The 57671-nt window shown below is 73.3% G+C and carries 26 protein-coding genes, 54 pseudogenes and 1 riboswitch (2 of these 81 only partly in view); of the genes and pseudogenes, 54 read left to right on the forward strand and 26 right to left on the reverse strand.

All coding sequences use genetic code 11. The features are described 5' to 3' along the window. The 24 genes and pseudogenes from UK94_RS35910 to UK94_RS36005 form a co-directional block, all read left to right on the forward strand. Positions 1–280: pseudogene (locus tag UK94_RS35910) on the forward strand (glycosyltransferase family 2 protein) (its annotated part extends 1206 nt beyond the left edge of the window); the annotation flags it as partial. Further along, positions 280–612, forward strand: a pseudogene (locus tag UK94_RS35915) (galactose oxidase); the annotation flags it as partial. The pseudogenes UK94_RS35910 and UK94_RS35915, both read left to right, overlap by 1 nt. A gap of 21 nt (positions 613–633) precedes the next feature. Then, a pseudogene (locus UK94_RS35920) lies at positions 634–921 on the forward strand (galactose oxidase); the annotation flags it as partial. Between the two features lie 793 nt (positions 922–1714). After that, positions 1715–1989, forward strand: a pseudogene (locus UK94_RS35925) (galactose oxidase early set domain-containing protein); the annotation flags it as partial. Between the two features lie 51 nt (positions 1990–2040). Next, positions 2041–3303, forward strand: a complete 1263-nt coding sequence (locus UK94_RS72505) for a glycoside hydrolase family 6 protein (protein WP_055748302.1) — start codon at positions 2041–2043, stop codon at positions 3301–3303. 227 nt (positions 3304–3530) lie between these two features. Beyond that, positions 3531–4868, forward strand: a complete 1338-nt coding sequence (locus tag UK94_RS00965; protein ID WP_235486025.1) for a glycoside hydrolase family 6 protein — start codon at positions 3531–3533, stop codon at positions 4866–4868. Further along, positions 4865–5548 carry an SCO family protein gene (locus tag UK94_RS00970; protein ID WP_055748304.1) on the forward strand — a complete coding sequence of 228 codons (684 nt, stop codon included), beginning with the start codon at positions 4865–4867 and terminating at the stop codon, positions 5546–5548. Before UK94_RS00965 ends, UK94_RS00970 begins: the two co-directional genes overlap by 4 nt. 135 nt (positions 5549–5683) lie before the next feature. Beyond that, positions 5684–6262: pseudogene (locus UK94_RS35940) on the forward strand (lipase); the annotation flags it as partial. Position 6263: 1 nt separating this feature from the next. Continuing rightward, a pseudogene (locus tag UK94_RS35945) lies at positions 6264–6949 on the forward strand (lipase family protein); the annotation flags it as partial. 228 nt (positions 6950–7177) lie between these two features. Continuing rightward, a complete protein-coding gene (locus UK94_RS00980; protein ID WP_041939600.1) occupies positions 7178–8275 on the forward strand; it encodes a type IV toxin-antitoxin system AbiEi family antitoxin domain-containing protein in 1098 nt (365 codons plus the stop codon). A gap of 92 nt (positions 8276–8367) precedes the next feature. Next, entirely contained in the window at positions 8368–10275 is a 1908-nt protein-coding gene (locus tag UK94_RS00985) for a methylmalonyl-CoA mutase subunit beta (RefSeq protein WP_055748305.1), read from the forward strand. After that, positions 10275–11131 (forward strand): methylmalonyl-CoA mutase family protein (locus tag UK94_RS35950; RefSeq protein ID WP_235486027.1); only part of this gene is annotated, 857 nt, incomplete at its 3' end. The genes UK94_RS00985 and UK94_RS35950, both read left to right, overlap by 1 nt. A 1-nt stretch (position 11132) precedes the next feature. Next, positions 11133–11661 (forward strand): annotated as a pseudogene (locus tag UK94_RS35955) (methylmalonyl-CoA mutase family protein); the annotation flags it as partial. A gap of 1 nt (position 11662) precedes the next feature. After that, positions 11663–11857, forward strand: a pseudogene (locus UK94_RS35960) (methylmalonyl-CoA mutase family protein); the annotation flags it as partial. Position 11858: 1 nt separating this feature from the next. Continuing rightward, positions 11859–12524: pseudogene (locus tag UK94_RS35965) on the forward strand (cobalamin-dependent protein); the annotation flags it as partial. A 41-nt stretch (positions 12525–12565) separates the two neighbouring features. Beyond that, positions 12566–12714 (forward strand): annotated as a pseudogene (locus UK94_RS35970) (methylmalonyl Co-A mutase-associated GTPase MeaB); the annotation flags it as partial. A gap of 1 nt (position 12715) precedes the next feature. Continuing rightward, positions 12716–12874: pseudogene (locus tag UK94_RS35975) on the forward strand (methylmalonyl Co-A mutase-associated GTPase MeaB); the annotation flags it as partial. A 1-nt stretch (position 12875) separates the two neighbouring features. Further along, positions 12876–13000: pseudogene (locus tag UK94_RS35980) on the forward strand (methylmalonyl Co-A mutase-associated GTPase MeaB); the annotation flags it as partial. Position 13001: 1 nt separating this feature from the next. Further along, a pseudogene (locus tag UK94_RS35985) lies at positions 13002–13297 on the forward strand (methylmalonyl Co-A mutase-associated GTPase MeaB); the annotation flags it as partial. Between the two features lies 1 nt (position 13298). Then, positions 13299–13585, forward strand: a pseudogene (locus UK94_RS35990) (methylmalonyl Co-A mutase-associated GTPase MeaB); the annotation flags it as partial. 317 nt (positions 13586–13902) lie between these two features. Then, on the forward strand, positions 13903–15626 hold a 1724-nt coding region (locus UK94_RS01000; protein ID WP_313949436.1), incomplete at its 3' end, for an Hsp70 family protein. Between the two features lies 1 nt (position 15627). Further along, positions 15628–15756: pseudogene (locus UK94_RS35995) on the forward strand (hypothetical protein); the annotation flags it as partial. Position 15757: 1 nt separating this feature from the next. Continuing rightward, positions 15758–16087 (forward strand): annotated as a pseudogene (locus UK94_RS36000) (molecular chaperone DnaK); the annotation flags it as partial. 1 nt (position 16088) lies between these two features. Further along, a pseudogene (locus UK94_RS36005) lies at positions 16089–16448 on the forward strand (molecular chaperone DnaK); the annotation flags it as partial. Positions 16449–18705: 2257 nt separating this feature from the next. Here UK94_RS36005 and UK94_RS01015 read toward each other — a convergent pair. The 6 genes and pseudogenes from UK94_RS01015 to UK94_RS36025 form a co-directional block, all read right to left on the reverse strand. Next, positions 18706–20755: hypothetical protein (locus UK94_RS01015; RefSeq protein ID WP_235486031.1), on the reverse strand; the 2050-nt coding region annotated here is incomplete at its 5' end. Position 20756: 1 nt separating this feature from the next. Further along, positions 20757–21456: pseudogene (locus UK94_RS36010) on the reverse strand (serine/threonine-protein kinase); the annotation flags it as partial. Positions 21457–21682: 226 nt separating this feature from the next. Further along, positions 21683–21777: pseudogene (locus tag UK94_RS72510) on the reverse strand (hypothetical protein); the annotation flags it as partial. A 1-nt stretch (position 21778) separates the two neighbouring features. Beyond that, positions 21779–22093 (reverse strand): annotated as a pseudogene (locus UK94_RS36015) (phosphate ABC transporter substrate-binding protein); the annotation flags it as partial. Between the two features lies 1 nt (position 22094). After that, positions 22095–22290: pseudogene (locus UK94_RS36020) on the reverse strand (hypothetical protein); the annotation flags it as partial. A 1-nt stretch (position 22291) separates the two neighbouring features. Then, positions 22292–24133, reverse strand: a pseudogene (locus tag UK94_RS36025) (Hsp70 family protein); the annotation flags it as partial. Between the two features lie 286 nt (positions 24134–24419). Here UK94_RS36025 and UK94_RS36030 point away from each other — a divergent pair. Both UK94_RS36030 and UK94_RS01025 read left to right on the forward strand, forming a co-directional pair. Next, positions 24420–24617: pseudogene (locus tag UK94_RS36030) on the forward strand (class I SAM-dependent methyltransferase); the annotation flags it as partial. A 47-nt stretch (positions 24618–24664) separates the two neighbouring features. Beyond that, positions 24665–25241 (forward strand): annotated as a pseudogene (locus UK94_RS01025) (class I SAM-dependent methyltransferase); the annotation flags it as partial. Positions 25242–25273: 32 nt separating this feature from the next. Here the strand turns inward: UK94_RS01025 and UK94_RS36035 are convergent. The 7 genes and pseudogenes from UK94_RS36035 to UK94_RS36065 form a co-directional block, all read right to left on the reverse strand. Further along, positions 25274–25425: pseudogene (locus UK94_RS36035) on the reverse strand (hypothetical protein); the annotation flags it as partial. A gap of 1 nt (position 25426) precedes the next feature. Next, positions 25427–25778 (reverse strand): annotated as a pseudogene (locus UK94_RS36040) (CBS domain-containing protein); the annotation flags it as partial. A 1-nt stretch (position 25779) separates the two neighbouring features. Further along, positions 25780–25934, reverse strand: a pseudogene (locus UK94_RS36045) (hypothetical protein); the annotation flags it as partial. A gap of 1 nt (position 25935) precedes the next feature. Then, positions 25936–26105, reverse strand: a pseudogene (locus tag UK94_RS36050) (CNNM domain-containing protein); the annotation flags it as partial. Between the two features lies 1 nt (position 26106). Beyond that, a pseudogene (locus tag UK94_RS36055) lies at positions 26107–26338 on the reverse strand (CNNM domain-containing protein); the annotation flags it as partial. Further along, positions 26335–27105: transporter associated domain-containing protein (locus UK94_RS36060; RefSeq protein ID WP_235486033.1), on the reverse strand; the 771-nt coding region annotated here is incomplete at its 5' end. The gene UK94_RS36060 and the pseudogene UK94_RS36055, both read right to left, overlap by 4 nt. A gap of 1 nt (position 27106) precedes the next feature. Beyond that, positions 27107–27770 (reverse strand): annotated as a pseudogene (locus tag UK94_RS36065) (CNNM domain-containing protein); the annotation flags it as partial. A 703-nt stretch (positions 27771–28473) separates the two neighbouring features. Here UK94_RS36065 and UK94_RS01045 point away from each other — a divergent pair. Next, positions 28474–28998, forward strand: a 525-nt coding sequence (locus UK94_RS01045; RefSeq protein ID WP_235486035.1) for a DUF4232 domain-containing protein, incomplete at its 3' end; no start/stop codon positions are given. A 1-nt stretch (position 28999) separates the two neighbouring features. Then, a pseudogene (locus UK94_RS36070) lies at positions 29000–29139 on the forward strand (DUF4232 domain-containing protein); the annotation flags it as partial. An 86-nt stretch (positions 29140–29225) separates the two neighbouring features. On the opposite strand, the gene UK94_RS01050 reads toward UK94_RS36070, so the two are convergent. The 7 genes and pseudogenes from UK94_RS01050 to UK94_RS36090 all read right to left on the reverse strand — a co-directional run. Continuing rightward, positions 29226–29861 (reverse strand): TetR/AcrR family transcriptional regulator, encoded by a 636-nt coding sequence (locus UK94_RS01050; RefSeq protein ID WP_011606049.1) that lies wholly within the window; start codon positions 29859–29861, stop codon positions 29226–29228. 229 nt (positions 29862–30090) lie between these two features. Continuing rightward, on the reverse strand, positions 30091–31284 hold the full coding sequence (locus UK94_RS01055; RefSeq protein WP_011606048.1) for an acetyl-CoA C-acyltransferase: 1194 nt from the start codon (positions 31282–31284) through the stop codon (positions 30091–30093). 480 nt (positions 31285–31764) lie between these two features. Beyond that, a pseudogene (locus tag UK94_RS36075) lies at positions 31765–31947 on the reverse strand (DUF309 domain-containing protein); the annotation flags it as partial. 1 nt (position 31948) lies between these two features. Then, positions 31949–32424: pseudogene (locus UK94_RS36080) on the reverse strand (DUF309 domain-containing protein); the annotation flags it as partial. Between the two features lie 234 nt (positions 32425–32658). Next, positions 32659–33694: pseudogene (metK, locus tag UK94_RS01065) on the reverse strand (methionine adenosyltransferase); the annotation flags it as partial. A 1-nt stretch (position 33695) separates the two neighbouring features. After that, positions 33696–33856, reverse strand: a pseudogene (locus UK94_RS36085) (S-adenosylmethionine synthetase N-terminal domain-containing protein); the annotation flags it as partial. Positions 33857–34248: 392 nt separating this feature from the next. After that, a partial coding sequence (locus UK94_RS36090; RefSeq protein ID WP_235486037.1) for a hypothetical protein occupies positions 34249–34479 on the reverse strand: 231 nt, incomplete at its 5' end. 278 nt (positions 34480–34757) lie between these two features. Here UK94_RS36090 and UK94_RS01075 point away from each other — a divergent pair. From UK94_RS01075 to UK94_RS01120, 17 genes and pseudogenes are all read left to right on the forward strand, one after another. Then, the coding region (locus tag UK94_RS01075; RefSeq protein ID WP_313949432.1) for an LLM class flavin-dependent oxidoreductase at positions 34758–35701 on the forward strand (944 nt) is incomplete at its 3' end. A gap of 18 nt (positions 35702–35719) precedes the next feature. Further along, positions 35720–35897 (forward strand): annotated as a pseudogene (locus UK94_RS36100) (LLM class flavin-dependent oxidoreductase); the annotation flags it as partial. Between the two features lie 727 nt (positions 35898–36624). Further along, positions 36625–37815, forward strand: a complete 1191-nt coding sequence (locus tag UK94_RS01080) for an amidohydrolase family protein (protein ID WP_235486167.1) — start codon at positions 36625–36627, stop codon at positions 37813–37815. 1235 nt (positions 37816–39050) lie between these two features. After that, positions 39051–39590, forward strand: coding sequence for an alpha/beta hydrolase (locus tag UK94_RS01090; protein ID WP_011606040.1), 540 nt, complete (start codon positions 39051–39053; stop codon positions 39588–39590). 603 nt (positions 39591–40193) lie between these two features. Next, positions 40194–40383, forward strand: a riboswitch (cyclic di-AMP (ydaO/yuaA leader). Between the two features lie 464 nt (positions 40384–40847). Continuing rightward, positions 40848–41147: pseudogene (locus tag UK94_RS36105) on the forward strand (peptidoglycan-binding protein); the annotation flags it as partial. A 1-nt stretch (position 41148) separates the two neighbouring features. Beyond that, positions 41149–41348: pseudogene (locus UK94_RS36110) on the forward strand (peptidoglycan-binding protein); the annotation flags it as partial. A gap of 57 nt (positions 41349–41405) precedes the next feature. Continuing rightward, positions 41406–41588, forward strand: coding sequence for a peptidoglycan-binding domain-containing protein (locus tag UK94_RS36115; protein WP_313949437.1), 183 nt, complete (start codon positions 41406–41408; stop codon positions 41586–41588). Between the two features lie 729 nt (positions 41589–42317). Further along, positions 42318–42999 (forward strand): AfsR/SARP family transcriptional regulator (locus UK94_RS01100; protein WP_235486170.1); only part of this gene is annotated, 682 nt, incomplete at its 3' end. Positions 43000–43547: 548 nt separating this feature from the next. Continuing rightward, on the forward strand, positions 43548–45020 hold a 1473-nt coding region (locus tag UK94_RS01105; protein ID WP_235486039.1), incomplete at its 3' end, for an asparagine synthase-related protein. 1 nt (position 45021) lies between these two features. Then, positions 45022–45076: pseudogene (locus UK94_RS36120) on the forward strand (hypothetical protein); the annotation flags it as partial. Between the two features lies 1 nt (position 45077). After that, positions 45078–45236: pseudogene (locus tag UK94_RS36125) on the forward strand (hypothetical protein); the annotation flags it as partial. 92 nt (positions 45237–45328) lie between these two features. Next, positions 45329–45416: pseudogene (locus UK94_RS36130) on the forward strand (PqqD family protein); the annotation flags it as partial. 1 nt (position 45417) lies between these two features. Beyond that, positions 45418–45655, forward strand: a pseudogene (locus tag UK94_RS01110) (PqqD family peptide modification chaperone); the annotation flags it as partial. 8 nt (positions 45656–45663) lie between these two features. Continuing rightward, positions 45664–45955 (forward strand): lasso peptide biosynthesis B2 protein (locus tag UK94_RS36135; RefSeq protein ID WP_268761178.1); only part of this gene is annotated, 292 nt, incomplete at its 3' end. Between the two features lies 1 nt (position 45956). Continuing rightward, positions 45957–46007: pseudogene (locus UK94_RS36140) on the forward strand (polyketide beta-ketoacyl synthase); the annotation flags it as partial. Between the two features lie 129 nt (positions 46008–46136). Beyond that, positions 46137–46346: pseudogene (locus UK94_RS36145) on the forward strand (ABC transporter ATP-binding protein); the annotation flags it as partial. A gap of 40 nt (positions 46347–46386) precedes the next feature. Continuing rightward, positions 46387–48110 (forward strand): annotated as a pseudogene (locus tag UK94_RS01120) (ABC transporter ATP-binding protein); the annotation flags it as partial. Positions 48111–48171: 61 nt separating this feature from the next. Here UK94_RS01120 and UK94_RS01125 read toward each other — a convergent pair. Both UK94_RS01125 and UK94_RS33415 read right to left on the reverse strand, forming a co-directional pair. Further along, the coding region (locus UK94_RS01125; protein ID WP_235486041.1) for an acyl-CoA synthetase at positions 48172–49598 on the reverse strand (1427 nt) is incomplete at its 5' end. 299 nt (positions 49599–49897) lie between these two features. Then, the gene (locus UK94_RS33415; protein WP_157734037.1) at positions 49898–50098 is read right to left on the reverse strand and encodes a hypothetical protein; all 201 of its coding nucleotides are present in this window, start codon (positions 50096–50098) and stop codon (positions 49898–49900) included. A gap of 50 nt (positions 50099–50148) precedes the next feature. Here UK94_RS33415 and UK94_RS36155 point away from each other — a divergent pair. The 4 pseudogenes from UK94_RS36155 to UK94_RS36175 form a co-directional block, all read left to right on the forward strand. Beyond that, a pseudogene (locus tag UK94_RS36155) lies at positions 50149–50308 on the forward strand (bifunctional cobalt-precorrin-7 (C(5))-methyltransferase/cobalt-precorrin-6B (C(15))-methyltransferase); the annotation flags it as partial. 17 nt (positions 50309–50325) lie between these two features. Further along, positions 50326–50624 (forward strand): annotated as a pseudogene (locus UK94_RS36165) (SAM-dependent methyltransferase); the annotation flags it as partial. A gap of 1 nt (position 50625) precedes the next feature. Further along, positions 50626–51171, forward strand: a pseudogene (locus tag UK94_RS36170) (bifunctional cobalt-precorrin-7 (C(5))-methyltransferase/cobalt-precorrin-6B (C(15))-methyltransferase); the annotation flags it as partial. A gap of 1 nt (position 51172) precedes the next feature. Next, a pseudogene (locus UK94_RS36175) lies at positions 51173–51633 on the forward strand (bifunctional cobalt-precorrin-7 (C(5))-methyltransferase/cobalt-precorrin-6B (C(15))-methyltransferase); the annotation flags it as partial. On the opposite strand, the gene UK94_RS72515 reads toward UK94_RS36175, so the two are convergent. Both UK94_RS72515 and UK94_RS36180 read right to left on the reverse strand, forming a co-directional pair. After that, on the reverse strand, positions 51634–52067 hold a 434-nt coding region (locus tag UK94_RS72515), incomplete at its 5' end, for an FCD domain-containing protein (protein ID WP_268761160.1). 1 nt (position 52068) lies between these two features. After that, a pseudogene (locus UK94_RS36180) lies at positions 52069–52596 on the reverse strand (GntR family transcriptional regulator); the annotation flags it as partial. A gap of 265 nt (positions 52597–52861) precedes the next feature. On the opposite strand from UK94_RS36180, the pseudogene UK94_RS72520 reads away from it, so the two are divergent. From UK94_RS72520 to UK94_RS01160, 5 genes and pseudogenes are all read left to right on the forward strand, one after another. Continuing rightward, a pseudogene (locus tag UK94_RS72520) lies at positions 52862–53076 on the forward strand (sulfite oxidase-like oxidoreductase); the annotation flags it as partial. A gap of 1 nt (position 53077) precedes the next feature. Beyond that, positions 53078–53398, forward strand: a pseudogene (locus tag UK94_RS36190) (molybdopterin-dependent oxidoreductase); the annotation flags it as partial. Positions 53399–53580: 182 nt separating this feature from the next. Beyond that, positions 53581–54317, forward strand: a 737-nt coding sequence (locus UK94_RS01145) for a ferredoxin reductase (protein ID WP_235486043.1), incomplete at its 3' end; no start/stop codon positions are given. Positions 54318–54749: 432 nt separating this feature from the next. Next, the gene (locus UK94_RS01150) at positions 54750–55595 is read left to right on the forward strand and encodes a polysaccharide deacetylase family protein (RefSeq protein ID WP_063822654.1); all 846 of its coding nucleotides are present in this window, start codon (positions 54750–54752) and stop codon (positions 55593–55595) included. A 915-nt stretch (positions 55596–56510) separates the two neighbouring features. After that, positions 56511–57149, forward strand: coding sequence for a CoA pyrophosphatase (locus UK94_RS01160; RefSeq protein ID WP_231861166.1), 639 nt, complete (start codon positions 56511–56513; stop codon positions 57147–57149). 55 nt (positions 57150–57204) lie between these two features. Here the strand turns inward: UK94_RS01160 and UK94_RS36195 are convergent. Continuing rightward, positions 57205–57388, reverse strand: a pseudogene (locus UK94_RS36195) (biotin-dependent carboxyltransferase family protein); the annotation flags it as partial. Position 57389: 1 nt separating this feature from the next. After that, a pseudogene (locus UK94_RS36200) lies at positions 57390–57671 on the reverse strand (allophanate hydrolase subunit 2 family protein); its annotated part runs 56 nt beyond the window's last position; the annotation flags it as partial.

Here is a 57671-nt window from a genome sequence, read left to right on the forward strand (position 1 = left end):
CCGGGCTGCCGAGCGGCCGGCCGACCTGCCCGCCTACGCCGACGACGAGCTCCCCTTCACCGAGCTCCCCTACGCCGAGCCCGCCTACGCCGACGACGAGCCTGCCCAGGTCGAACCGGCGTTCACGGAACAGCAGACCGTCCTGACCCGGCGCGGCAAGGACCTGGCCGGGGTGTCCGCCGCGGGCGAGCAGCCCGCCTACGTCGAGGACGTCACGATGCGGCTCACCCCGCGCCGCCGCCGCGTCACCCTCGATGGCACGCTCGAGGAGCTGCACTGATGGCCGACCGTCCCCGGCGTTCCGGCCCGACGCCGGACCCCGACCCGCCGACCGTCTCCGACCTGCCGCCGCCGGGCGGACCGCGGCCACTCGACGACCCCCGGATGGCCCCCGTCGTCGCCGCGCCGACGACCTCCCGGCGGCGCCGTCGGCTCCTGCAGGCGACGGTCATCGTGCTCGTCGTCCTCGCCGGCAACTTCCCGTACATGGACTCCTGGGCGTCCGACCGGTACGACGAGTGGCGCTCCCACCAGCCCGCGTACATGCGGGACAACGGGCGCTGGGACATCGTCGCGGACAGCGGCTCGCGGTCCATCCATGCCGCGCTGCTGNGCACCGGCAAGGTTCTGTTGATGTCCGGTTCCGGCAACGACAAGAACAACTTCGACGCCAAGCGGTTCGAGACCGTCCTGTGGGATCCGGCGGCGAACAGCTTCCAGAAGATCTACACGCCGTGGGACGTCTTCTGCGCCGGTCACGCCTTCCTGCCCAACGGCGATCTGCTGATCGCCGGCGGGACGAAGGCCTACGAGGTGCTGGCGCAGGACGCCCCCGACGGCAAGAAGAAGGAATACGAGGGCCTGAAGGACTCCTACGTGTTCGATCCGATCAGCGAGCGGTACGTCAAGACCGGGTTCCTGNAGCACGCCCGCTGGTATCCGACGCTGGTCACGCTCGCCAACGGCGCGGTCGTCGCCGTCTCCGGGCTCAACGAGAACGGCGACATCGACCCGGGCAACACCGAGTCCTACGACATCGCGAGCTCGGCCTGGATCGAGCATCCGGAGCTGGTCAAGGAGTTCCCGACCTACCCGTCGCTGCTGCTCGCCGCCGACGGGCGACTGTTCTTCTCCGGCGCCAACGCCGGCTACGGACCGGCGTCGCTGGAGGCGCGCCAGTCGGGCCTGTGGAATCTCACGAACAACCAGTTCCAGGCCGTTCCCGGGCTGCCGCTGCCCGAGGTCAACGAGACGGCCGGCACCGTGCTGCTCGCCCCGGCGCAGGACCAGAAGGTCATGTTCATCGGCGGCGGGGGCGTCGGCGACACCCAGGTGGCGACCGACCGCACCGCCATCGTCGACCTGGCCGCGCCGCAGCCCGCCTGGCAGCGCGGTCCGGACCTCAGCTCGCCGAAGCGGTACCCGGGCGCCGTGCTGCTGCCCGACGACACCGTGCTGGTCTCCGGCGGGTCGCGGCGCTACCGGGCGAAGGACACCCTCACCGCCGAGATCTACGACCCGGCGACGAAGGCGTTCCGCCCGGTGGCCGACCCGCATGTCGGCCGCGACTACCACTCCGAGTACCTGCTGCTGCCCGACGGCCGGGTCGCGGTCTTCGGCTCGAACCCGCTCAGCGACGACAACACGTTCGACACCCGCGTCGAGGTCTACTCCCCGCCCTACCTGTACGCCGGGGAACGCCCGGTGATCAGCNGCGCCCCGGGCACGATCACCCGAGGCACGACGATCACCCTGCACGCCTCACAGAAGATCGGCAAGGTCCGGCTGATGCGGCCCGGTGCCTACACCCACGTGACCGACACCGAGCAACGGTCGGTAGCGTTGCCGATCACGGCACAGGCGGACGGTACGGTCACCGTGAGCGTGCCGGACAATCCGAACGTCCTGCCGGGTGACTGGTACATGCTCTTCGTCGACAACGGTGCGAACGTGCCGTCGGTCGCGACCTGGGTGCACGTGACCCCCTGACGGCCGCCCGACGCCGGGGTCGGCGAGGCCACCGTCGAGAGGAGTGACTTCGTGCCGACGTCCAGGTCCCGGGCCGCCGCGCCCATGCCGCCGGGCGGCGACCGGGTGCGGCCGGCCTGGCCACGCCGGGCCCCGGACCCGTGCGGCCGGGCAGGGCGGGCCTGGCGCCCGCGCGCCGGCGGGCGTCCCCGCGGGGTCGCCGCCGTCCTCGCCCTGGTCGCGGCGCTGGTCGTCACGCTGGTCGGGTGCGGCCCGGGCGGGGGGAAGTCGGCCGGGGGCGCCGGGGGGGCCGGCGGGGCCGTGGGCGCGGCCGGTGCCACGACCGCGGTGCCCGCCCCGGACCCGACCCGCTGCCCCGCGGGCGGCGGCGCCGGGGGCGGTCCGTCCCTTGCTGGCGGCGAGGCCGCCGCCGGGTCGGCCGACGGCGCCGCCGCGCGGGGCCGCGCGCCCCGGGGTCCGTTCCTGGTCGACCCGGCCGGCCAGGCGGCGCAGCAGGCCCAGGCACACCCGGCCGAGGCCGCGGCCATCGCCCCGCTCGTGCAGACCTCGAGCGCCTTCCCGGTCGGCGACTGGGTGACCGACGTCGTCGGTGAGGTCCACAGCCGGGCCGCCGCGGCGGAGGCGACCGGCGCGACCGCCGTGTACATGGTCTACGCCATCCCGCACCGGGACACCGGGGGCGTCTACTCCGCCGGCGGGCTGCCCGACGCCGCCGCCTACCGCCAGTTCACCCGTCAGGTCGCCGCGGGTATCGGCGGCGCGGCGGCGGTCATCGTGCTCGAACCCGACGCGCTCGGGCAGATCGACCGGCTCGACGCCGCCCAGGCGGCGGAACGCTACGCGCTGCTGCGTGACGCGGTCGACGTGTACGGCGCGCTGCCGGCGACCAGCGTCTACCTGGACGGCGCGAACTGCGGCTGGATCGCCCCGGCGGTCATGGCCGGGCGGTTGGCGCAGGCCGGGATCGCGCACGCCCGCGGCTTCGCCGTCAACGTGGCGAACTACTACCGCACCGAGGACGAGGCCGCCCGCGCCGAGGTCCTCTCCCGGTTCGTCGGGGGGGCGCACTACGTCGTCGACACCTCCCGCAACGGCCGCGGACCGGCGGTGGGGCTGACGAACCCGTGGTGCAACCCGCCCGGTCGCGGCCTCGGCGAGAAACCCACGACCAGCACGGGATATCCGCATGCCGACGCGTTCCTCTGGGTGAAGACGCCCGGCGCCAGCGACGGGGAATGCGGCCGGGGCGATCCGACGGCGGGCGCATGGTGGCCGCAACAGGCCGCGGAGCTCGTGCGCAACGCCGCGGGCTGAACGTCCGACTGAACGCCCGACTGAACGCCCGACTGAACGCCCGGCTGAACGCCCGGCTGAACGCCGACCGGTTATCCGCGCCCCCCGGACGGGGGAGGGAAGTCTCCCGGTACGGCAGATTCCCCGGTACCCGCCGGTGTGTCGCCATTGTGGCGGTCGATATGCTCTTTCCCGACATCGGGGCACTGCGCGTCAACGCCGCGCGGTCGCGTGCATTCGGAGGTCGTGTGTCGGACGCCTCGGGGCACCGCCGTCATCGTCGTCCCACCCCGGGGGTGGGCCGGGTCCCGGCGGCCGCGGGCGCCGCGCGAGGTCACCACGGCCGGTTCTTCGCGTTGCTCTGGCCGTTCGCGGCGCTCATGGTGTGCGCCGGCTTCGGGCTGGAACAACTCGTCATCGAGCCGGCCTACGGGTCCTCGGGCGGATCGAGCACGGTCGCCGCGCAGCCCGGCATCATCACCCTCACCCCCGCCCCGGCGCCGGCGGCGCCGACACTCGCCTCGTCGGGCCCGGTCCCGGGGGCGAAGGTCGGCGTGGCCCTCGCGCCCGCCGCCCGTGCCACCCGGCCGGTGGCGTCGGCCAGCCCGGCGGTCACGGTGGTCGGGCCCACCGTCGCGGGCGCCGGGGGTTCCGGCACGCCGACCGGCGCCGCGGCGCTGCCGGCGGTCGTCGCTGCGACGGCCGGCGACCCGTTCGCCGCCGCGACCCTCTACGTCGATCCCGCCGGTGACGCGGCCCAGGCGGTGCGCACATTGCGCCAGAGCGATCCCGCCGGCGCGCAGACGCTGTCCCGACTGGCCGACCGCTCCCACGCGGACTGGTTCGGCGATCCGGATCCCGCCACCGTGCGCACCCGCGTCGCCGACCGGGTCCGGGTGGTGCGGGCGGCCGGCGCGCTGCCCGTGCTCGTCGCCTACGCGATCCCGCAGCGCGACTGCGGCGGTGGCCAGTCGGCGGGCGGGGTCGGCGGCGAGTCCGCCTACCGGGCCTGGATCGCCGCCTTCGCCGCCGGCATCGGCTCCGGCCCCGCCGCGGTCATCCTGGAGCCGGACGCCCTGGCCCAGATCGACTGCCTGGCGCCGGCCGCCGCCACCGCCCGGTACGCCATGCTCGGCTACGCCGTCGACCAGCTCGCCGCGGTCGGGGCCGAGGTTTACCTCGACGCCGGCAACGCCTCCTGGCATTCGGTCGCCGACACCGCCGCCCGGCTGCGCCAGGCCGGCGTCGCCCGGGCCCGGGGCTTCGCCCTCAACGTGTCGAACTTCGACGAGACCGCCGACGAGACGGCCTACGGCGACGCGGTCGTCGCCGCCCTCGGCGGCACCGCCCACTACGTCGTCGACACCTCCCGCAACGGTCGGGGGCCGGCGGCCGACAACGCCTGGTGCAACCCACCCGGCCGAGGCCTGGGCGTGGCTCCCAGCGGCCGGACGGGCAACCCGCGCGCCGACGCCTACCTCTGGATCAAGGTGCCCGGCGAGTCCGACGGCGCGTGCAACGGCGGCCCGGCCGCCGGCGGATGGTGGCTCGACTACGCCCTGGGCCTGGCGAGCAGGGCCGCGTGACCCTGCGCGGCAGGCCGCCGCGGTGGGGCCGCGCGGCGGTTCTGGTCGGTTGCCTCGTCGCGCTGCTCGGTCTGCTCGCCGCCTGCGGGCCCGCCGGCGGCTCGGGGTCGCCGGCCGGGGGACCGGTGCACCTCGACGACGTCAGCGGCGCCACCGGGGTGCGCGGCGTGCGCCTCGACCCCCCGGTACGCCTGCCCGGCGTGACCCTCACCGACACCGCCGGCCGGCCGTGGACCCTGCCGGCTGCCGCCGACGGCCGGCTCACCCTGCTGTTCTTCGGCTACACCTCCTGCCCGGACATCTGCCCCACGACGGTCGCCGACCTCGCCGCCGCGGTGGGTCTGCTCACCCCCGCGCAGCGCGACCGGGTCCGGGTGGTCGTCGCGACGACCGACCCGGCCCGCGACACGGGCCCGGTCCTGCGCCACTGGCTCGATCAGTTCGACCGGTCGTTCGTCGGCCTGACCGGGCCGGTGACGGCGGTGACCCGACTCGCCGACACGGCCGGCGTCACCTTCAGCACGCCGACGCCGGCCGCGGATGGCACGATCGTGGTGCCGCACGGCAGCCAGGTCACGGCGATCGGCCCGGACGGCGTCGCCCGCGTCGGCTATCTCGCCGGCACCGCCGTCGCCGACTACGCCCACGACATCCCGCTGCTGCTCGCGGGAGAGAGCTGAGCGCGGGGCCCGACCGCCCGGCGCCCCGCGACGGTGGCGAGGGGAGCGGCCCGCATGCCCGACTGCACTCGGGCGCGCGCGTCCCGGAGTCGTCGTCGCTGTCCGGGCCGTCGGCCGCCTTCAGCGAGCGTGCTCGTGGCACTGGCACTGAATCTGGCACTGAGTCTGGCGCTCGCGCTGGCCGGCTGTGCCCCGGCTGGCGGGGCGCCGGGTGGTGGTCAGGCGTCCTCGTCGGCCGCCGAAGGCGCGGCGAGGGCGGGCGTCGAGGACGCGGCCGGCCGGCCACCCTACGTCGGTCCGGTGGCGGCGCCGGCGGGGGAGGGGTTCTACCGCCCGCCCGCGCCGCTGCCCGCCGGGCGCCCCGGGGACGTCCTGTGGTCGCGTCCCGTGCCGGCGGCGGGGTCGTTCGCCACGGCCGGGGCGCGGGTGACCCAGGTGCTGTACCTGTCCGCCGGGGCGCTCGGCAGGCCGATCGCGGTCAGCGGCACCGTGCTCGTCCCCGCCCACCCGGCCGGTGACGCGCCGATCCTCGGCTACGCCCCCGGCACCCAGGGGCTCGGCGACGACTGCGCGGCGTCGAAGGGACTCGCCGTGGGCGTCAACCTCGCCGTCGGGGCGATCACCCAGGCACTGGCCCGGGGCTGGATCGTCGCCGTGCCCGACTACGAGGGCCTCGGCACCCCGGGCGAGCACACCTACGTCGTCGGACCGGCCNAGGGACACGCGCTGCTCGACATCGTGCGGGCCACCCCCCGGGTCGTGGGGGTCGCCGCCGCGGTACCCCGGCGCGTCGGGCTGACCGGCTACTCGCAGGGCGGGGGAGCCGCGGTGTGGGCGGCGCAGCTCGCTCCCGCCTATGCGCCTGACCTGGACCTGCGCGGGGTCGCCGCCGGTGGCGTGCCGGCCGACCTGGTGGCGGTCGGACGCGCCCTGGACGGCCGGGGCGCCGCCGGGCTCGGTCTCGCGGCCGCGGTCGGCCTCGACGCGGCCTACCCGGAGCTGCGGCTGGACGCGCTGCTGACCGCGTCCGGGCGCGGCGTGTTCGCCGCCGTCCGCACCGCCTGCTCGCTCGCCCTGGTCACCGGGTTCGCCGGCAGGCGGATCGCCGACCTGACGACCGCCGATCCGATGACGCTGCCGCGCTGGCGGGCCCGGCTGGCCGAGAACACCCTGGGACGGGTGGCGCCCCGGGTCCCGGCCTACCTCTACCACGCCACCTCGGACAGCCTGGTGGCGTTCGACCAGGCGGCGCGCCTGCGGACGCAGTACTGCGCCCGGCGGGTCGCGGTGACCTGGGCTCCCTTCCCCGGCGACCACATCGACGGCGTGGGGCGCACGCAGGACGCGCTGCGGTTCCTCGCCGACCGCTTCGCCGGCCTCCCGACGCGCGGGAACTGCTGACCCGTGCACCGCCCTACACCGCTGTACACCGCCGCACATCATCGCGCGCCGCACGTCGCCGGACGCCATTCTTCGACCATTTCTTCGAAGCGCCCCGCGGCGATTATGGGAAATGGTTGTCGCCGTTCGGGGGATTCGTGATCTGCTCTCCGTCCATCGTCCCGGCGGTTATCCACAGCCTTCCTGGTGACACTGGCTGGCGGGTCGATTCTGTTGGATTCTCGGTTCATGACCTTCTCCCACTCGGCCTCGACCCCGCCGACCCGACCCGTCGTCCGCCGCTACGCCGGGCTCGACCCCGCCGTCGCGCTGGCCCGCCGGCAGGGCGGGGTGATCACCTTCCGGCAGGCGATGTCCGCCGGCCTGACCCGCGGTCAGCTCCGCCAGCTCGTCCAGTCCGATCAGTGGAGCCACCCCGTTCGCGGCGCCTTCGTCGTCCCGGTCGCCCCCCTGTGGGAGGACGTCGCCGGCCCCGGCGACGAGCGGCCGTGCTCGGGTTGGGTGCCGCAGCCGGTGCCCGGCGGCGCGGTCCCGGGGGTGTTCGCGCCGCCTCCCTTTCCGCTGTCGGCGCGCGTGCGGGCGGCACTCGTCGGCCGTCCGCACGCGGTCGTCTGCAACATCACCGCCGCCCGGCTGCTCGGTCTTTCCGGTGCGGAGCCGGAGAGTCCCGCCGAGCCCGTGCACCTGCTGCTGCCGCCCCGGCTCACGCGGGCGCAGCCGCGGGGAATCCGGCTGCATTTCACCGAACTCGGCGCCGGTGAGCAGATCGACGTGGCCGGGATTCCCGTCACCTCGCCGGCGCGCACCGTCGCCGATCTCGTGCTCGCCGCGCCCAACCGGGAGGCCGCCGTCACCGAGATGGACGCCGCCCTGCGCAGCGGGGTCGTGCGGAACCTGCGGGCGGCCCGCGAGGCGGCGGCCGGGCGCCGGGGCTTCCGGCAGACGCAGGGCTGGTGGGACCTGGCCGACGGGAGGGCGGAGTCGGCCCTCGAGACCCGGCTGCGGCTGCTGCTCGCCGACGCGGGGCTCGCGCCGCCCCAGCTGCAGTGGCCGGTCCAGGACGGCGGCCAGTCGATCGCGAAGCTCGACCTCGCCTGGCCGGAGCACCGGCTCGACGTCGAGGCCGACACCGCCACCGCGGCGAGCTCCGCCGAGGTTTTCCACCTGGAGCGGCTGCGCGGCAACCTGCTCGCCGCCCGGCGGTGGGCGGTGCTGCGGTTCAGTGAACTGGACGTCGCCTGGTACCCGGAGCGGATCGTCGCCGCCGTCGACCGGTTCCTCGACTCGCCCGCGGCGTGGGACCTGGAGCAACGCCGCGCCTCGTGAGCATCGCCACCATCCGGACAAAGGCGTGCAAGGACTTGTGACAGGAAGTACATTCCAAGCCGTCCGGGCCTCCCACGCCTACGATCCGGAACATGAGCGTTCCCCCGGCCGGGCTGTCGCTGGCCGCAGACTTTCCGGAGGCCACCCGCGCCGAGTGGCAGCAGCTCGTCCTGGGCGTCCTGCGCAAGTCCGGCGTGGCGACCGAGTCGAGCGCCGCCGGCGAAGTCGAGGAACTACTGGCCACGCGGACCTATGACGGCCCGCTGATCCGCCCGCTCTACACCGCCGACGACCTGCCTGCCGGCGGGGTGGGCCTGCCGGGCCTCGCGCCGTTCGTGCGGGGCGGTCGGCCCCAGGGTGCGGGCCCCACCGGCTGGGACGTCCGCGCCCTGCACGCCGGTCCCGACGCGAAGCCCGCCGCCGACGCCGTTCTCGCCGACCTGGAGAACGGCGTCACGTCGCTGTGGCTGCGCCTCGGCTCCGGCGGGCTGGCGATCGACGCCCTGGCCACGGTGCTCGGCGAGGTCTACCTCGACCTCGCCCCCGTGGTCCTCGACGCCGGCGCGCAGACCCGGTCCGCGGCGGAGGAGCTCTTCCGTCTCGCCGCCGCCCGCGGCGTGCCCGGCTCGCAGCTCGCCGGCAGCCTCGGCGCCGATCCGATCGGCCTGGCCGCGCGGGCGGGCCTGCCGGCGGACGGGCCGGCGGGGCTGGCCGAGGCGGCGGCCCTCGCGGCGCGCTGCGTGGCCGAGTTCCCGAACGTGCGCGCGCTCGTCGTCGACGCCCAGCCCTACCACCGCGCGGGCGGCAGTGACGCCGAGGAGCTCGGCGCGTCGCTGGCGACCGGCGTCGCCTACCTGCGCGCGCTCACCGACGCGGGGCTGAGCCTGCCCGAGGCCCTCGGGCAGCTCGAGTTCCGCTACGCGGTCACCGCCGACCAGTTCTCCTCCATCGCGAAGCTGCGCGCGGCGCGCCGGTTGTGGTCCCGGGTCGCGCAGGTGTGTGGGGCCGAGCCGGCCGAGCGCGCCCAGCGCCAGCACGCGGTCACCTCGGCGGCGATGATGACCCGCCGCGATCCCTGGGTGAACATGCTGCGCACGACCCTGGCCTGCTTCGGCGCCGGCGTCGGCGGCGCGGACGCGGTGACGGTCCTGCCGTTCGACACCCGCCTCGGCGTGCCCGACGACTTCTCCCGGCGGATCGCCCGCAACACCCAGACCCTCCTGCAGGAGGAGTCGAGCCTGATCCGCGTGATCGATCCGGCCGGCGGCTCGTGGTTCGTGGAGTCGCTGACCGCCGAGCTCGCCGAGGCCGCCTGGGCCTGGTTCACCGAGATCGAGCGGGCCGGCGGGATCGTCGCCGCCCTGGGCTCCGGTCTCGTCGCCGAGCGGATCGCGGCCACCTGGGCGAAGCGCGCCGAGGCGATCGCCCACCGGCGCGACCCCCTCACCGGCGTCAGCGAGTTCCCGAACCTGGCCGAGATCCTGCCCGAGCGCGCCGCGGCCCCGGCCGAGGAGCGTCCCACCGTCGACGGGACGCCCGGCCTGCCCGAAATCCACTACGACGCCGACTTCGAGGCGCTGCGCTCGCGTGCCGACACCCACGCCGAGGCGGCCGCCCGCCCGGTGGTGTTCCTGGCCACCCTCGGCAGCGCCGCGGCGTCGACCGCCCGCGCCACGTTCGCCGCGAACCTGTTCCAGGCGGGCGGCTTCGAGACCCCGACGTCCGGCCCGGGCACCGACCCGGCCGCCATCGCGGCGGCCTTCGCCGCGTCCGGCGCCGCGGTGGCCTGCCTCTGCTCGGGCGACAAGGTGTACGCCGAGCACGCCGCACCGGTGGCCCGGGCGCTGCGCGACGCGGGCGCCCGCCAGGTGTGGCTCGCCGGTCAGCCCGGCTCGCGCGCCCAGGCCGACGCCGAGGCGGGGATCGACGGGTACGTCTTCACAGGATGCAATGCGGTCGCCGTGCTGCAGGCGACGCAGGCCGAGGCGGGAGTGCGCTGATGTCCGTGGACAGCTCGAACCGGCGCGCCGGCGCCATCCCGGACTTCTCCCAGGTGGAGCTCGGCGACCCGCCCGCCGGCGCGGACACGCCCGAGGCCGAGTGGCGCACCGCGCTGGAGTCGGCGACCGGCAAGGACGTCGACGCCCTGACCTGGGACACCCCCGAGGGCATCGCGGTCAAGCCGCTCTACACCGCCGGCGACACCGCGCAGCTCGACTTCCTGCGCACCTACCCGGGCATCGCGCCGTTCCTGCGCGGGCCGTACCCGGCGATGTACGTCACCCAGCCGTGGACGATCCGCCAGTACGCCGGGTTCTCCACCGCGGCGGCGTCGAACGCGTTCTACCGGCGCAACCTCGCCGCCGGCCAGAAGGGCCTGTCGGTCGCCTTCGACCTGCCGACCCACCGCGGCTACGACTCCGACCACCCGCGGGTCACCGGCGACGTCGGCATGGCCGGCGTGGCCATCGACTCCATTCTCGACATGCGCCAGCTGTTCGACGGCATCCCGCTGGACCGGATGAGCGTGTCGATGACCATGAACGGCGCGGTGCTGCCGGTGCTCGCGCTCTACATCGTCGCGGCCGAGGAGCAGGGGGTGGCCCCGGAGCAGCTCGCCGGGACCATCCAGAACGACATCCTCAAGGAGTTCATGGTCCGCAACACCTACATCTACCCGCCGCAGCCGTCGATGCAGATCATCTCGGACATCTTCTCGTACACCTCGCAGAAGATGCCGAAGTTCAACTCGATCTCCATCTCCGGCTACCACATGCAGGAGGCCGGCGCGACGGCCGACCTGGAGCTCGCCTACACCCTCGCCGACGGCGTCGAGTACATCCGCGCCGGTCTGGGNGCGGGCCTGGCGATCGACGCGTTCGCGCCGCGACTGTCGTTCTTCTGGGCGATCGGCATGAACTTCTTCATGGAGGTCGCGAAGCTGCGGGCGGCCCGGCTGCTGTGGGCGCGGCTGGTCAACCAGTTCTCGCCGACGAGTGCGAAGTCGCTGTCGCTGCGCACCCACTCGCAGACCTCCGGCTGGTCGCTGACCGCCCAGGACGTGTTCAACAACGTGGTGCGCACCTGCGTCGAGGCGATGGCCGCCACCCAGGGCCACACCCAGTCGCTGCACACCAACGCCCTCGACGAGGCGCTCGCGCTGCCCACCGACTTCTCCGCCCGCATCGCCCGCAACACCCAGCTGCTGCTGCAGCAGGAGTCCGGCACCACCCGGGTGATCGACCCGTGGGGCGGCAGCCACTACGTCGAGCGGCTCACCTACGATCTGGCCCGCAAGGCGTGGGGGCACATCAGCGAGGTCGAGGCCTCCGGTGGCATGGCGCAGGCCATCGACGCCGGCATCCCCAAGATGCGCATCGAGGAGGNCGCCGCGCGCACCCAGGCGCGCATCGACGCCGGCCGCCAGCCGCTCATCGGGGTGAACAAGTACCGCGTCGACGCCGACGAGGCGATCGAGGTGCTCAAGGTCGACAACTCGGCGGTGCGCACCGAGCAGATCGACAAGCTGCGCCGGCTGCGTGCCGAGCGTGATCCGGCGGCGGTCGAGGCGGCGCTGCACGCNCTCACCGCCGCCGCCGACGCCGCCCGCGACGGTCGTCGCGGTCCGGGCCTGGAGCAGAACCTGCTGGCGCTGGCCGTCGACGCGGCGCGTGCCAAGGCGACGGTCGGCGAGATCTCCGACGCCCTGGAGAAGGTCTACGGGCGCCACTCCGGCCAGATCCGTACCATTTCCGGGGTGTACCGGGACGAGGCGGGACCCGCCGGAAACGTCGCCGCCGCCCGCGAGGCCGCCGCCGAGTTCGAGCGTGCCGAGGGCCGCCGTCCGCGCATCCTCGTCGCGAAGATGGGCCAGGACGGCCACGACCGCGGCCAGAAGGTCATCGCCAGCGCCTTCGCCGACATCGGCTTCGACGTCGACGTCGGCCCGCTGTTCCAGACGCCCGCCGAGGTCGCCCGCCAGGCGATCGAGGCGGACGTCCAGATCGTCGGCGTGTCCTCGCTGGCCGCCGGGCACCTCACCCTGGTGCCCGCGCTGCGCGAGGAGCTCGCCGCGCTCGACCGGTCCGACATCCTCATCGTGGTCGGCGGGGTCATCCCCCCCGGCGACTTCGACGAGCTGCGGGCCGCCGGGGCGGCGGCGATCTTCCCGCCGGGGACGGTCATCGCGGACGCGGCGCTGGAGCTGCTCGCCACCCTGTCGGCGCAGCTCGGCCACTCCGCCGCCTAGGCGGCCCGAGCTGTGGCATCCCAGGCAACGGCATCGCCGGCATCGTGAACCGGCGCATTGATCTGACCGAGTACGCGGACGGCGTGCTGGCCTCGTCGCGGACCTGGATCGCGCGGGCCATCACGCTGGTCGAGTCCAGCCGGCCGGACCACCGGGAGCTCGCCCAGCAGCTGCTGGTGACGCTGCTCCCNCACGCCGGCAAGGCGCGCCGCGTCGGGATCACCGGCGTGCCGGGTGTCGGCAAGTCGACGTTCATCGACGCGCTGGGCACCACCCTGACCGGGCGGGGCCACCAGGTGGCGGTGCTCGCCGTCGACCCGTCGTCGACGCGGACGGGCGGCAGCATTCTCNGCGACAAGACCCGGATGGCCGCGCTGTCGGTGGACCCGGCGGCGTTCATCCGGCCGTCGCCGACCGCGGGCACCCTCGGCGGGGTCGCGAAGGCCACCCGGGAGGCGATGGTGGTCATGGAGGCGNCCGGCTACGACGTCGTCATGGTCGAGACGGTCGGCGTCGGCCAGTCGGAGACGACGGTGGCCGACATGGTCGACACCTTCCTGTTCCTGACCCTGGCCCGCACCGGCGACCAGCTCCAGGGAATCAAGAAGGGTGTGCTGGAACTCGCCGACGTCATCGCGGTGAACAAGGCCGACGGCCCGCACGAGCTCGACGCCCGCCGCGCGGCCCGCGAGCTGGCCGGGGCGCTGCGGATGCTGCAGGGCTCCTCGGGGCCGCGCGACTGGAACACCCCGGTGCTCACCTGCAGCGCCGCCNAGCGCACCGGCCTGGACACCGTCTGGGCGCAGGTGGTCAAGCACCAGGACACCCTCGACGCCTCCGGTGAGCTCGCCGCCCGCCGCCGGCGCCAGCAGGTGGACTGGACCTGGGCGATGGTCCACGACCGGCTGCTCGCCGAGCTGCGGGCGCACCCGCGCGTCCGGGAGATCACGCCTGACCTCGAACGCCGCGTCCGCGACGGCACGCTCACCCCCGCCCTCGCCGCCGACGCGATCCTCACCGCCTTCGGCGAACCCGCGCCACCCTCCGGCACTGGGCAATAACTCCTCCCGCATTCTCCCGCCGCCTCGCGGTTCGCTTTGGTCCCGGTTCCTTATTGTCTTGACTGTCTTGCACCGGACACGAAAATTGCCTGGTCAAGCGTCTACGATGATCGCACCAGCTAGAAGGGCGAGAGCTCCGGCGGTTGGGGGCGGCTCGTGCGTCCCGGAGCGCCTCGGTGATCGTGTGGGTTTCAGGAGTCGCGGTGGGTTATCAGCTAGGCATCGATATTGGATCCGCGAACACGATCGTTGCGGTCGCGGACGGCGGCTGGCCCCGCGTGCTCGAACTCGGCGGGCAGCGGCGGTTGCCGTCGGTGGTGTTCGCGCCGCCGGGAGGCGGCCTGCAGTTCGCCCGCGCGGCGGCCCGGCGCGCCCAGGGCGATCCGGACCGGTCCGCGACCGACCTGCTGCGCCGGCTCGGTGACGGTGGTCCGGTCCTGCTCGGCGGCGCCGCCTACAGCCGCGAGGGTCTGCTCGCCCGCCTGGTCGCCCATCTCGTCGCCCTGGCGGTCGATCAGCTCGGCGGGCCCCCGAACCAGGTGGTGGTGACCTTCCCGTCGTTCTGGTCCCCGGGCCGGCGGGAGACCTTCACCGAGGCGATCACCCAGCTCTCCGGGCTGGAACTGCCGGTCGTGGCCCTGCCCGCCGCCGACGCGATGGGGACGCTGCTCGCCCGCAGTTCGGTGACCCAGACGGTCGACCTCGTCGGCTGGTACGACCTCGGCGCGGGCTTCCTCGACGCCGCGATCCTCTCCTTCTCCCCGTTCGGGTTCCAGGTCGTCGGTGCGCCGGCGGGGCTGCGTCACGGCGCCGGGCTCGACCTCGACGAGCTGCTGGTGGACCGGGTGCTCGCCGCGGCCGGTGCCGCGCCCGCGCGCCTCGACCGGGCCGACGCCGCCACCCGCACCGCGCTCGCCCGCCTGCGCCGCGAGGCCGCGCAGGCCAAGGAGATCCTCGCCGAGGAGGACGAGGTCGACCTGGCGGTGGAGCTGCCCGGCATCGACGCCACGGTCACGCTGACCCGCGGCGAGCTGGAGACGCTCGCCGGCCCGACCGTCGACGACACCGTCGAGACCTTCCGTCGGGCGTTGCGCTCGGTGCCGGCGGGTCCCGCCGACCTCTCCCGCATCCTGCTCTCCGGTGGGGTGGCGCACCTGCCGCTGGTGCTGCGCCGGCTGCGTGCCGCCTTCCCGGAGATCGGCCGGATCGAGCACCGCTCGGACGCGGACGTGGCGATGGGCGCGGCGCTGATCGCCGCCGACCTGGCGGATCGTTCCGCGCGGGCCGGTGGGGCGTTGTTCGGCGCGGCTGCCGCAGCCGGGGCCGTCGAGGAGCCGTACGACGTCACCGCGGTCATTCGTCCGCCGGATGCGTCCAGCCTCACGTCGTTGCCGCCGTTCCTCTCCGGGGTCGGGACGCCGCCGCCGGGAGCCGCCGCCGGGAGCGGCGGGTCCCCCGACGTGAGCGGAGTGACGGTCGCCGCCGGCCCGCTGGGCGCGGGCGGCAGCGGTGCGCCGGCTCGGGCGGGCGCCGATGCCCATGCCCCCGATGCCCATGCCCCCGATGCCCATGCCCCTGGTGCCTATGCCCCTGGTGCCTATGCCCCTGGTGCCTATGACCCCGGTGCCTATGACCCCGGTGCCTATGCCGCCGCCGCGAGCACCGCCGACATCGGTCTGCTTCCCGCCGGCGCGGCAGGTCCGCCCGCGGGTGGCGTCGCGGATGCCGGGGGGTCGCACCGTGCCGCCGGGGGAGGCCGTGCCGCCGGGGGTGGCCGTGCCGCCGGGGGCGGCGGGGGAGACGGCGCTGCCGGGGGAGGCGGCGGGATCTTCGGGTCCCGTCGGGTCATGGTGGCCGCGGCGATCATCGTCGTCCTGTTCGTCGCCATCGGGACGACCGCCGGAGTCGTGCTCACGGGGCGCGACTCGGGTTCGGGCGGGGCCTCCGTCGCCGCGGTCGGGGCCTTCCCGACCACGGATCCGATTCCGCCGTCGTCCAGCCCCTCCGCCGCGCCGCCGCCCGCCGCGAACCTCGTCCGGGTNGCGGGCTCCTCCGAGGTCGCTCCCATCACCGAGACCGCCTACAACGAGTTCCGTCAGACCCAGCGCAACGTCACCGTCAGCATCGAGGCGACCAGCACCGAGGACGGTTTCGCGGCCCTGTGCAGCGGTNAGGCCGAACTCGCCGACGCCTCCTTCGAGCTCACCCCGCAAACCGCCAAGGATCCCGGCTGCGCGAAGAAGGTCGTCGGGTTCGAGGTCGCGCACCACACCCTGCCGATCGTGGTCAACCCGCAGAACACCTGGCTGCACTGCCTCAACCTCAAGCAGGTCAAGCAGATCTGGGGCGCCGACTCGTCGGTGACCCGGTGGAACCAGATCGACAGCTCGTTCCCGGATGAACCGATCGCGTTCGTCGGCCCGCCCCACAACTCGGTGCAGGCGGAGGTCTTCAACGCGACCATCAGTGACGCCAGCGACCGCTCTCGCGCCTACAAGCAGGNGGACCTGAGCGGGGTCGCCAACGACGTGGCCGGTGACCGGTCGGCCATCGGTTTCCTGGACTACCCCACCTACGAGACGTTCGGCGCCAGGCTGCGCGGGGTGGAGATCAACAATGGTGAGGGGTGCGTGGCGCCGACCGCGGTGGCCGTCGGCACGGGGCTTTACCTGCCGCTGTGCAAGCCGCTGTTCGTCTACGCTCGCACCGACGCGCTGCGCCAGCCGGCGACCGCCGCCTTCCTGCGCTACTTCCTCGAGAACGGTCGCAAGATCGCCTTCGACGCGCACTACGTGCCCCGCAGCGACGACACGGTCGGGGAGAACGTCGCCAGGCTGGAGAAGCTGACGACGGGGGTGGGACCNGTGCCCGCCTGAGGGTGCCCGCCTGANGGCGCCCGGCGGCGTCAGGCGACTGAGTGGGTGACGGTCAGCCTCCGGTCAGCGTGGTGCTCGTGATGGTGAGAGTCCCCAGGACTGAGCCGCATCGATTGCTCCTGACCACGGAGGGCGCGAACACCGTCTTGGTATCGCGCGGCGAGGAGCAGGGCAAGCACGTTGCGTGACTGTGGTGCGGTGTCGGATCGNGNCGACCGAGCGCTGCGGCTGTGTGGCAATCCAGCCTTGGTGGGGCAGTGGTCCGGTCCGCCTCGAAACCAGGGCCTTCGATCACCGGCGGTGGNGAGGACGGACCAGTAGGTCGGCGACGCCCTGGGGCGGTCTGGCGGGAGGCTGCGCCGCATCTCGGCGACTTCTCGCTCTCGGGGACTCCTGAGCAGGCCCTCGGCGCGAGGCCGACTTCATACCACGGGGGATGAGGGTGGGGCTGGATCCCTGGCCTGCCGGGACGAGTCCGGCCGTCGGGGCGGGCGAGCGGTGCGCGGGGTAGGCCCTCGAGACACGCTGTCGTTGCTGTACGTCATTAAGTAGCTACTCAGAGTGATAGCTTGCGCGACGTGCCCCCGCGGATCATCCGTCGCGGTTCCGCTGCTGGGGCGCTCCGGCCTCACACCAGGGGAGTAGTTCCATTGCGTAAGTCATCGCTGTTTCTTCTGAGCGCAGCCGCCGCGGCGGCCGCGCTTCTCGGCACCGCGCTACCGGCCAGTGCCGCGACCGCCGACACTGTGGTGACCCTGACCCTCACCGGAGGGGCCGTGAACATCACGGCCCCGGCCACCGCCACCCTCAGCGGAACGATCGGCACGACGCCTGTCACCGGATCCCTCGGGGTCGTCACGGTCACCGACACCCAGGGCATCGAAGCGCCCTCCTGGGTGGNTAGTGTCNCCGCCACCGACTTCACCGCGGCGGGAGGCATCGCCGCGATCCCGGTCACGAACATCCACTACGCGCCGGGAACGGTGACCCGCGTGAACAACGCGGGGACCGCGACCGACGTCGACTTCGTCACCGCCGGCACTCCGGTGGAGACGGTGACGGGCACCGGCGGTCCCGGCATCAACTCGGCGTCATGGAACCCGACGCTGACGGTGGACATCCCGCCCACCGCCGTCGCCGGCACCAACTACACCGCCACGATCACCCACTCCACGGTGCCGTGATCGGGGCTTCGGGATGAACAGAGGCACCCTTCTCGGTGCCATGGCGGTGATGGTCGGGATGCTCGTTCCGACCATCACCGCTCCTGCCGTGTCAGCCGCGCCCCGCAGTGGGACCGTCAACTCCGACGGGACGTTCGGGATCAGGCTGGGNGAGGTCACCGCGTCGCTGTGGAAGGACCCCCGGGCCAGGCAGTACATCGTCGACCACCTCAACCCGGGTGCCACGATGCGCCGCCAGGTGGAGGTCGTGAACAACACTGACGGGCCGATGNGGATCGAGCTCTACCCGGGCGCCGCGAGCCTCGGCGGGAGCTCGTTCCACTTCGCCGAGGGGCGCAAGCCCAACGAGCTGACCACCTGGGTCAGCCTGGACCGCAGTGCGATCGAGGTCGGCGCGCACTCTCGGCAGAAGGCTGAGGTCACCGTCGCCGTCCCCCGCGACGCCTCGCCGGGCGAGCACTACGGCGTGCTCTGGGCGCAGGCGGGCAGCGGGGCGCCGGAGGGCAGTGGCTTCCAGATGGTCAACCGGGTCGGGATCCGGATGTACCTGGACATCGGCCCCGGCGGGCCGCCCGCCGCCGGCTTCACCATCGCCGCACTCACCGCGAGCCGCCTGCTCGACGGGCGACTGGCGGTCGGTACCGAGATCCACAACACCGGTGGTCGGGCCCTGGACATGTCCGGCGATCTCATGTTGACCAAGGGTCCCGGCGGCCTGCGGGCCGGACCGTTCCCGGCGAACCTCGGGACGACGATCGCCCCCGGGGAGGTCAGCCCGGTCTCGTTCGCCCTCGACGGGCAGATACCGGCCGGGCCGTGGACCGCCACGGTGAAGCTGCACAGCGGGCTGGTCGAGCGGACCGCCACGGCGGTGATCCGCTTTCCCGACCGTCGCGGCGCCTCCGAACGGGTCCGCGTGAGTGGCGCCTCCACCCGCCAGGTCGCGGTCACCTCCGCGATCGTCACCGGCGGGTCGCTGGTCGGCGTCGGGACGTTGGTCATGCTCGCGCGGCGGTGGCGCCGACGCCGGTCTGCCTCCTGATCCGCGGTCGGCAGGTGATCAGCTCGCGCAGGCGTCGGACCAGGGGATGCCGGGGACGAGCCGGCTCCACTCGGTCCGACTCGGCGCTGCCCCCGGCTTCGCGCAGGCGCGTTGCCGCAGCCGCTGCGGGTCCACCGTCCCGAGCAGGATCGTGCCCCTGTCGGTGGTGAGCGCGACGGTCCCGGTGGTGCTCGTGCTCATCGCCCGCACCGGCGAGTCCAGCGTGCCCACCGGGATCAGGGCGGGCCCGGTGGCGGCGAGGTTCGAGTAGGCGACGCTGCCGGCGCTGTCCGCGCTCAGGAGCTGGTCGTCGGTGGCGAAGGCGACGGTGGTCACGGGCGCGGCGTGCCCGGGCAGGCGATGCACGACGCGCGGACGGTTCGGATCGGTGACGTCCGACACCTGCAGGTTCCGGTCGTCGCCCCCGGTCGCCAGCAGCGTGCCGTCCGGGCTGAACGCCACCGTGTTGACGGCCCCGGTGTGGCCCGGCACCGAGCCCATCTGCGTGGGACTGCGCGGGTCGCGCACGTTCCACAGCTGGACTGTGCCACCCACTCCGGCGATGGCGAGCACGGCCCCGTCGGGTCGCAGCGCCACCCCGGTGACCGGCCCGGACCGCCCGATCAGCAGTTGCAGAGAGGTGGGCCGGGAGGGGTCGGTGACGTCCCACAGCCCGACCGACCAGTCGACGCCGGCCGTGGCGAGCAGATGAGCCCTGGTGGACAGGGCCAGGCGGTGCACCGGCGTTGACTGGGTACCGAGCGCGCCGAGCGGGCGCGGCCTCGCCGGGTCGCTGACGTCCCACAGCCGGCCGGCGTCGGTGGCCCCTCCGGTGGCCAGTGTCCGGCCGCCGCCGTCGAAGACCACCCCGCTGGCGTGGTCGTCGGCCGAGCCCTGCGCGGCGACGGTCGGCCGACCCTCGCCGTCGAGGCGCCACAGGTGCAGGCGGCCGGCGTCGTCGGTACCGGCGAGCGCCGTGCCGTCCGCGCTGAGGGCGAGATCGGAGTACGCCGCCGCGCCGGCGGGTACCCGCACCGCGGTCGACTGGCCGAACGAGGCGATCAGCGAGTCACGGGCGGCGGCAGTCGGAGCGACCGCGTACGCCGCGAGGCTGAGCCGGGCGGCGAGTTGCGGATCCTGGGCGCGACGCGCGGCGGCGTCGGTGGCCAGCCGTGCCGACGCGGCCGCCCGCTCGGCCGGGTTCGGCGCGCCGGGCCCGTCGCCGCCTCCCAGGACGAGGACCGGAATCGCGACCGCCGCAGCGAGCAGGACCACGAAGGCGGCGGCGAGCACGAGCGTGCGGGGACGGCGCCGGCGCGGACCGGGCTGCGCGTCACCCGCCGCACCCCCCGGTGGCGCGTAGGCGTCGCCCGGCCCCTGCGCCCGAGGCGGAACCGACCCGGGCGAGGAGGCGGACGGCGCCGCCGACGGCACCGAACCCGACACTGCGCCGGGCGACACTGCGCCTGGGGGTAGGCCACCGGGCGGTGGGTTGCCGGGCGGTGGGGTGCGGGACGGGACCGGAGGCGGGGAGGCCAGCGGCGCCGGCGACATCTGGGTCGCCGGCATCGCCCCGGCCGGCGGACCGCCGCCGGCAGTGGGCGGCGGCACCGCCGTCGCGGGTCGTCCGCCGAACGAGCCGGCCGGGGCATCCGTGGCTGCCCCGCCCGGTGCCGCGTGGGGCGCGACCGACCTGCCAGATCCGGATGCGCCGGCAGAGCCGGTGAACCGTCCCGGCGCGCTGCGTCCCGCCGCGCCCTCGGAGCCGGTCACGCTGCCGGCACCGGCGGTGCCGGGTGGCTGCACCGGCGGCGTGGAGGTCGCGGTGTCCCGGCCACGCCGGCCCCACCGTCGGGGCTGAGCGGCAGCGGCGTCGGCCGGCTCGTCCGGCGTCGTCACCGGCGTCGGCCGGGCGGGCAGCGCCCCGCCGCCGATCAGCGCCGTGCGCAGCTCCTCGGCGCTCGGTCGGGCGCCGGCCTCCTTCGCCATCGCGACCTCGATGAGGCCGCGCAGTTCCCCGCTGACGCCGTCGAGCCGGGGCGGCTCGTTGATGATCCGGTAGAGGATCNCCTCCATCCGGCCGGTGCCGAACGGCGGCTGCCCGGTCGCGGCGAAGACCATGACCGCGCCCCAGGAGAAGATGTCGACGGCCGAGGTGATCGGCGCGTCGAGGATCTGCTCGGGCGACATGTATCCGGGCGTACCGATGGCCTGGCGCACGTTCCGGCTGAGCTCGGTGTCCGCGTTGAACTCGCGGGCCAGCCCGAAGTCGATCACCTTCGGGCCGACCGGGGACAGCAGCACGTTGCCGGGGGTGAGGTCCCTGTGCACGATTCCGGCGGCGTGGATCGCGCTGAGCGCGGTGGTGACGCTGACGGCGAGCTGCTCGAGGTCGGCGGGCCGCATCGGGCCCCGGACCGACACGTGCCGGGACAGCGTCGGGCCCTCGACGAACTCGGTCACGAGGTACGGCTGCGGGCCGTGGGGGTCGGCGTCGAGCACGGCCGCGGTGGTGAACCGGCGCACCCGGCGCGCGCTTTCGGCCTCCCGGGCGAACCGGGCACGGAACTCGGGGCGCTGCGCGAGTTCCGGCCGGATCACCTTGATGGCCACCGCGGTTCCGTCGGGGGCCCGGCCGAGGAACACCGTGCCCATCCCACCCTGGCCGAGCCGACCGACCACCTGGTAGGTGCCGAGGCGGCGGGGATCCTCGGGCTGCAGCGGGCGCGCCGTGTTCCCGGACAACGGCGGTGGTGTCGTCCCCGTCACCGTGCCCCACTCCCGCGGGGCCGCCTCGGCCCCGCATGCCCCGCCCCGCAATCACGGCACGCCGGCCTCGGCGTCCGTCTGACCCCATGTTCATACCAGGTGATGATGTAAGTGCAGCGTCTCCGGATCAGACCAACATTGGCGTCTTCACGACGCCGGGCCGCGATCGGGACGGTTAGGCCGGTTTCACGGGCGGAACGCCGGCTGTCAGGTTCTGCACGATGGNGATGTTGTCACGCACCGTGGCGTCGTCGCGGGCGATGTAGTGCGCCTGGGACGTGATCTCCTTCTGGTTCTCCAGGTAGTACCGCAGGAAGGCGGNCACCGCCGGCTTGCGCAGCGACGCCCTGTTCGCGTAGAGGTACAGCGGCTTGCACAGCGGCATGTACATGCCGGTGCCGGCGGTGAGCGCGTTCGGCTCGACGCAGCCGCCGCCGGAGTCGAGCTTGATGGCGCGCACGGCCCGGTTCGTCGTCAGGAAGTTCGAGTAGTCCATGAAGGCGATGGCGCCGCGGTCGCCGTCGACCCGGGCCGGGATCTCGTCGAGTTCCCGGGTCTCGTAGGCGCGGGTGTTCGTCGAACTGCCGGTCATGCTGGCGAGGAACACCTTGGCATGGACGGTCGATGCCGCGGGACCNATGGGTGACAGCGGGACGTTCGGGAAGCTGGGATCGACCTGGTTCCAGCTGGTGACCGTCGAGTCCCGCGCCCAGATGCGGCCGACCTGCGCCGTGGTCAGGCACTGCACCCAGGTGTTCTGCCTGCTCACCACGATGGGCAGCAGGTGGTGGGCGATCTCGAAGCCGGCGACCCGGGCCCCGCAGGCCTTGTCGGNCAGCGCGTAGGAGGCTCCGACGATGTCCGCCCGGCCGGCGCAGACCTGCTGGAACCCGTCGTCCGTGTCGGTGCTGCCGACGCGGACGGTGACGCCCTTCGTCGACTCGCGGAACAGGGTGTACGCAGTCCCGGTGATCGCGGCCACCTCCGCCGACCCCGTCGTGATCACCGCATTGGGGTCGACGGCTCCGCCGCCGGCGCCCGTCCCGCCGGCGCCCGTCCCGCCGGGAAGAGCCCCGCCGGCACCTGCCCCGGTGGAGCCCTTCCCGCCGACGATTCCGGCTGCCCGTTCGGCCGCGCGCATGGAGTCGGCGGGTAGGTGGGGATGTTGATCGACCGTCGAGCGGGGCAGCGTGGCGGCGGTCACCGAGGTGTCGTCGCCCCCGCCGGTCAGCACCAGGCCGAGCGTGACGCTTCCGGCGATGAACACGGCCAGCGCCAGCACGCCCGCCAGGAGTCGTCGCCTCGGCCGGCCGCCCGCCGACCAGCGCCGACGCACGCCGGCCGGGGAGGCGGCGGCGCCCTCGCCCGACGCCGGTGCCGCGATCCCGCGCGGGCCGGCCGACGCCGTCGGGCCGCCGGATCCCGCCCAGCCGCCCGGCGTGGCCGGATCCGGTGAACCGGGACCGTTCGCAGTCCCGGCCGCACCCCCGACGACGGCACCCCCACCCAGCGACGCACCCCCGCCCAGCGACGCACCCCCGGGCACCGACGCACCCCCGGGCACCGACCCGCGGGACGCGCCATCGCCGACGGCCCGCGAGTCAGCCTGCCCCGACGACTCCAGCGTCGGCGGCGGGGTGTGCCCGACGGGCGGCACGCTCGGCGGCGGGGTCGTCGCGAAGGCGGCCGGGCCGAGCAGGACCGTCTCCGAGCTCGCCGGCTCGGCCACGGCGTCGCGAGCGGCAAGCAGCGCCGCGCCGAGGGCGAACTCGCCGTCGTGGCGGATCTCCAGTCGGCCCACGTCCGGGAACTGCTCGCCGAGCAACCGGCCGACCAGCGGGATGCGCGCCCCCGGTCCGTAGACGGCGAGCAGGCCGAGCGGGCCGGCGTCGTTCGTCGCGGCGCGCACCGCCCGGGCCAGCGCGCGGACCGAGTCGTCGAGCAACGGCCGGACGAGCGACTCGTACTCCTCCCGACTGACCTGAACGACGGTGGTCGTGTCGCCGGTGGGCACGGAGACGTCGACGAACGTCTCCTCGGTCAGGACCTCCCGGGCCTCGGCGCAGGCCGCGCCGAGGCGGGCGCCGTCGGCCGAGGCCCGCGGGCCGCCGCGCAGTCGCTCGCCCGCGTCGCCGACCAGCCGGGCGACGTGGGCGTAGAGCAGATCGTCGAGCATCGAGGTCGACACGTCGGCAAGCCCGACCGGCGAACCGACGGCCACGTGGCCGCCGGCCGTCGCGGTGAAGACCGCCGCCTCGAACCAGTGCGAGCCGAGCTGGTAGGTCGCCGCACCGCGCCCGTCGGCCACGGGAGTGGTCTGGGAGAACAGGGCGGCCGTCGCCTCCGTGGAGCTGCGGGCGAGGACGGGCGCGGTGGTCTCCAGGCGGGCGAGCGCGTCCGCGAGCCCCTCCTGCCGGCGCGCCGGCCAGGACGCCGGGCTGGTCACGACGACCAGCTCCGGCGGTTCACCCCGCTGGGCGGTGGCCGTGCGGATCACCGCATCGAGGAAGCGGGCGAGCAGTGCAGCGGCGGTGTAGCCGATGCCGCCGACGAGGATCGGCGTCGAGTCGCCGAGCCAGTGCACGAAGCCGTCGGCGGTCCGCTCCGGCTGGCCGGCCCGCAGCCGGACGGCCGAGCGCCCCACGCGCACCGCGCCGTCGGCGGCGAGATGGAGCACGGTCGGAATCTGNGGCTCGCCTTCGAGGGCGAGGGCGGACGGCCAGCCGTTCTCCGCGATGGCGGCCGTCGAGACGTCGACTCCGGGACTGATGCCGAGCTGGTATCGCACGCGTTCCCCCGAGGTGCCGTTCTGCTTACCCCGGCCCAATCCCCCGTCTGCGCCGAAGCGTGGCACGATCATAACCGTCCACACCCGGCGGATCGCCGGTAGCACGGGACTGATCGCTCTACGATACGAACTGGATGCCGGGCCGCGCCCGGCGCGCCCTGACCCGGGAGGCCGCGTGCTCCGCCGTGCCGCGAAGTTCGAGGTGACGCTGAACCCCACCGCGCAGTCCCTGCTCGCTCCGATGTCCGCCGAGCCTCGCCAGTTCCTGCTGGACCGGGCCCTGGACGAGTTCGTCGCGGACCTCGGCGCGCTGGACGAGGCGGCCGAGGCCATGGTGCCGGGCGCCGCCCGCCCGCGCATCGACACCGCCATCNACGCGNCCGCGCCCGCGGTGGTCGACGGCACCCTGCTCGTCTCCGNCCAGGAGGTGATGCAGACCTGGGAGGCACCGCTGATGCGGGCGCTGGCCCAGGCGGTCACGACGCCGGGGGGAACGGTGCTGGAGATCGGGTTCGGTCTCGGGCTGTCCGCCGGGTTCGTGCAGGAGGTCGGGCCCGCCCGTCACGTCATCGTGGAGGCGAACCCGCAGACCGCCGCGGTCGCCGAGCAGTGGGCGCGGGCCGCCGGCCGGCGTGGCGTGGAGATCGTCACCGGGCGCTGGCAGGACGCCCTCGCCGAGCTCGGCCGGTTCGACGGCGTCCTGTTCGACACCTATCCCATGGACGAGGCCGAGGTCGACGAGTACGTCATGCGCGACGCGACCTTCGCCGAGCACTTCTTCGCACCGGCCGCGTCGGCCCTGACCGGCGGCGGCGCGTTCACCTACTACTCCAACGAGATCGACTCGGTCTCCCGGCGACACCAGCGCGCGCTGCTGCGCCACTTCCGCACGTTCGCGGTCGAGATCGTCGACGGCCTGCGCCCACCCGAGGACTGCAGCTACTGGTGGGCGCCCTCGATGGCCGTCATCGTGGCCCGTGGCCCGCGCCGGTCCTGATCCGCGCCGGTCCTGATCCGCGCCGCGTGCCGTCAGGCGGGCTGGTGTTCCGGCCGGTGACCGCCGCGGACCGCGTCGTCGCGGATCTTGCCGACCAGTTCCTCGAGGATGTCCTCCAGCGCGACGAGTCCCAGCACCGAGCCCTGCGCGTCGGTGACCCGGGCGAGATGGGCGCCCGACTGCTNCATCGTCGCGAGCGCCGTGCGCAGGCTGTCCTCGGCGCCGACATGGGCGAGCGGCCGGATCCACTTCGCCGCCACCGGGCTCGACCGCCGCTCGGGGCGGGTCTCCAGCACGTCCTTCAGATGCAGGTAGCCGGTCATCCCGCCACCGTCCTGCACGGGGAAACGAGTGAACCCGGTGCGCGCGGCGAGCCGTTCGACCTCACGAGGAGTGATCGTCGGCGGAACCGTGACCAGTCCGTCCGGTGCGAGCAGCACGGCGCGCGCCGTGCGCTCCTCGAACGACAGGGCGCCCGTCAGCAGCTCGTGCTCGTCCTCGGCGAGCAGGCCCTCCCGATGCGACTCCTCGATGAGGNCGGCCACCTCGTCACGGGTGAAGACGCTGGCCACCTCGTCCTTCGGCTCGACGCCGACGACGCGCAGCGACATGCCCGCCACCGCGTTCAGCAGCATGATCACCGGCTTGCCCAGCCGGACGACGCCGACCAGCAGCGGAGCCAGCAGCAGCACGNCCCGATCCGGCAGGGCGAGCGCGATGTTCTTGGGCACCATCTCGCCGACGACCACGTGCAGGAAGGTCACGAGGGCGAGCGCGATCGCGAAGGACACCGGGTGCAGCAGCGCCGAGGGCAGCCCGGCCGCCGAGAAGGGGCCGTGCAGGAGGTCCGCGATCGCCGGTTCGNCGAGTGCGCCCAGCCCGAGGGTGCAGACGGTGACACCGAGCTGCGCGCCGGCGAGCATCAGCGAGACGTTCTCCATCGCGCCGAGGGTGATCCTCGCCAGCCGGGAACCGGCCTGCGCCATCGGCTCGATACTCGTCCTCCGGGCGGAGATCAGTGCGAACTCGGCGCCGACGAACAGCGCGTTGAGCACCAGCAGCAGGATCGTGGCGGCGATCGCCAGCAGGCCGTTCATCGTTGCGCCGTCCGTCCGACCGCCTCGGGTGCGCCGCCCCCGGCCGGCTGGCGTGGCCCGCCGCCGGGCGTCCGAGAGCCGGAGCCGCCGCCACGCTCGCGCGGGCCGGTGGACCGCTCGCGCTGCCCCCCGGACCGCTCACGATCCCGGGTCCCGGCCGGCCGGTGCGCCGTGACCGGGTCGTCCGCCATGGTGACCCCCCTCGGCGCCACCGGCTCCAGCCGGATGCGGTCCACCCGCCGGCCGTCCATCCGCTCGACGGTGTAGCGGACCCCCTCGACCGCCGCCGCGTCCCCCGCCCGGGGGATGCGGCCCAGCGCGCGGGCCACCAGACCGCCGAGCGTCTGGTACGTGTCGTCGGTCGGGATCGCGATCCCGGTGACGTTGCTCGCCTCCTCCGGACGCAGCAGGCCGGACAGCAGCCAGCTACCGTCGTGCCGGCGCAGGGCCCGGGGGGAGACCCGGTCGTGCTCGTCGACGACGTCGCCGACGATCTCCTCGATCAGATCCTCGGCGGTGACCAGACCGTCCGTGCCGCCGAACTCGTCGACGACGATGGCCATCTGCAGCCCGCCGGCCCGCAGCGTCTCCAGCAGCGGCTCCAGCAACAGCGTGGAGGGGACCGTGACCGGCGCGACCATGGCCTCACGCACCGGGGTGCGCTCGCGGTCGTCCTCGGGGACGCCGACCGCGTTCTTGATGTGGATCACTCCCACGACGTCGTCGCTGTCCGCGCCGAGCACCGGGAACCGGGAGTGGCCGGTTCGNCGGGTGAGGGTGATGACCTCGCTGATCGGCTCGTCGGCGTGCACCGTGCGCATCCGCATCCGCGGAGTCATGACGTCCTCGGCGGTCCGGTCCCCGAACAGCAGCGAGCGCTGCACCAGCGTCGCCGTCTCCTGCGACAGGGTGCCGTGCTCCGCGGACCGCCCCACCAGCGAGAACAGTTCCTGGGCGGAGCGGGCCGAGGCCAGCTCCTCCTGCGGTTCGATGCCGAGGCGGCGCAGCACGGCGTTCGCGGTCGCGTTCAGGAAGCGAATCAGCAGCCCCGTGGCCCGGGTGAACATCCGCTGCGGCCCCTGCACGGCCTTGGCCGTGGCGAGTGGATGGGCCAACGCCAGGTTCTTCGGGACGAGTTCGCCGAACACCATCGTTACGGTGGTGGCGAGCACCATCGCGACCACCACGGACAGCGCGCCGGCCAGCCCGTCGGAGGCGCCGAGCGAGGTCAGCGGCCCGCGCAGCAGGTCGGCGATGGCAGGCTCGGTCAGGAAACCGATCGCCAGGTTCGTCACCGTGATCCCGAGCTGGGCGCCGGACAGCTGGGTGGACAGGCCGCGCAGCGCGGCGAGCACGCCCCGGGCGCCCCGCTCACCCCGGTCGGCGGCCCGCTGCACCGACGGCCGGTCGGCGGTGACGAGGGCGAACTCGGNGGCCACGAAGATCCCGCAGGTGGCGACGAGGGCCAGGCCCAGTACCAGGAGAAGCGCCTCGATCATCGGTCGACCCCCGCGGGCGCTTCTGCACGCGTGGGCCGGCCGGAACTACATCCGGCGTCGTCGGAGTCCTTCATGATCCCTTCCGGTCGGTCCGGGTCGGCCCGTGCGCTGGCCTTACCCGCGTCACGCGGGTTCAACGCGCCGGGCAGCCCGTCCGTTTCACGATGACCTGTCGTCGCCGGACGGTCCAGACCTCGGGCGGCGTTCGGTAGAAGATCACTGTGTGGTCCCGCGGGCCGGGAGTCGGCCGACGCCTCACCGTCCGGCCACGATCCGCGACGATCGTCGTCACATCCACGCGCGGCCGACCGCGGACGACGGTCCCGGAAGGCCGGTCGCGGGCCCGGGCGAGGGCCAGGATGGGAGGAAGCGCCTTGGGTCCGACACGCACGAAGTGCTCGAGTGTCACGGAGGGTGACAGCGGGAAGAAGGTGGGTGTCGTCGCCGGGTGCCGCTGCCCAGCCGTCGGACGAGGAGGTCGCCATGCATCGACTTCAGACACGATCCGTGCCGATACCCGTCTGGCCCGATCGGGCGCCCGCGCCCCCGGTCGACCCCATGGCGTCCCGGCCTCCCCGCCCGGTGGGAGCGGGTTCGCGGCCGGCGCCGACGCCCGCGTCACGGGCGGCGCTCCTCGTGGCGGCGGCCACCCTGCTGCTGGCCGCTGGCTGCGCTGCGAGCTCCGCGGGTGGGAAGGCCCCCGCCACGGTGACCGCGCCTCGCGGCGGCCCACCCGCCGGATGGTCGGCCGCCCCGACGACGCTCGCCCCGACGACGCTAGCCCCGACGACGCTCGCCTCGACGGCGCCTGCCCTGGCAACGCCGGGGACGGCAGCCTCGACGCCGAGCGTCCCGGGCAGGACTGTCACCGCGCCGGCCGGGGGGCTGTGCCCCACCGCTCGGCTGGCGGTGCGCTCGGCCGACGGTGAGGGCGCGGCCGGCAGCACCTACGAACACCTGGTGTTGACCAATACCGGCACCACGTCCTGCGTGTTGCGCGGCTTCCCCGGCGTCTCCTACCTCGACGCCGCCGGCCGTCAGGTCGGCGCGGCCGCGGTCCGGTCGGGTCCCGCTGGCCAGGCCGTCCGGCTGGCCCCCGGTGCCTCGGCCAGCGCGACCCTGCGCACCGTGCACCCCGGCATCCAGGTGGGCTGCGAGGAGNCGGCGCAGAGCACACCGGTCGCTTCCTTGCGGGTCTTTCCCCCGGCGAACACGACGGCCCTGCGGCTGGCGTTGTCCGATGTCTCGGCGTGCAGCAGTCCGGCCGTGCAGCAGTTGTCGGTGACCGCCTTCACCCGCTGATGCCTCACCCGCTGACGCCTCACCTGCTGACCTCCCTGGCCGACGCCTCACCGGCCGACCGGCGCCGCACCGATCGGCGGCGGCGGTCAGCCGGCGGCCGGGTCGGCCGCTCCGACGGTGCTCAGGGCGATGCCGACGTAACGCCTGCTGATCTCCGTCGGCGTGAGCGGCCCGGCCGGCTGGTACCAGCCGGTGATCGATCGCAGCATGCCGAGCAGCGCTCGGGAGGTGTCGGCGGGGCTGGTCATCTGGAACACCCCGCTGCTGGTGCCGTCGACGAGGATGTCGAGCAGCAGGGTCTCGAGCTCCTTGCGCTTCGCGGCGTATCCGCGGCGGTTGGCCGGCTCCAGGTAGCGCAGCTCGGAGTCGAGGACGGCCATCCGCACACGGTGCGCCATGAACAGCGTCATCGACTCGACGAACGCGACGAAGCGGGCGCGGGCCGGGGCGCTCTCGCCCACCTCGGCGAGGGCGGCGCGGGCCCGACCGAGCGCATCCTCGATCCCAAGATCCAGCAGCGCCACCAGGATGCCCTGCTTGTTGGCGTAGTGGTAGTAGAGCGCGGGCACGGTGACGCCGGCGCGGCGCGCGATGTCCCGCACCGTCGTGCCGTGGTAGCCGTGCTCGTAGAGGGCCTCCATCGCGCCCTGCAGGATCGGGGTGAGCTGGGGCGGGGCGAACTCGCGCCAGTTCGTCGCCGCCAGCGCGGGTCCTGCCGTCACGATGGCCTCCCGGGTGTGGCTGGTCCTGACCCAGTGTGGACCGGCCGTCCCACGCGTGGATCCGGACCACGCTCAGGGTGACGAACCGCCACGGGCCGCGGGCTCCGGGCGGATCGATCGACGTGCCGGTGCCGCCGACGGGCCAGGTCGTCGACGGCACCGCATCACCAGGTCGTCAGAGCCGTCTCGCTCGTCAGAGCCGTCTCGATCGTCAGAGCCGTCTCGATCGTCAGAGCCGCTCGATGATGGTGGCGTTGGCCATGCCGCCGCCCTCGCACATCGTCTGCAGGCCGTAGCGACCGCCGGTCGCCTCCAGGTAGTTGACCATGGTGGTCAGCAGCCGGGTCCCGGACCCGCCCAGGGCGTGGCCGAGCGCGATCGCCCCGCCGCGCGGGTTGAGCCTGGCCGGGTCGGCCCCGGTGTCGCGAGCCCAGGCCAGGGGCACCGGCGCGAACGCCTCGTTCACCTCGAAGGCGTCGATGTCGTCGATGGACAGCCCGGACCGCTGGAGGGCCTTGCGGGTCGCCGGAATGGGGGCGGTCAGCATGAGCAGCGGGTCGTCGCCGGCCAGGGCGAAGGTGTGGAACCGGGCCCGCGGGCGCAGGCCGAGCTCGTTGGCCTTCGTCTCGCTCATGATCAGCACGGCGGAGGCGCCGTCGGTCAGCGGCGAGGAGTTACCCGGCGTGATGCTCCACGCGATCTCCGGGAAGCGGGCCGCCCACTGCTCGGTGTAGAAGGACGGCTTGAGCTGCTGCAGGCCCTCGAAGGTGGTCGTGGGCCGGACGGTCTGGTCGGCGAGGTGCTGGGTCTTCGTACCATCCGGCAGGGTGATCTCCACCGGGACGATCTCGTTTGCGAAGTCGCCGGCCGCCGCCGAGGCCGCGGCGAGCTGGTGCGAACGGGCGGAGAAGGTGTCCAGGTCCTCGCGGCTGATCTTCCAGCGTGCGGCGATCAGTTCGGCGCCGATGCCCTGGTTGGCCAGACCCTCCGGGTAGCGGGCGCGGAAGCCCGGGCCGTTGGGGTCCTGGCCGATGACCGCGGAGCCCATCGGCACCCGGCTCATCGACTCCACTCCGCCGGCGATGACGATGTCGTACGCCCCCGCGATGACGCCCTGCGCGGCGAAGTGGGCGGCCTGCTGGCTCGACCCGCACTGACGGTCGATGGTCGTGGCGGGCACCGACTCGGGGAAGCCCGCGGACAGCAACGCGGTGCGTCCGATGTTCAGCGACTGCTCGCCGACCTGACCGACACAGCCCGCGATCACGTCGTCGACCAGCGCCGGGTCGAGGTCGTTGCGCGTGACCAGCGCCTTGAGCACGGTGGCCAGCAGTTCCACCGGGTGGGTCTCGGACAGTGCCCCGCCGGGCTTGCCGCGACCCGACGCCGTCCGGACCGCATCGACGATGACTGCGTTTTCCATGGGATCTCCCTCGTCACCAGCGTGGCGGACCGATCCGCCACGCTGCCCGTGTCGCCCACCCGATGTCCAGCGCTCGCTTGGTTGTCTAGCGCTCGCTAAGTAGACACTGCCACGGCCTGCCCTGACATGCGCGATCCGGCCGTCAGGGCCGGGATCGCGCCGGGCGGGTCGTGCCGTGTTCCGCTTGGCGATCGTTCGAGTTGACGCTACGAGGCTGCTCTTGATGGGTCAACAAGCAGATTGGAGTGACAATTCCATACCTGGGGTCGCGGCGCGAGCGACCGGTCCGCCGCCGGGCACCGGCCCGGGCCGCATGGTGAGCCGGATGCGCTGTGAGCCGGATGCGCTGTGAGCCGGGCGTGCTGTGAGCCGGGCGTGCTGTGGCCGCGGGCATGCGGTGAGCCGAGGGCGTGCTGCGAGCCGGGCGCACCGAGTCGGCTGCCGTGAGCCGGGCCCACCCGCGGCCATCGGCGTGAGCTTTCAGCGGACCAGCCGCGGCGGACGGCCACCGGCGGCGGTCCGGGGCCATGCGTCCGCGTCGGCGGGACGGTCGGCCGAGGCGGCCGAGGCGGCCGAGGCGGCTGTGACGCAGGGTGGCTGGGGATGCGCACCTTCGATGGCGGCGACACGATCGGCGATCCACCCGCGCAGGCCGGTGACGTCNACGTCGTGCGGCGGGTTCTCGGCGTAGGGCGCCAGGTTGTCCGACGCTCGGCCAAGTACGGCCACGCCGCCTCTGAGGTTGCCGCGGGCAAGATGAGTGATCCCCACGGCCAGTTGGGTCAGCCCGCGCCACAGGCCGCGCTCGTCTTCTGCGGCGGCCTTCCAGGCGGCCTCGAGAGCCTCATGAGCCTGAAAGGGGTGGCCGGTGTCGAGGAGATGCTGGGCGGCGGCGAGCGCGGCGCCAGGGGGCAGCGGGCTCGGCAGACTCAGGGGCGCCACGCCGGCCGCTCCGCGCGGCAGGGGCCGGCCGAGAGCGTCGCGGGGCCGCTCGGCGGATCGCGTGGACGGTGGTTGCGGTGCACCGCCGCCGCGTTCGCCCGAGGACCCGTCTGGTCCGGTCGGGCGGGGCCCTTCCTGCGTGGACCCGGTGGAGTCTGCTCCGGCGGGCGCCGGTCCGGGGCGTCGTGGTCTGGTCATCTTCGTCAGTGTGACCAGGTGAGGGGACTCTGTCGCCCGCGATGGTCCGGGGTGGCGGTCACCACGCGTCCGCCCGGTGCCGCCACAGCCGTGGCCCGTCCCGGCGGGGGAGCCGGGACGGGCCACGACGAGGGGTGATGCCCTACGGGACGAGGGGTGCTGCCCTCCGGGTTGCGGGTGCGGGCGGCGACGGATCCGCCGCTCGGTTTCGGTCGCGGTTTCGGCGTCAGCGGNCGGCGGCGGCGCGCAGCGCGTCGGCGCGGTCGGTGCGCTCCCAGGCGAACTCGGGCAGCGGCCGGCCGAAGTGACCGTAGGCCGCGGTCTGGCGGTAGATCGGTCGCAGCAGGTCGAGATCGCGGATGATCGCCGCGGGCCGCAGGTCGAACACCTCGGTGACGGCCCGGGTGATCTCGGCCACCGGCACCGTCTCGGTGCCGAAGGTCTCGACGAACAGGCCCACCGGCTCCGCCTTCCCGATCGCGTAGGCGACCTGCAGCTCGGCCCGGCGGGCCAGGCCCGCCGCGACGACGTTCTTGGCCACCCAGCGCAGCGCGTAGGCGGCCGACCGGTCGACCTTGGACGGGTCCTTGCCGGAGAACGCGCCGCCGCCGTGGCGGGCGTACCCGCCGTAGGTGTCGATGATGATCTTTCGGCCGGTCAGGCCGGCGTCGCCGATCGGCCCGCCGATCTCGAACCGGCCGGTCGGGTTGACCAGCAGCCGGTAGCCGTCGACCTCCAGGCCGAGGTTCTCCTCGGCCAGCCGCTTGAGCTCCGGCGCGATGACCTGGTCGCGGATGTCCGGGATGAGGCGGGTCGCGAGGTCGACGTCCGCGGCGTGGTGCGCCGAGACGACGACGGTGTCCAGCCGCACCGGCCGGTCGTCGTCGTACTCGATCGTCACCTGGGTCTTGCCGTCCGGGCGCAGGTAGGGCAGCACACCCTCGTGACGAACCTGGGACAGCCGCTGGGCGAGCCGGTGCGCCAGGGTGATCGGCAGCGGGAGCAGGTCGGGCGTCTCGTCGCTGGCGTAGCCGAACATGATTCCCTGGTCGCCGGCGCCCTGCTGGGCGAGGACGTCCTCGCCGCCCTCGACCCGGGCCTCGTAGGCCCGGTCGACTCCCTGGGCGATGTCGGGGGACTGCGCGCCGATCGAGACCAGAACGCCGACCGTGGCCCCGTCGAAGCCCGTCGCGGCGTCGTAGCCGATCTCGGTGAGGGTGCGCCGCACCACCGAGGTCACGTCCACGTGGGCGGAGCTGGTGACCTCGCCNGCCACGTGGACGTGCCCCGTGGTCAGCAGGGTCTCGACCGCGACCCGGGAGCTCGGATCGGCAGCCAGGTAGGCATCGAGCAGGGCGTCGCTGATCTGGTCGGCCAGCTTGTCGGGATGACCCTCGGTCACGGACTCCGACGTGAACAGGCGGCGGGACATGTGGGACCTCGTTTCGATGCATCGCGGGAAGAAGGAGTTGGCCGTGGCTGGGGCCGGAACCGGTGGACCGCCCGGCCCGCCTCGGGCAGATCGGTGGAGCGTGGCCGGGCCGCGTCGACGGAACCGGCGGCCGGCCCGACCGTGCGGGTGAACGGACAGCCCGGCGAACCTCGCCCCGGGTGACGCCTCCGGCTGGCCCCNGCGAGGCGAGGCACGCAGGCCGGCCACGGCCCGGCGCGAGGTGCTCACGTGCAGCCGGGGCTGGCCGAGGAAGAGGTGATGGCGTGACCGATCCCGCGTGGCAACGGCGGGGCGTCCGGGCGCCGACGGACCTCAGGAACGCGCTGAGTGCACCGCCCGGAGCGCCCGGGGCGGGGAGACCCCCGCGCGGCTCAGCGCGCGGTACAGATGGCGGAGCTCACGAGGGCGAAGTCGACGTGACCACGCGTGACGAGGACGGCCGAGCGCTGCACGCGGTGATCCCACCACGGGCGCCGCGGCGTCGTCAACAGTGCCCGGCCGTGGGCGTGCCTTGTCTCGCCGAGGCCGTCATGCCAGAGTGGGATCATGCCGAGCCCGGACGACCCGACGTCCCGGGTCACGGCCGGCCGGTGGTGACGATGNGCCGCCGGATCCCGCTCGTGCGCCNTCGGTCGGTCGACCTCATGCAGGTGGCCAGTCGCCTCTGTCGCTGACCCTTCGCTGGTTCGTGGCGCCGCGCCGCCAACCAGCCGCGACCGGGCGCCGGGTGTGAGCGGGTCGGCGTCCGTCGCATTCCTACTCACTGTCATGTGGCGTCCCGCCTCGTCGGTCGGTCGTCCCTGTCGGGACCGGGTCGCCGTGCGGAGGTGGCGTGCTCATGTCCCAGGCCGATCGTGTGTCCCAGGNCGATCGCGTGNCCTTGTCCGTACTCGATCTGTCTCCCCGGTCGGAGGGCGCGTCCGCGGGCGACGCGTTGCGTAACACTCTCGACCTCGCCCGTCGCACCGAGGAGCTCGGCTTCCATCGCTACTGGCTCGCCGAGCACCATCTGGTGCCCGGCGTCGTCTCCTCGGCGCCGGCGGTCGTCATCGCGCTCGTGGCCGACGCCACGACCCGGATCCGGGTCGGCTCGGGAGCGGTCCAGATGGGTCATCACACGGCGGTGACCGTCGCCGAGGAGTTCGGCACCCTCGCCCAGATCCATCCGGGCCGGATCGACCTCGGGCTGGGGCGTCCCGCCGTCGACCGGCTGTTCGCCCCGGCGAACGGCGGTGGGCCGCCGTCCGGGTCGCAGCAGCCGGTCGCCGCGTCCGGTGGCGCCGCTCCTGGCCGTGCGGCGACCGTCGTCGACGGGTTGTTGTTGCCGGTGCCGCCCCGGATGCGGCTGAACGCCGACCGGCTGCGTCGCCAGTTCGCGCTCGTCGGCTACCGGCCGGGCGCCGGGGACGAGTACGGCCAGCAGGTCCGCGACATCCAGGCGTTCGTGCGGGGCGACTACCGCACCGCCGAGGGCGAGCACCTGACGGTGCCTGCTGCCGAGGGGGCCGATCTGCAGATCTGGGTCCTCGGCTCCAGTCCGGGCGCAAGCGCCCGGACGGCCGGCGAACTGGGACTGCCGTTCGTGGCGAACTACCACGTCTCGCCGTCCTCGGTGCTCGAGGCGGTGCAGGCCTACCGGGATGCCTTCGTCCCGTCGGAGTCGTTCGACCGGCCCTACGTGATGGTCTCGGCGGACGTGGTGGTCGGTCCGGACGACGACACGGCCGCCGAGCTCGCCTCGCCCTACGGACTGTGGGTGCTGAGCATCCGGTCCGGGCAGGGAGCCCGGCCCTTCCCGAGCCCGGCGCAGGCGGCGGCCCACCCNTGGACCGAGGAGGAACNCACCCTCGTCGCGGACCGGGTCGAGACCCAGTTCGTCGGCGGCCCCGCCACCGTCGCGCGCAAGCTGGAGACGTTGCGGAACGTGACCGGGGCCGACGAGTTGATCATCACGACGATCGCGCATGATCACGTGGACCGGGTGCGCTCGTACGAGCTCCTCGCCGGCGTGTGGCACTGATCGTCCGGAGAACCGCCGGCCTCGGGGCCTGAGCCGGCATCGCTTTGCGTCGTTCCTGACCGCTGGTTACCGTGGAGCTCGGCGCGTGACACGGCCGGCGGCGATCGCCGTCGGCGGCTGTCCGGCCCGCGCGGGTGACGGAGGAGGCATCGTGTCCGACGACTGGTCCAGGAGCGCGGCGGCGCCGCGTCCTCGATCCGGTGGTGGGATGCACGAGCTCACGCACCGTCGCCACATCGACACCTGTCGGGTCAACGCGGCCGCCTGTCCCCGCTGACGTCCCCCAGCCTCCCTGGCCTTCCCGCGCCCCGGGTCCGCCGGCGCCGCCTGCCCCTCGGGCCGCAGCGTCGCCGGATCCGAACTCGGCCCCGATCCGTGAACCGGCGGCGGGAGGTCGTCGACACCGGCAGGAACGGCGTTGGTCATGACCGATCCCCTTGCATCATCCGAACACCCGGATCCGCCGGGCCGGACCGAGCCTGNGAGCCGTCCCGGGCCCGCTGGACGCGTGTCGGTCGCCCGGACTGCGGGACCCGCGCGGCTCGCCTCGCCGCGAGGGCTCGCGGCGACCAGCTTCACGCTGCGTGAGGCGCACGTCCTCGACGCGACCGGCCGCTTCACCGAACCGCGTGACGTGACGGTGCGTGACGGTATCGTGCGGGCTCTGGGATCGCGGCTTGCAGTCGACCCGGACGTCGTCGACGTCGACGCCCGCGGGCTGTGGCTGATGCCCGGCGTCGTCGACTGCCACGCGCACGTGACCCAGGCGACCTATGACCAGTTCGAGCTGGTGACGACCCCGCTGTCCGCGCGGTACCTGCAGACCGCCGATGCGCTGCGGGCCTCGTTGCAGGCGGGCGTCACCTATCTGCGCGACGCCGGCGGCGCCGATGCGGGCGTCCGCGACGCACTCGTGGCGGGCAGCGTGCCGGGTCCACGGCTCGCGATCTGCGTCGTCGCGCTGAGCCGTTCCGGGCGCCACGGCGACGGCGGCATCCTCGGCCCCGGGCTGGAGTCCGCCGACGACGTCCTCGGACCCGACTACCCGGGCCGCCCGCCGCACTCGGTCGTCGAGGCCGGCGGCCTGCCCGCCGCGGTGCGTGGCGTCCTGCGGGCCGGCGCCGACTGGGTGATGATCTACGCCAGCGGTGGGGTGATGTCCGCGCGCCCGGGTAGCCCGGACTTCCAGTTCGGCCGGTCGGAACTGGCCGCCGCGGCCGCCGAGGCGGCCCGCTACGGCCGTCCGGTGATGATGCACGCTCTGGGCGAGCGGGCGGTCGAGGCGGCGGTCGCCGCCGGCGCACGTTCCGTCGAACACGGTCTCGGGCTCAGCGAGCGGGCGGCCGCGGCGATGGCCACCCGCGGGGTCACACTGGTGCCGACCCTGACGCCCTACCGTGACCTGGCCGCGCTGGCGACCACCGGCATGCTGCCGGGCTGGGCGGTGGACCGAGCCGAGGCGACCGCCGCCTCGCTCGCCGAGACGGTCGCGGTGGCCCGCGCGGCGGGGGTTCCCATCGCGCTGGGCAGCGACGCCCGTCATCGCACCCGCCACGGCGCCAACCTCGCCGAGATCAGCCAGTTGCGACGGGCGGGACTCACCGCCCCCGAGGCGTTGCTCGCGGCGACCGCCACCGGGGCCAGGCTGTGCGGGGTGGGGGATCGGCTGGGACGGATCGCCGTCGGCTACACGTTCGACGCGATCCTGCTCGACGAGGATCCGGCGGATCTGCGGATCTTCGAGCACCCGGACGCGGTCAGCGGCGTCTTCCTCGCCGGCCGCCCGGTACTGGCACATCCGCGACTGCCCGCCTCGATGCTGGCCTCGGTCGCGCTGCCCGGGCGCCCGGTGCCGGACGGCGCGGACCGCGCCGCCGCCGCTTCGCGGGTGCTCCCGTCGGGGCCCGCCGCCGGCTGACCGGTGTGCGCCGAGGCCGGCACGCCGGTAGCGGTGTGCCTCCACCCACCGGTGTCGGCAGGCCGACAGGCCCTCTTCGGAGGCGTTTTCCCGGAGTGTTTTCCGGTATTTCCGAAGTATGTGGCGGCGGCTGTCCGTCGAGATGCGGATCCGCTTGCGAAAGCTATCGTCGGAGGAGCCCGGCCAGGCGGAAACAATCGTCTGCGGCGGGCTTCCCGGTATGGNGGAAAAGCCGTCGCCCACACCTCGGAGGTGTCCGATGCAGCACGTCGAAACGATCAACGAGAACATGCGGAAAGCTATCGAGGAGTGCATGTCGTGCTCGGCACTGAGTGAGGAGACGATCTCCTACTGCATGGATATGCCCGGCACGATGATGGACGCGGCGGACATGCGGCTCATGATGGANTGTGCGGCGGNCACCAGGACCTGCGCCGATCTGATGTNCCGGATGTCGCCGTTCCACGCCGAGATGTGTGCCATGTGCGCACGGGTCTGTCGTGCCTGCGCCGAGATGTGCGAGAAGATGCCGCGCGACGCCCAGCTTGCCCGTCTCGCCCGGGCCTGCCGGGCCTGCCTGGACAGCTGCAACGCGATGGCGGGTGCCGCTGCCTGACCTGTCCGCGGGTCCGTCGCCGGCCTGCGGGTACCTGGGCCAGCGTGCCCCAGGCCGGTCTCGCCGTCTGCCAGAGCCGCGTTCGAACATCGAATCGTCATCCTGCGGGGCCCAGGCGGACAAGCTGGGCCTCGCCGGCGGCCGACGGAAACATTACGGTAGTCAGTATTAAATATGTTGACATCCGATCAGAGTACCGCCAGAATCCGACCATGCCTCATCCGGCGCGACGGTCGACCGCTCTGGTCATCCGCGGCCACATCGACTTCCTGCGTGTCGCTTCCGCGGTCTGTCTGGTCCGGGTGCCTCGCTAGGCTATCCTTGCCGGCGCGCCGTCGGCGTTTTCCGGCGCCTTTCCGGTGCTTCGCCGTCACGCCCGTCGCCGCTGCATCCGCAGCCACGCGGCCCGGCTGCACCGGTCGGGCTTCCGCAGCCTCGCACGCGCTTTTTTGCCGTGCCGGAGCGCACTGCCATCCGCATCTGGACGGCACTGATCGGAGATGTCGTGCCCATTCCCCTCTCGTCGCCTCCCTCCCATCCGCGTCCACGTGGTTACGTCGGCGGTCCCGGTTCCCGCTACTGGCCAAGCGGCGATCCGACCCGGCGTGCGGGGGCGAACGTGGTCCTCCTTCCCGGCCGCGGGGAATCCGCAGAAATCTTCGAGAACCTGGCCTTTCGGCTGGCACTCGACGGCTACCAGGTGACGTTTCTCGACCATGGGAGGGACAGCGTCCTCGCCCTTGGGGAGGCGCGCGAACCGGGACTGCCGTTCGTTCTGCTCGGTTCCGACAGCGGCGCCCTGCGTGCGCTGGTCGGCGCCGCGTCGCCCGCCGTTCGCCCGGACGCGCTCATCCTGGTGGACCTGCCGCTGCTGCACCGCGCGGTCGCCGGCGAGCCTCCGGACCAGCCGATCCCACGGTCGCTTCCGGACCTGCCCATCCTGCTGCTGCATGGCGAGGACGACCGGGTGACTCCGTTTCCGCTCGTTCGCATGGCGACGCGGACCGCCCGGGGCGCCCGGCTCGCCTCCCTGCCCGGTGGCCGGGGCGTGTTGCGCGGCCCGGGCCGCCGCGCCGCCGGCGCGCACATCCTGCTCTTCCTGGAGAGCCTGCGAACGCGGCGGCTCACCCCTGTGCCGCGCTCCGCCTCGCCAGCCTGACCACATCGCACCCCGCGGCTCCTACTCGCCGGGCGCGACGCGCTGGTTCCCTCGTCGCCCGGCGGGCCCTCAGTCCCTCGACGCTGGGCGACTCTCGGAGTCTCCTCGTCGCCCTGCGACTCTCGGAGTCTCCTCGCCTGGCGACCCTCGGAGTCTCCTCGCCCCTGCGACTCGGAGTCTCCTCGTCGCCCGGAGACCTCCAGTCCCCTCGCGGGCTGCCGTTTCCGCACGCCGACGTCGTGTCGTACTTCGTTGCCCGCCGCCGTGAGCCCCGCATCCGGCGCTGTCGGCCCGGCGTCGCGTGTTCCAGCGCTGCCACCGCGATGCGCCCCCGCCCGGCGGGGTTGGCGCCGCGTGTGGTTCTTCCGATCCGCGGTCCGAGCCTCCCCCGTCGATCGGGTCTCACCGTGGACCCCGGGCAAACCGGGGCGTACGCCCGACATCCCGTGATCCTTCTCGACGTCCGAAGGTTCGGTTGATGTCCCAGTGTTGCGGTCTCGCAGCACTATGCACGCACGGTGACAGGCGCGCGCCGAAATTCGGGCAGAACTAGTACTTGTCACTACGGTACGTAGTTCGCTACGGTTGCCGGGCACTAGTTGCTCCGGGCCGACGCCGAGTTCTGCCCACGGTCCGGGGTCCCTCCAAGACAGCTTGGGCAGAAGCGGGGGAACCAGGTTCCTCCGGGCGGCCCCGTCACGGCCGCCCTCGGGGTTAAGTCGCCTCCACGGAGACGACCGGGCTTCCCGGCCCGAACCCGACAGCTAACCTCGCAGGCGTACGGGAAGGATTCGACGTTGCCTGTGTACCGGGAACGCTCGGCCGCGGTCTCGATGACCGCCCTGGCGACCTGCGCTTTCTGCGACGCGCCCTCGCCACGACGGGCGCCGTTCTCGCCCTGATTCAGTCGCGAGAACGTGCCAACGCCGGCGCTCGCCGGCCGGACCTGCGCGCACGACATCACCGGCCCACCTGACGGACCGCACGGGTCGCCGTCGGCGGGCGGCCGCGATCCCCGGACCGCCTGTAGCGGGTGGCCAGGCGTGACGCGGCCGTCGCGCTGATCGGGCCGGATCTCTCACCAATCTCGAAGCTCGCTCCCGCCTTTTCCCTTCATCTGTTGGTCGGGTGCTGTTTCGAAATCAGATAGTCCGTGCTGCCCTTATCTGATGAGTGAGAACCGCTCCCCTCCATCGAGCGGAAGTCACCACCGATTCCACACCCATGTTCGACGACACCGAAATGAGATGTCAAAGAATGGCTAAGGGAAAGCATCGGAAGCGTTCCACCCGGCATCGCGGCGCCGTCATCGCCGCCGCCGGCGTGATCGGTGCCGGAGCCAGCATGCTTGTCACCGCGAGCCCGGCGAGCGCCGCCACCGGCACCGTCTCGGACGTGACGATCGCCAGTGCGGCGGCGAATGCGGGCCTCGCCGGCTGCCGCGGCGTTCCGCTGTCCACCTGGGTGGCGGTTGCGCTCGGCGAGTCCGGCGGTAACACCTTCGCCCACGCCACGGTCGGTGAGGACTCGCGCGGACTCTGGCAGATCAACATGCGCNCACACGCCGGTTGGGTGGGCAGCCGCAACCTCTACGACCCCGCCACCAACGCCTGGGCGGCGAAGCGAGTCTGCGACAGCCAGGGCATCACGGCCTGGAGCGCGTACACCCGCGGCATGTACAGCCGGTTCCTGGGTCGTGGCCAGGCCGCGGCGGCCGCAGTCTCGGGCGGCATCAGCGTCCGCACCGTCTCCTACACCNCACCCNCAGCGCCTGCGCCGGCGTTCCCGACCGCGTATCCCTCGCTCGCCTCCGGCATCGGCTACCGGCAGGACGTCCAGCAGATTCAGCAGAAGCTGGCCAACCTCGGTTACCCGATCCAGGTCGACGGCCAGTTCGGCTACCAGACGAACCACATGGTCAAGGACTACCAGCTCAAGCATGGTCTGCTCGTGGATGGCGTGGTCGGGCCCCAGACCCGCGCCAGCCTCGGTATCTGACGGGTCGCAGGGCGTCGTGGCGCCGCCGGGTGACGCTCCCAGCCTCATCCGGCGGCGCTGGCATGTGCGGCAGCCGGGCGCCGTGGCGTCTCGCCGAGGAACCGATCCCGCCGGAGGAACCGATCCCGCCGGAGGGACTCATCCCGCCGGAGGGACTCATCCCGCCGGAGGGACTCATCCCGCCGGCGCCATCCACGTCGCTCGGCGCCCATCCCGCCGTGGGAACCCATCGCTGGGTTGAACGCCTCCCTCGCGGGACGCCTACCCGCCGTGGGTTGCATCCTGGCGCAGGACGCGCGCGGGCGGGGACACAGACCCACCGGGAGGACGCATATCGCCGGGTGAGAGGACTATCCGCCGGTCGGACGGGGTATTGCTCGCACCGGCCCGGACGGGGCCGCCGGTCCCCGGGCGAGGGTGTGCAACGGGGGCCGATCAGCGAGGATCTCCGAACCGACGAGGATCATCATGGTCGACGAGCTCGGAACCGTTGCGGGCCCGATCGCCCGCCCCGGCGTCCGGACTCCCGGCGAACCAGGTCACGGCTCCCGGTGGTCCGGCCCCGCAGTGGCGGCGCGCGGGCCCGAGGTAGGTGTCGTGTTCGCGGTGCTGGGCCCGCTTGAGGTCTGGCGCGGNCCGGGCGAGCGCGTCCGTATCGACCAGCGCAAGAAGCGCGCTCTGCTGCTCACGCTGCTGCTACACGCTGGACGGTGGACCTCGGTGGAGGAGATGCGCCTGGCGCTCTGGCAGGACGACGCGCCCAGGTCTGCCCTCGGCAACATCAAGACCTACCTCTCCGAGCTACGGCACACGCTGCCCCCGCCGATCGGGGACCCGGCCGTGCCGGCGTCGATCAGGGCGGTGGGCCCCCGGTCCGCGATCCTTCGTCGACCGGCCGGCCCGGGACGCATCGAAAGCCGTCCGGGGGAGTACCGCCTGCTCGTCGTCCCCGACGAGATCGACGTCGTCCGCTTCGAGCAGGCGGTCGAACATGGCCGGGTCGCGGCCCGCGCCGGCGCGCCCGCCCGAGCCGCCGAGTCGCTGGAGCAGGCGCTCGGCTGGTGGCGCGGAAACGCCTTTGACGAGTTGCCGGCCGAGGTCGGTGGGGCCGAGAGCCTCCGCCTTGAAGAGGCCCGGTGGTCGGCCCGCGAGGCGCTGATAGACGCGCGCCTTGCGCTCGGTGAGCACGATCAGGTTCTTCCGGCGTTGCGCGCGCTTGCCGTGGAGTACCCGACCCGCGAGCGTCTCTGGGCGCAGCTGCTCGTCGCCCTGGAGCGCAGCGGTCGCCGGGCCGAGGCGCTGCGTGAGTACCGCGGCCTGTACCGACGGATGGTCACTGAGCTCGGGATCGAACCCGGTGCTGAGCTACGCAGGATTCATCAGGAGGTTCTGGACCCGGCGCGCGGCTGGTNGCGGTCCTCCTCGGAGCCGATGGGCACGCCGCACCGCTGAACCTTCACTGAACCGCGCCTGGGAATCCCGTCAGGCATGGGACCGTCCATCCGGTCCGCTGATCCGAGTTGGCGCGTGCAGGAGCGGGGGCCGGCCCATCCGCCGGCAGGCGGGACTTCTTTCGGATGCCGACCGTCGCGCCGCGGGCTGTGCCTACAGTCCGTCACGCGGAGGAACGCGAACAGGGAGGGCACGCATGGCGGCGACCTTTCCCGGCGACCGGCGGCGACCGGTCTCTCTGCGGCGGCGGCGCTGGGCCGGGGACGCGACCGCGACCATGACGAGTTCGGCGGCAGCCTCCTCCTCACCATCCGTGAGGCTGCGGTGACCACGCCCATCACAGTGCGGCTGCCGGGCCCCGACACGCGGCTGGCGTCCTGTCGGCCGAGCTGCTGGTTTGTCGTTCTGGCGGATCGGGATCCGGTCGTGCTGCCCGCGGGGGTCCGGCGAGTGCTGCGATACCCCTCGGGGCGGCCGTGGGTCGTGGGCGACTGGCCGGACGAAGCGATGATCAGTGCGGAGACCAGTCGCGCCCGGATGGCCCTGGTCGGCCGAGTCGCGGCGAGTTCCAGCCAGCTCCTGCGCCTGCTGATCGCCGCGCGGGACGTGCACTCCCTCGACGTCGCGCACGCCGTGGCCGGGGACTACCACGTCATTGCCGAGATCAACGGGCAGCGCAGGCTGCAGGGGAGCCCAACCGGCACGCGTCGGATCTTCACCGCGATGTCCAGGGGTCAGCACGTCGCCGCCGACCGCGCCGACATCCTGGCCGAGCTGGCCGGCGGTGCACTGGACCGCACGGCGCTGGCCCTGTCGCTGCTGGATCCATGCCCGCCGTACCCGCTCGACGACCTTGTCCCCTGGGCGTCGGTCGAGACCGTGCCACCCGACCACTACCTGTTTCTCGATCGTGACGGACGGGTCGAGCGGATGCGCTGGTGGCGGCAGCCGGCGCCGGTGCGCTCGCGCGCCGAGGGCGCGCCGATCCTACGAGCGGCCCTCGCCGAGGCGGTGTCCGTTCGGGTGGCTGCGGGGCGCGCCGTCAGCGCCGATCTGCCCGGCGGGCTGGCTTCGGCCGCTGTGTGCTGCCTGGCGGCCCGCGGCCCCGCCGACATCGTTGCGGTCACGGGGGTCGCCCGGGACTCCGATGGTCCCGATTCATGCTGGGCAGCCGACGCGGCGGTCTCGTTGCCCGGAGTTGTCCGGGAGATTCTGTCCGCAGGTGAGCTTCCGCCAGCCTTCGACGGCATCACCTCCGCCGACGAGGCGCTCGACCATCCCTTCGTCGGCCTCGTGGATCGGGCGACGCTGCGGGCGGGACTCGACCGCGTCGCACTCTACGGACCTCGGCTACACCTGACCGGCCTCGGAGGCGTGGAGGTGACACAGGGCGCACTGAACTACCTGCCTCGACTCGCCCGCCGGCGGCCCTGGACCGCGTTGCGGCACCTGAGCGGCCTGCACACCCAGGCAGGTTGGCCGTGGGCCGCGGGCCTGCGGATGATGCGCCGTCGGAGCTACCGCGACTGCATGGGCGACCTCGCCCGGGCGCTCGACCAGGCTCCGCTCGGGGGACGCCCCGCACGGCCGCGGCCACCCGACCCGACGGCGGCCCTGGACTGGACGCCGGCGCCGGTCGTCCCGGACTGGCTGACCCCTGCCGCCCTGAGGCTCATCGTCGAGGCCGTCGCCGACGCGGCTCACCGAGACGGTCCCCTCGCGCCGACGCGGGACGGCCACGCCGACCTGTTCGCGATTCGGACCACCGCGTCCGCCTTCCGGCTGTTCGACCAGATGGCCAGCCCGGTCGGCCCGCCGTTGAGCGCGCCGTTCCTCGACGACCGGGTAGTCCGCGCCGCGCTCGCCGTCCGGGCGGAGGAGCGCGCCTCCCCCTGGGAGGACGGGCCGCTGCTCAAGGAGGCGATGCAGCAGGTGGTACCGGCGAACTGCCTGCGTGGGGAAATCTCGGGTGGCGCCGATNCCGATGCCGAGCAGATCCGAGGGCTGCACGCCAATCGTGGCGCCCTGGTCGGGCTNTGCGACGACTCGCCGTTGGCCGACCTCGGACTCATCGAGCCGGAGATGCTCCGGGAGGCGTGCCGTGAGGGGGCCGCGGCGGACCGCCGGCCCCAGCCCCTCCGACCGACCTTCGCGGCCGACGCGTGGCTACGCACCCTCACCGGCCGTCGGGGCTGAGCGGCCGGTCGGGTCGCGGGCGTCCGGCGCCGNCACGGACGGGTCTGGCAGATCTGCCGAAGAGTGACGGACCAGCGGGAGTGGACATGGTGATGTTGCGATCCGATGTGGTGCGGGCGCCGACCGAGTACGGCGCCGTGCTGCTGCACACCGACGATGGGCGGTACTGGACGCTCAACCNCTCGGGTGACCTGGTTCTGCGCGTTCTGCTGGACGGGGGAGACGTCGCCGCAGCCGTGCGGGAGCTGTGCACGACCGTGGAGGTCGATCCGCAGGTCGCGCGCCACGATGTCGAGGGTCTGCTGGCCCAGCTCGCCGACGTCGGACTGATCGAGCCGGAGTCCGAGACACGGTGGTCGCCCGAGGTCGAGGCCGGATGGCCGCGGGACGGTGCGGGGCGGCCGGAGGCACGGCGGTGACGGCGCCGATGGTGGTCGACCGGTCGGGCGTCGTGCCGCGTGCCGGGCGTCGGCTGGAGGCGATGGCCGCCGTCGGGGCGGCACGGCTGCTGGCCACCCAGTCGCCGGCACGCATCCGGCGGGTGCTGGCCAGGCTCGGCGGCGGTGCTCGGCCGGCGGATTACGCCACCGCGCTCGCCGCGCGCCAGGCGGTGATGGCCGTGAGCCCCACCTGCCGAGAGGAGCGCGGTTGCGTTCCCCGCTCGATCGCCACCACCCTGCTGTGCCGGATGACAGGCAGCGTGCCGACCTGGTGCGTCGNGGTGCGGACCGTCGCGCCCTTCGCCGCGCATGCGTGGGTCGAGGCGGATGGNGCGATCGTCGGGGAGCCGGTGCCACCCGGGTACCTGCGGGCGCTTCTTGCCGTCGGGCCGGGGACGGAGCCGTGGTGAGGGGGCTGGCCGAGCTCTGGGCGTTGTTGCGGGGGCACGGACGGCCCGTGATGATCGCCACGGTCCTGACCGTGATCGGCACCGGCGTCGGGGTGCTCCAACCACTGCTCGTGATGAGGGTGATCGACACCGCGCAGGCCGGCGGTATCCCGTTGTGGCTGGTCGGGGCGCTTCTTGGCCTGTTCGTCTGCCAGGCGATCATCGATACCACCGGGCACTACCTGCTGGAACGTGCCGGTCAGGGGATCCTGCTCGGCCTGNGCCGACGGTTGATCGGCCATCTGCTTGCGTTGCGGGTGNAGGTCTTCGACACCCGCCGGATCGGGGACCTGATCTCGCGGGCGAACACGGACACCACCGTGGTACGCGAGGCGGTGGCCTACAGCTTCACCTCCCTCGTCACCAGCCTGATCGGGGTGGCCGGCGCCGTCGCCCTGATGGTGTGGCTCAATCCGTGGCTGTTCCTGCTCGTGGTCGCGGTGGTCGCGGTGGCCGGGGTTGTGGTCCTCAGCGCGCTGTCCCGCATCCGCGCGGTGTCCGAGCGCGGGCAGGCCAGCGTGGGAGGCATGACCGCGGATCTGGAACGGGCCCTGGTCGCGATCCGCACCGTACGGGCGAACCGGGCCGAGGCGCGCGAGGCCGAACGCATAGGCGATCACGCCGCCGCCGCCTACCAGGCAGGCATCCGCATGGCGAAGCTGGACTCGGTCATCGCGCCCGCCATGCAGTTGGCCGTGCAGGGCAGCGTCCTCGCCGTCCTGCTGGCCGGTGGGGTGCTGGTGGCTCGGGGTTCGGTCTCGCTCGGCAGCCTCGTCGCCTTTCTCCTCTACGCGACCTACCTGGTCATGCCCCTGTCTCAGCTCATCGAGTCCGCCGCCACGATCCAGCGCGGTCTGGGGGCGCTCACGCGGGTCAACGCCGTGTTCGCGCTGCCGCGAGAGGACGACGACACCGTGCTGCGCGGTCCGCTGCGCACGATCGCGACCGCCTGGCCCGCCGGGGTGACACGGCCCCCCGCCCGCCTGCTCGCGCGGGCGGCGCCGAGGCAGGGTCAGGTGGCGTGCTGCCCCTCACCGGAGCGGACGGGCGGAGGGGAACGGCCCGCGATGGTCGCGGCGCGGAAGACGGCGGGTGACGGCGACGGACCGGCGGCGATCGAGCTGCGCGAGGTGCGTTTTGCCTACACCACAACGCCGGTGCTGCGGGGAGTGTCCTTCCGGGTGCCCCGGCGGGGCCACGTCGCACTGGTCGGAGCCTCGGGGGCCGGCAAGTCGACCGTCCTCGAACTCGTGGAGCGGTTCTACGATCCGGACGAGGGACAGATCCTCTTCGCCGGTCGAGATGTCCGTTCCCTCTCCCGCAGCAGTGCCCGGACCTGGGTGAACCTGGTCGAACAGAACACACCGGTGCTGCACGGCACCCTGCGAGACAACATCGTTTACGCGATGCCGGAGGCGGGCGAGGAGGAGATTGCTCAGGTGGTGGCGACGGCAGGGCTGAAAGATCTCGTCAGTCGGCTGCCGGATGGGCTGCACACTCCCGTAGGCGATCACGGCGTGCTGCTCTCCGGCGGAGAGCGGCAGCGGGTGGCGATCGCCCGTGCGCTGCTGCCGAGCCCCGCCGTGCTGCTGCTGGACGAGCCGACCTCGCAGCTCGACGCCGTCAACGAGCGTGCTCTCACCCAGGCGATGCGCCGGATCGCCGCCGAGCGCGCTCTGCTCGTCATCGCGCACCGCATCTCCACGGTCCGGGCAGCTGACCGCATCATCGTGCTGGACGAGGGCCGCGTGATCGCGGAGGGCACCCACGACGAGCTGATGGCGACCAGCGCGTTCTACCGGGGACTCGCCACCGCCCCGCCGGCGCGGCCTGCGCAAGCGGCGGGGGAGCGGGCCACGCGCGACGAGGAGCGCCCGCCGGCAGGTCCGCTCGGACCGCCGCCGACGGGAGGAGGCGACAGCCACTCGGGGTCGCTCGGCCCGCTGGGGCGCCGTCGAGCCGGGCGTCGTGCTGCCGTGGGGTGAAGGACCCGAGTAGCCGTTCTCGCCTTCCCCCTGCTCCAACCGGCCCCTCCTCCCGGCGCCGTCAGCGCGTGACCGGAGGGGCCAGGGCGGACTTGCGGACCTTGCCCATGGGATTGCGCGGTAGCTCGGCGACGAAGTGGATCTCCCGAGGTCGCTTGTGGACGGATAGTTCCCGGGCCACGAAGTCGGTGAGGTCTCCGGCTGCCGACCCGGTGTTCCTGCCACCGCCGATCAGGTCGGGGGCGACGACGAAGGCGGTGATCCGTTGGCCGAGATCGTCGTCGGGAAGGCCGACGACGGCGGCCTCCCGCACCTGCGGATGCGCCAGGATCGCCGCCTCCACCTCACCCGCGCCTACTCGATATCCCCCGGACTTGATGAGGTCGGTCGACCGTCGGCCGACGATCCGGTGGTGCCCATCCGGCGCGATCACCGCGGCGTCACCGGTACGGAACCAGCCGTCGGCGGTGAAGGTGTCGGCGGTGACCTCCGGGCTGCCCAGGTAGCCCCCGTACAGGGTTGGCCCCTGGACCTGCAGCTCGCCGATGCTCTGCCCGTCGGACGGCAGCGGGGCGCCGGTCTCGTCGTCGACGAGCCTGGTGCGTATGTCCTTCAGCGGCGGCCCGACCCAGCCGGCGCGGCGCTCGCCGTCGACCCGGCTGCTCGTCGTGATCAGCGTCTCGGTCATCCCGTATCGCTCTATCGGCGGCAGGCCGGTGAGCGTAGCGAGCCGATGCAGGATCGGTGCCGGCAGGGGCGCGCTGCCGGAGACGAGCAGCCGAGCCGAGGCCAGAGCCCGGGCGCTGACCGGGTCGTCGCAGACCCGGGACCAGACGGTCGGCACGCCGAAGTACAGGCTGCCGCCGGCGGCCGCATAGGCAGTCGGCGTCGGCCGGACGGTGTGGACCAGGCGGCTGCCCACCCGCAGCGCGCCGAGAACACCCAGGACGAGGCCGTGCACGTGAAACAGCGGCAGCCCGTGCACGAGGGTGTCTTCCGGGGTCCAGGCCCATGCCTCGGCGAGGGCGTCGAGGTCGGCGGCGATCGCCGCGGCGGGCACCATGACGCCCTTGGGTGCTCCGGTCGTGCCGGAGGTGTACAGGATGAGCGCGGGCGGGCCGGCCGTCACCCCGACCGGTTCACCGACGCCCGCCGAAGTCGCGGTCGCGGTGTTGTCGGCGGACGGCAATGCCGTGCGGACGGTGGGATCGACGGGCACCGCCGGGATCGCAAGGTCCTCCCAGCCTGGGCTGCCGAGCAGCAGCTCGGCGCGCGAATCCCGCAGAAGGTGGCCGCGCTCCCGCGGCCCGGAATCCGGCGGCACCGGGACCACGGGCACCCCTGCCAGCAGGCATCCGACGATGGACACGACCGTGGCCATGGACGCCTCGGCGTGCACGGCGACGGTCCGGGCTCCCGCTACGCGACCGGCGACGGTCGCCGCGGCCTCCAACAGCTCGGTCCGGGAGAGAACCACATCTCCCACCTNCACGGCGGGAGCTTCGTGATCGACGTCCAGAGATGGGAACAACAGCGTCACGTCCGGATCCTCTCGCCGCGTGGGGAATCGCGGTCCNCATCCCAGGGGCTGGGGACATTCAGGGGCTGTGATGGCTCAGGGGCTCTGATGGCTGTGATGGCTCAGGGGCTGTCGAGATCTGTGGGACCGGAGGCGTGCTCCCGGAGGCTTACCGTGACGGCCCCTCACGACGGTACGGCTGTCGCGGTCGGGGAGCCCCCGGTTCGTCAGACCCGGCGGGTGGGCAGCAGCCGGTGCCGATCCGGCCCTACGCAGTCGGCTTCCTGGGCCGGTCGGCCAGAGGGCCTGTGGTCCGGCGCGGGACTACGCTGCCGTGCTGTGCCAGATCCAGCGTCATCGCCAGATCCTGCTGCTGTGCCGGATCCTGCTGCTGTGCCGGATCCTGCTGCTGTGCCGGATCCCGTTGTTGTGCCGGATCCGGCATCTGTACCGGGTCCACTGTCAGCATCCGAGCCCCCGTCCGATCCGACGGCCGCGGAGCCGCGTGCGTCAGCGTGGGTGACCGTCGTCGGTGTGGGCGCGGATGGCTGGACCGGCCTGTCCACAGCAGCTCGTGACGCCGTTCGCCGCGCCGACGTACTGCTGGGGGCACAGCGACAACTTGATCTCATTCCGGCAGGGGGCGAGGGGAGCCGACTCACCGCCCGCAGGGTCCCCTNGCCGTCGCCGCTGCTNCCGGCCCTCGCCGGCCTGCTCGCGGAGCACGGCATACCGGTGGCCGGGACGAACGGCGCCGACGCGGACGTGGAGTCCGGCGGCGTTCCCCCGGCCGTGCAGGGCTCGAATCCTCGCCGTGACGTCTGCGTCCTTGCCAGCGGCGATCCGATGTTCCACGGGATCGGCACGACGCTCGTTCGCCTGCTCGGGGCGGAGCGGGTACGGGTGTTCACCCATCCCTCGTCGGTGTCCCTGGCCTGCGCTCGGCTCGGTTGGGCCGTGGACGGGGTCGACGTCGTGAACGCGGTGGGCCGCCCNCTGGCTCAGGTGCACGCCGCACTAGCGCCGCATCGTCGGCTACTCGTTCTCAGCGCCGACGGGACCACACCCCTGGCGCTCGCTGATCTGCTTGTCGACCGCGGTTACGGTGCGAGTCCGATAACGGTGCTGGAGCGGCTCGGCGGGGTCGACGAGGCTCAGCAGCGGGCGGCCGCCCACGAATGGGCGGCCGCGTCTGCCCGCTGGCGCGACGCCGCCTCTTCCCATCAGCAGGGCAGCGTGGCGGAAGGCACGGGAGGGGTGGGCAGCAGGGAAAACGGCCTGCCGGGGTCGAGTGGTGCGCCGGCGGTGCGCGCCCTGCGCCCCCCGGCCGACCTCAATGTTGCCGCCGTCGAGCCGTGGCCCGGACCCGGGGTCGCCCACCGGCCGCGCATACCCGGGCTGCCTGACGATGCCTTCGAGCACGATGGTCAGATCACCAAGCGCGAGATCCGAGCGGTCACCCTGGCCGGGCTCGGCCCTGCTCCTGGCGAGTTGTTGTGGGACGTGGGGGCGGGCTCCGGCAGCATTGCCATCGAGTGGATGNGCGCCCATCCCACCTGTCGGGCGATCGCCGTCGAGTCCCGCGCCGACCGAGTGGAGCGTATCCGTCGTAACGCCATGAACCTCGGCGTACCAGGGCTGCGGGTCGTCGCGGGCCGCGCCCCGCAGGTCCTGGCGGGCCTGCCGGCACCAGATGCGATCTTCGTCGGTGGCGGCGCCACGGCCGTCGGGCTGCTCGAAGCCTGCTGGGCGGCGCTGCGAGGCCGCGGTCGGCTCATCGTCAACGCGGTGACCGTCGAGTCCGAGGCGGTGCTCGCGGCCTGGTACGCACGCCGGGGCGGGGACCTGATCCGCCTGGCGGTAAGCCGAGCGTCACCGGTCGGTGGCTTCACCGGGTGGCGCTCGGCCATGCCTGTCACTCAGTGGACGGTCTGGCCCGGTGACTCGGTCTGGCTCGGTGACGCGGTCCGGCCCGGCGACCATGTCGCCGAAGGTGACCGCTGATCAGCCGAGCAGATCCAGGACGCAGCGGTCGGCCGGCCCTCCTGGAATCGCGTGATCGGGTGCGGCCAGGTGCTGCCGCCAGTGGCGGTCGGCGCCCGCCGCATCGCCGATCTCGACGAGGTCGACAAGGGCGGCGTGGATCTGCCGGGTGGCACCGGCGCTCAGCCGGACGTCGGTCGCCCGGTCGTCCGCCGCCGTCGACGCGGGCGACGCGTCGGGCACCGCGCCGACGGTGGCATGCCCGTGCTGGGAGTTGGTCAGCTCGACGAGATGCTGCAACATGCCGGTCACCACCGACAGGGACTTGTTGCCGGTGAGCTCGACCACGGCCAGGTGAAAGGAGGCCTGCGCGGCCGCGAGTGCGGCGGGATCCTCGGCGACCTCGTCGGCCTCGGCGAGGATGGCGCGCAGAGCCGACACGTCTGCCGGACTGCNCCGCTCGGCGAGGAGCGCCGCGCATGGTGGCTCGATGACGGCGCTGGCCTGATGGACGTCGCCCAGGGTGGCGCCGCGATGTTCGAGGACGAGCCCGGCATAGCGGGCGGCGACCGCTGGACTCGGGAGGTGGACGCGCGCCCCGCCGTGGGCCCCGCGGCGCACCGAGATCAGCGCCTCCGCCTCGAGGACCCGAAAGGCCTCGCGCAGGGTAGGCCGGGAGACGCCGAACTGCGCCATCAGGGTGGGTTCGGGAGGAAGAGCGTCACCCTCGGTGAGTTCGCCACGGATGATCCTCCGCCGCAGTTGGCTGGCGACGAGCTCCGCCGTCTTGGGGACACGGACCCGTCGGCCCACCGGTGCCGCGCTCACCGGGAGAGAACCGGCGGGCGGAGGAACTCGTGCGATCGGATCGTGGTCGGCCGGGCGCGGGCCCGATGGCTCGGCCGCCGCCCGGCCGCCGGCCGGTGCGGATGGTGCCTGCGATGAGCCTGGGCGGGATGCCGCCGGGGCGGCTGGCCGGGCCATGAGCGGTCCTCCTGCAAAGGCGCGCGTCGGTCGCCGATCGGTGATCGTCGAGTATCAGTGGACTGTGCGAGCTGTTTATGTTAACAGACGCCTTTCGCCCGGATTGCGAGGCGATCGCCGGCGCGGCCGTGACGGTCGGCGGGGCGTGTCCCGTTTCGGTCTGGAGCCGGTTGTCCGGATACTCGAAGGTGATATCCCTCTCCCGCGGCAGTGAATACACCGAGCGCCCCGATGGGTCCGGCTGTGGTACGTGTGGTCCATGGGNATCGTCTCGCCGGGCTTTCACGGCCGCCGACGGTCTGGTCCTCCCCGTCTTCCACCAGGTCAGTACCTGGAAAAAGGGTTCCCGGTCCTCTCCGCGGGGCCGACCCCGCGGGTGACGCGCGACCAGTGGGAGTTCGTGATCACCAACGAGGCTGGGCGCCGGTATCGCTGGAGCTGGTCGGAGTTTCTGGCCCTGCCGAGTGAGACGCCGACCGTNGACATCCACTGTGTCACTCAGTGGTCCAAGCTGGACACGGTGTGGCAGGGCGTCTCGCTGGACGTGTTGCTCGCCGGTGTCGAGACCTCGGCGGACTTCGCTGTCGCCTACTCCTACGGTGGCTACACCACCAATCTGCCGCTCGACGACCTGCTGGACGGGCGGGCCTGGGTCGTCCATCGCTGTGACGGCGGCGACCTGGACCCCGAGCACGGCGGCCCGGCGCGCCTGCTCGTGCCTCACCTGTACTTCTGGAAATCCGCCAAGTGGGTCCGCGGCCTCCGCCTGCTGCCAGAGGACGAGCCGGGTTTCTGGGAGGCCNCCGGATATCACGAGCGCGGTGATCCCTGGCTCGAACAGAGGTACCGCGGCGACTGACGGCTGCGCGAGGATCGGCCCTCCCGGCACCGCTCGACCGGGATCGTCTGGGAGAGAACCAGAGTCGTTCCGGGGAGAACCGGAGCCGGGCAGGTCAGAAGGGTCAGAAGGGTCGGGATGCGGAGATGACAGTGCCGCCGCGGGAGTCGGCGGCCCGGTCGACGGCGGCCGGCCGGATACCCTGGCGCGTCGCCCGTCTGGCCGAGATACGCGACGAAACGCCGAGCGCGCGGACTCTCGTGCTCGAGGTGCCGCAGTGGCCGGGGCATCTCGCCGGTCAACGGGTTGATCTGCGCCTCACCGCCGAGGACGGCTACACCGCGCGCCGCAGCTACTCGCTGGCGGCTCCCACCGACGGTTCGCGCGTGGTCCTCACGGTGCAGCGGGTCGCGGATGGCGAGGTCTCGCCATACCTCACTCAGGTCTTCGCCGTCGGTGACCCGGTGGAGATCCGCGGCCCGGTCGGCGGCTGGTTCGTCTGGCGTCCGCAGGACCGAGATCCGGTGCTCCTCGTCGCCGGCGGCTCGGGCATCGTTCCTCTGATGGCCATGGTGCGGGCTCGGGCCGTCGCAGCGAGCCGGGCACCGTTCCGGCTGGCGTACTCGGTCCGCACACCGGGCGACGCCTACTACACCGAGGAGCTGCGCCACCGCGCTCGAGCCGACCCGGGCTTCGACCTCACGCGGGTCTACACGAGGGCGACGCCGCCGGGCTGGCCCAGCCCGCCGCATCGCCTCGGTCTCGCCGAGCTGTCCGCGGTCGCGTGGCCCGCCGCGTTCGCGCCGACGTGCTACGTCTGCGGGCCGAACGGCTTCGTCGAGTCCGTCGCGGACACGCTCGTCGCGCTCGGCCATGACCCCGGNCGGCTCAGGACCGAACGTTTCGGGCCGAGCGGGCGCTGAGACANCCGTCAACAGACACGGGTGCGGTGCGGGTGTGTCCGCGCGCAGCACATTCATGACCCTGCGCGCCGGTATTCGAGAAAGCTGTCGGATATCTGCCTGATTGTGGGGTCGTTCTTGCTTTCGGTGCGCAAAGCCGTCGTATGGTCTACCGGCATCCACTTGGCCTCGTCGGGGATGGCCGGTTGGCGGCGTCGGCAGCTCCGGCCTGCGCCAGTGCCCCCGCCGGGCGGATGCGTGGGCACCGGGGCAGATCGGGGGAGCGGTGACATGAGCGGCAGGGCCAGGTGCGGTGGCGGGACACCGGATGAGTAGCGGCGACGATCTTACCGGGTCGTCGGTGGGGTCCGGATCACCTGAGGGGTCCGGGTCGGCTGACGGCGAGNGGCCGGATGGGAGTCGACCGCTCGGCGCCGCAGGTCTCCCGCCGACGACTGTTCGCCTGGTCGGCTTCGAGCGCGGCGGGCATTGTGCTGCTTACCGCGGCCGAGCCGGCGCAGGCGATCGGGGAGGCATCCCGGGCGGGCCACAATGCCGTCCGCTCCGCAGGCCAGCAGACCGCCGCCCGCTCCGGCGCCGCACGCGGATCGGGGGTGGCTGCGAGCACGGGGGTCACCACGACGACGGTGGCGGCTCCCAAGGCACCCGCCTACCGCATCCACGACCTGCGGCCCGATGCGCCGAGGGACTCGGTCGCGTTGACGATCGACGATGGTCCGCATCCGGTGTGGACTCCTCGGATCCTCGATGTCCTGCGCGTCAACCGGGTCTCGGCCACCTTCTCGGTGGTGGGCGCGCAGGCGGTGGCAAACCCGGAGCTGGTGCGTCGCATCGTTGCGGAAGGCCATTCGCTGTGTAACCACACGATGACCCATCCGCAGCCGTTCGGTGCCCGTACACCGGAGCAGATCCGTGCCGAGATGACCCGTGCCCAGTCGGCGGTAGTGGACGCGGGTGCCGAGCCACCGCGACTGTTCCGCGCGCCGGGTGGAGACTGGTCTCCGGCCGTCCTTGCGGCTGCGGCCGGTCTGGGCATGACCTCCCTGGGCTGGGATGTGGATCCCCGGGACTGGGCGCGTCCGGGAACCGCGTCCATCCGGCAGTCCCTGGGCGGCGCCCGTCCCGGCGACATCCTGCTCTGCCATGACGGCGGCGGAAACCGGGCGCAGACCGTGGCGGCCCTGCAACGGGTCCTGCCCCTGCTGCGGGCGAGGGGGCTCTCCTTCGTCCCGCTCTGACCGGTCGTCGGCCGTCCCCCGCCCGGTCGGCTAGTGCTCCGCAGGGCCCTGACCAGGTGGTTCGCTGACCATCTCGCGGGGCACCCTCCCTGCTGTAGGCCGAGGAGAGGGAGCAACCGATGGCTGACGTCGTCAACGCGGACGCCCGCGGACTGGGCGCCTGGCACATCCCCCGTAGCCGTGGCGCTGTCTCTGGCCTGCTGCTGATGCTCCTGGGTATCTGGGGGGCGCTCATTCCCTTTGTCGGCCCCTACTTCGATTTCGCGTTCACCCCGGACGACCCCTGGACCTGGACCTCCGCGCGGTTCTGNCTCGAGGTCCTGCCGGGCATCGCGGCATTCGTCGGTGGTCTGCTGCTGCTGGCGAGTACCAACAGGGGAACCGCTGCGCTGGGGGCCTGGTTGGNGATCGCCGCCGGGGCCTGGTTCATCATCGGTCCCACCCTCGCCGGACCGTGGCATCTCGGTTCGATCGGGGCGCCTCTCGGCGGGTCCGCGCGTCAGGCCGTCGAGTGGATCAGCTTCTTCTACGGTCTGGGCGCCGTGGTCCTCTTCCTGGGCTCGACGGCATGGGGCAGGTTGAGTGTCCGCGGAGTTCGTGATGTCGCCGCGGCCCGCCGGCGCCGCGAGCGCGCCACCCTGCGCTCGCGTGGCGCCCGTGAGGAGACGCTGGCGCCACCCGTGTCCGAGCCGCAGGTGTACCCGAGTGACCGTCCGTCAGCTCCCGCGACCGGGGAGGGCACACCGGCCGGAGTCGACTCGGCGGGGTCGGCCCAGCCTGCGGACGGACGCACTGCCCTGGGACGCCATCGACGTCGCAGCCACAGCTGAGGCGAGCGGAACGCGGCGGCGCTTGCGCCGCCGCGTGAGGGTCGTCCGGCGCCACGTCGGCGCGCGTGCTGGTATGCATGTCAGGGTGACCTCTGACGGCAAGGTGACTCCCGAGGACATGGTCGACCTGCGAACCAGGGTGACGGCGGCCGTGGCCGGCTTCCCTCGGCAGGAACTGCCTGCCGAGGGGCGTCGTCTCGCCGCCGTGGCGGTGGCTCTCGGTGAGGACGCGCAGGGCCGGCCCAGTTTTCTGCTCACCCGCCGGGCCGCCCGTTTGCGGACGCACGCGGGGCAGTGGGCGTTGCCGGGCGGTCGGGCGGAGCCTGGCGAGGACGCCGCGACCGCCGCGCGCCGCGAGCTTGCCGAGGAGGTCGGAATCGAGCTGTCGGCGGAGGAGGTCCTCGGCAGCCTCGACGACTACGCGACCCGATCCGGTTTCGTGATGACCCCGGTGGTGCTCTGGGCGGGTTCGAGGCTGCAGAGCACCAGTCCGGAGGCTCGAGAGGTCGCCTCGGTCCACGTCGTACCGCTCGACGAGCTGGGCGCGCCGCCACGCTTTCTCGCCATTCCCGAGTCCGACCGGCCCGTCATCCAGCTTCCGTTGCTCGGCAGCCTCATCCACGCCCCGACGGGCGCCATCCTCCACCAGTTCGCCGAGCTCGTGCTGCACGGCCGGCACACCCGCGTCGCCGAGTTCGAACAGCCCGTCTTCGCCTGGCGATGACCTTCCGGTGAGCCTCCGGTCCGGACGACGCACATCGGCGGGAGGGTCGACTCGGTCATCGGTCCGGCAGGCCGTTCACGGCCCTGCGGGCGGGTCGGAATCGAAGTCGCTGACCGGGCCGGCACTGCGCGGCCAAGGGAAGATCCTCGACCGCGACGACGCCCAGGACGGGATAGCCGCCCGTGACGGGATGATCGGCGAGAAAGATCACCGGTTGGCCGCTCGGGGGGATCTGGATGNCGCCGGCGACGACCGCCTCGGAGGGCAGCTCGGCGGTGATGTGCCGACGCATCGCGGGACCGCGTAGTCGGACACCGACGCGATCACTGTCGGTCGTGACCTCGTAGGTCTTCGCCCACAACGCCAGAATCGCGTCCGTGGCAAACCAGTCTGCACGCGGACCGGCCAGCACATGAAGCTCGGGCTCGTCGGCATAGCGGGCATGGGGCGCGAGATCGACCGTCGGTGGATCGGACCTCTCCCGGCCGAGTGCAAGGCGTGCACCGGCCACCAGCGGTTCGG

The organism is Frankia sp. AvcI1 (genome assembly GCF_001420875.1).
Classification (GTDB): Bacteria; Actinomycetota; Actinomycetes; order Frankiales; family Frankiaceae; genus Frankia; species Frankia alni.

What these genes read in the sequence shown, in the direction of transcription:
- UK94_RS00980 (WP_041939600.1), top strand. Translation starts at nt 7,178, where the DNA reads ATGACCTTCTCCCACTCGGCCTCGACCCCGCCGACCCGACCCGTCGTC.
- UK94_RS00985 (WP_055748305.1), top strand. Translation starts at nt 8,368, where the DNA reads ATGAGCGTTCCCCCGGCCGGGCTGTCGCTGGCCGCAGACTTTCCGGAG.
- UK94_RS01055 (WP_011606048.1), bottom strand. Translation starts at nt 31,284, where the DNA reads ATGGAAAACGCAGTCATCGTCGATGCGGTCCGGACGGCGTCGGGTCGC.
- UK94_RS01080 (WP_235486167.1), top strand. Translation starts at nt 36,625, where the DNA reads ATGCCCGGCGTCGTCGACTGCCACGCGCACGTGACCCAGGCGACCTAT.
- UK94_RS33415 (WP_157734037.1), bottom strand. Translation starts at nt 50,098, where the DNA reads ATGCTGACAGTGGACCCGGTACAGATGCCGGATCCGGCACAACAACGG.
- UK94_RS01150 (WP_063822654.1), top strand. Translation starts at nt 54,750, where the DNA reads ATGGGAGTCGACCGCTCGGCGCCGCAGGTCTCCCGCCGACGACTGTTC.